The 56,414-nt window shown below is 73.4% G+C and carries 52 protein-coding genes and 1 pseudogene (2 of these 53 cut by a window edge); 27 read left to right on the forward strand and 26 right to left on the reverse strand.

Annotation, left to right across the window (positions count from 1 at the left end; all coding sequences use genetic code 11):
* The 6 genes from PUR56_RS17975 to PUR56_RS18000 form a co-directional block, all read left to right on the forward strand.
* Positions 1-1,072, forward strand: partial view of a hypothetical protein gene (locus PUR56_RS17975; protein ID WP_329949666.1) — the 3' end only. The gene continues 1,622 nt to the left of window position 1, outside the view; 1,072 of the gene's 2,694 nt are visible here — the last part of the coding sequence; its start codon lies beyond the left edge, outside the window; it ends in the stop codon at positions 1,070-1,072.
* Between the two features lie 165 nt (positions 1,073-1,237).
* Positions 1,238-2,257 carry a phosphate ABC transporter permease subunit PstC gene (gene pstC, locus PUR56_RS17980; RefSeq protein WP_329884713.1) on the forward strand — a complete coding sequence of 340 codons (1,020 nt, stop codon included), beginning with the start codon at positions 1,238-1,240 and terminating at the stop codon, positions 2,255-2,257.
* Between the two features lie 143 nt (positions 2,258-2,400).
* Positions 2,401-3,648 (forward strand): phosphate ABC transporter permease PstA, encoded by a 1,248-nt coding sequence (gene pstA, locus PUR56_RS17985; protein WP_329949667.1) that lies wholly within the window; start codon positions 2,401-2,403, stop codon positions 3,646-3,648.
* A 38-nt stretch (positions 3,649-3,686) separates the two neighbouring features.
* Positions 3,687-5,621 (forward strand): phosphate ABC transporter substrate-binding protein PstS, encoded by a 1,935-nt coding sequence (locus tag PUR56_RS17990; RefSeq protein ID WP_329949668.1) that lies wholly within the window; start codon positions 3,687-3,689, stop codon positions 5,619-5,621.
* The gene (locus tag PUR56_RS17995; protein WP_329949669.1) at positions 5,618-6,562 is read left to right on the forward strand and encodes a class E sortase; all 945 of its coding nucleotides are present in this window, start codon (positions 5,618-5,620) and stop codon (positions 6,560-6,562) included. Before PUR56_RS17990 ends, PUR56_RS17995 begins: the two co-directional genes overlap by 4 nt.
* Before the next feature lie 200 nt (positions 6,563-6,762).
* Complete coding sequence (locus PUR56_RS18000; RefSeq protein WP_329884993.1) at positions 6,763-7,539, forward strand: phosphate ABC transporter ATP-binding protein; 777 nt, start codon at positions 6,763-6,765, stop codon at positions 7,537-7,539.
* Between the two features lie 191 nt (positions 7,540-7,730).
* Here PUR56_RS18000 and PUR56_RS18005 read toward each other — a convergent pair whose 3' ends face one another.
* From PUR56_RS18005 to PUR56_RS18015, 3 genes are all read right to left on the reverse strand, one after another.
* Positions 7,731-8,564 (reverse strand): HAD family hydrolase, encoded by an 834-nt coding sequence (locus PUR56_RS18005; protein WP_329884709.1) that lies wholly within the window; start codon positions 8,562-8,564, stop codon positions 7,731-7,733.
* A gap of 163 nt (positions 8,565-8,727) precedes the next feature.
* Positions 8,728-9,714, reverse strand: a complete 987-nt coding sequence (locus PUR56_RS18010) for a hypothetical protein (protein WP_329949670.1) — start codon at positions 9,712-9,714, stop codon at positions 8,728-8,730.
* An 81-nt stretch (positions 9,715-9,795) separates the two neighbouring features.
* Positions 9,796-10,251 (reverse strand): hypothetical protein, encoded by a 456-nt coding sequence (locus PUR56_RS18015; RefSeq protein WP_329949671.1) that lies wholly within the window; start codon positions 10,249-10,251, stop codon positions 9,796-9,798.
* Positions 10,252-10,419: 168 nt separating this feature from the next.
* On the opposite strand from PUR56_RS18015, the gene PUR56_RS18020 reads away from it, so the two are divergent.
* Complete coding sequence (locus PUR56_RS18020; protein ID WP_329884706.1) at positions 10,420-10,596, forward strand: hypothetical protein; 177 nt, start codon at positions 10,420-10,422, stop codon at positions 10,594-10,596.
* A 66-nt stretch (positions 10,597-10,662) separates the two neighbouring features.
* Here the strand turns inward: PUR56_RS18020 and PUR56_RS18025 are convergent, their stop codons facing one another.
* The 5 genes from PUR56_RS18025 to PUR56_RS18045 all read right to left on the reverse strand — a co-directional run bounded on the left by PUR56_RS18025 (position 10,663) and on the right by PUR56_RS18045 (position 13,745).
* Entirely contained in the window at positions 10,663-11,904 is a 1,242-nt protein-coding gene (locus tag PUR56_RS18025; RefSeq protein ID WP_329949672.1) for a hypothetical protein, read from the reverse strand.
* Positions 11,905-12,307: 403 nt separating this feature from the next.
* Positions 12,308-12,700, reverse strand: coding sequence for a type II toxin-antitoxin system VapC family toxin (locus tag PUR56_RS18030; RefSeq protein ID WP_329949673.1), 393 nt, complete (start codon positions 12,698-12,700; stop codon positions 12,308-12,310).
* Positions 12,697-12,978, reverse strand: coding sequence for a hypothetical protein (locus tag PUR56_RS18035; RefSeq protein ID WP_329949674.1), 282 nt, complete (start codon positions 12,976-12,978; stop codon positions 12,697-12,699). Before PUR56_RS18035 ends, PUR56_RS18030 begins: the two co-directional genes overlap by 4 nt.
* Positions 12,979-13,098: 120 nt before the next feature.
* Complete coding sequence (locus PUR56_RS18040; protein ID WP_329949675.1) at positions 13,099-13,500, reverse strand: DNA-binding protein; 402 nt, start codon at positions 13,498-13,500, stop codon at positions 13,099-13,101.
* Entirely contained in the window at positions 13,497-13,745 is a 249-nt protein-coding gene (locus PUR56_RS18045) for a hypothetical protein (protein ID WP_329949676.1), read from the reverse strand. The genes PUR56_RS18040 and PUR56_RS18045 overlap by 4 nt, the downstream gene beginning before the upstream one ends.
* A 62-nt stretch (positions 13,746-13,807) precedes the next feature.
* Between PUR56_RS18045 and PUR56_RS18050 the strand changes: the two genes are divergently transcribed.
* The 5 genes from PUR56_RS18050 to PUR56_RS18070 all read left to right on the forward strand — a co-directional run bounded on the left by PUR56_RS18050 (position 13,808) and on the right by PUR56_RS18070 (position 18,593).
* Positions 13,808-14,695, forward strand: a complete 888-nt coding sequence (locus PUR56_RS18050; protein WP_329949677.1) for an LLM class flavin-dependent oxidoreductase — start codon at positions 13,808-13,810, stop codon at positions 14,693-14,695.
* A gap of 189 nt (positions 14,696-14,884) precedes the next feature.
* A complete protein-coding gene (locus PUR56_RS18055; RefSeq protein ID WP_329949678.1) occupies positions 14,885-15,919 on the forward strand; it encodes an ABC transporter ATP-binding protein in 1,035 nt (344 codons plus the stop codon).
* A complete protein-coding gene (locus PUR56_RS18060) occupies positions 15,903-16,808 on the forward strand; it encodes an ABC-2 transporter permease (protein WP_329949679.1) in 906 nt (301 codons plus the stop codon). Before PUR56_RS18055 ends, PUR56_RS18060 begins: the two co-directional genes overlap by 17 nt.
* A 25-nt stretch (positions 16,809-16,833) precedes the next feature.
* On the forward strand, positions 16,834-17,751 hold the full coding sequence (locus PUR56_RS18065; protein ID WP_329949680.1) for an ABC transporter ATP-binding protein: 918 nt from the start codon (positions 16,834-16,836) through the stop codon (positions 17,749-17,751).
* A 125-nt stretch (positions 17,752-17,876) separates the two neighbouring features.
* Positions 17,877-18,593, forward strand: coding sequence for an ABC transporter permease (locus PUR56_RS18070; protein WP_329949681.1), 717 nt, complete (start codon positions 17,877-17,879; stop codon positions 18,591-18,593).
* Positions 18,594-18,726: 133 nt separating this feature from the next.
* Here PUR56_RS18070 and PUR56_RS18075 read toward each other — a convergent pair whose 3' ends face one another.
* The 3 genes from PUR56_RS18075 to PUR56_RS18085 form a co-directional block, all read right to left on the reverse strand.
* Positions 18,727-20,022, reverse strand: coding sequence for a CynX/NimT family MFS transporter (locus tag PUR56_RS18075; RefSeq protein ID WP_329949682.1), 1,296 nt, complete (start codon positions 20,020-20,022; stop codon positions 18,727-18,729).
* Positions 20,023-20,132: 110 nt separating this feature from the next.
* Positions 20,133-20,873 (reverse strand): FadR/GntR family transcriptional regulator, encoded by a 741-nt coding sequence (locus PUR56_RS18080; RefSeq protein ID WP_329949683.1) that lies wholly within the window; start codon positions 20,871-20,873, stop codon positions 20,133-20,135.
* A 242-nt stretch (positions 20,874-21,115) separates the two neighbouring features.
* On the reverse strand, positions 21,116-21,811 hold the full coding sequence (locus tag PUR56_RS18085; RefSeq protein ID WP_329949684.1) for a hypothetical protein: 696 nt from the start codon (positions 21,809-21,811) through the stop codon (positions 21,116-21,118).
* 285 nt (positions 21,812-22,096) lie between these two features.
* On the opposite strand from PUR56_RS18085, the gene PUR56_RS18090 reads away from it, so the two are divergent.
* Entirely contained in the window at positions 22,097-22,861 is a 765-nt protein-coding gene (locus tag PUR56_RS18090) for a sporulation protein (RefSeq protein WP_329949685.1), read from the forward strand.
* A 122-nt stretch (positions 22,862-22,983) separates the two neighbouring features.
* Here PUR56_RS18090 and PUR56_RS18095 read toward each other — a convergent pair whose 3' ends face one another.
* The 10 genes from PUR56_RS18095 to PUR56_RS18140 form a co-directional block, all read right to left on the reverse strand.
* A complete protein-coding gene (locus PUR56_RS18095) occupies positions 22,984-24,768 on the reverse strand; it encodes an LCP family protein (protein WP_329949686.1) in 1,785 nt (594 codons plus the stop codon).
* Positions 24,769-25,022: 254 nt separating this feature from the next.
* Positions 25,023-25,871, reverse strand: a complete 849-nt coding sequence (locus tag PUR56_RS18100; RefSeq protein WP_329949687.1) for an HAD family hydrolase — start codon at positions 25,869-25,871, stop codon at positions 25,023-25,025.
* 189 nt (positions 25,872-26,060) lie between these two features.
* Positions 26,061-27,335: a serine--tRNA ligase gene (gene serS, locus PUR56_RS18105; protein ID WP_329949688.1), complete on the reverse strand. Its 1,275-nt coding sequence runs from the start codon at positions 27,333-27,335 to the stop codon at positions 26,061-26,063.
* Between the two features lie 529 nt (positions 27,336-27,864).
* The gene (pheA, locus tag PUR56_RS18110) at positions 27,865-28,800 is read right to left on the reverse strand and encodes a prephenate dehydratase (RefSeq protein WP_329884688.1); all 936 of its coding nucleotides are present in this window, start codon (positions 28,798-28,800) and stop codon (positions 27,865-27,867) included.
* Between the two features lie 233 nt (positions 28,801-29,033).
* Positions 29,034-30,419 (reverse strand): iron uptake transporter deferrochelatase/peroxidase subunit, encoded by a 1,386-nt coding sequence (efeB, locus tag PUR56_RS18115; protein ID WP_329949689.1) that lies wholly within the window; start codon positions 30,417-30,419, stop codon positions 29,034-29,036.
* A 14-nt stretch (positions 30,420-30,433) separates the two neighbouring features.
* Positions 30,434-32,530, reverse strand: a complete 2,097-nt coding sequence (locus PUR56_RS18120) for a copper resistance CopC/CopD family protein (protein WP_329949690.1) — start codon at positions 32,528-32,530, stop codon at positions 30,434-30,436.
* A 12-nt stretch (positions 32,531-32,542) separates the two neighbouring features.
* On the reverse strand, positions 32,543-33,091 hold the full coding sequence (locus PUR56_RS18125) for a copper chaperone PCu(A)C (protein ID WP_329949691.1): 549 nt from the start codon (positions 33,089-33,091) through the stop codon (positions 32,543-32,545).
* Complete coding sequence (locus PUR56_RS18130) at positions 33,088-33,792, reverse strand: SCO family protein (RefSeq protein WP_329949692.1); 705 nt, start codon at positions 33,790-33,792, stop codon at positions 33,088-33,090. The genes PUR56_RS18125 and PUR56_RS18130 overlap by 4 nt, the downstream gene beginning before the upstream one ends.
* A 101-nt stretch (positions 33,793-33,893) precedes the next feature.
* Positions 33,894-34,661 carry a YcnI family copper-binding membrane protein gene (locus PUR56_RS18135; RefSeq protein WP_329949693.1) on the reverse strand — a complete coding sequence of 256 codons (768 nt, stop codon included), beginning with the start codon at positions 34,659-34,661 and terminating at the stop codon, positions 33,894-33,896.
* Positions 34,662-34,858: 197 nt separating this feature from the next.
* On the reverse strand, positions 34,859-35,701 hold the full coding sequence (locus PUR56_RS18140) for a hypothetical protein (protein WP_329949694.1): 843 nt from the start codon (positions 35,699-35,701) through the stop codon (positions 34,859-34,861).
* 230 nt (positions 35,702-35,931) lie between these two features.
* On the opposite strand from PUR56_RS18140, the gene PUR56_RS18145 reads away from it, so the two are divergent.
* Positions 35,932-36,582 (forward strand): ATP-binding protein, encoded by a 651-nt coding sequence (locus PUR56_RS18145; RefSeq protein WP_329884681.1) that lies wholly within the window; start codon positions 35,932-35,934, stop codon positions 36,580-36,582.
* A 193-nt stretch (positions 36,583-36,775) separates the two neighbouring features.
* Here PUR56_RS18145 and PUR56_RS18150 read toward each other — a convergent pair whose 3' ends face one another.
* Positions 36,776-37,804, reverse strand: a complete 1,029-nt coding sequence (locus PUR56_RS18150; protein ID WP_329949695.1) for an LAETG motif-containing sortase-dependent surface protein — start codon at positions 37,802-37,804, stop codon at positions 36,776-36,778.
* Between the two features lie 162 nt (positions 37,805-37,966).
* Between PUR56_RS18150 and PUR56_RS18155 the strand changes: the two genes are divergently transcribed.
* From PUR56_RS18155 to PUR56_RS18170, 4 genes are all read left to right on the forward strand, one after another.
* Complete coding sequence (locus tag PUR56_RS18155) at positions 37,967-38,881, forward strand: LysR family transcriptional regulator (RefSeq protein ID WP_443034524.1); 915 nt, start codon at positions 37,967-37,969, stop codon at positions 38,879-38,881.
* A 59-nt stretch (positions 38,882-38,940) separates the two neighbouring features.
* Positions 38,941-40,128 (forward strand): allantoicase, encoded by a 1,188-nt coding sequence (alc, locus tag PUR56_RS18160; RefSeq protein ID WP_329949696.1) that lies wholly within the window; start codon positions 38,941-38,943, stop codon positions 40,126-40,128.
* A 51-nt stretch (positions 40,129-40,179) separates the two neighbouring features.
* Complete coding sequence (locus PUR56_RS18165; RefSeq protein WP_329884678.1) at positions 40,180-40,410, forward strand: hypothetical protein; 231 nt, start codon at positions 40,180-40,182, stop codon at positions 40,408-40,410.
* A gap of 106 nt (positions 40,411-40,516) precedes the next feature.
* Complete coding sequence (locus tag PUR56_RS18170; RefSeq protein ID WP_329949697.1) at positions 40,517-41,884, forward strand: amidase; 1,368 nt, start codon at positions 40,517-40,519, stop codon at positions 41,882-41,884.
* 97 nt (positions 41,885-41,981) lie between these two features.
* Here the strand turns inward: PUR56_RS18170 and PUR56_RS18175 are convergent, their stop codons facing one another.
* The gene (locus tag PUR56_RS18175) at positions 41,982-42,623 is read right to left on the reverse strand and encodes a TetR/AcrR family transcriptional regulator (RefSeq protein ID WP_329949698.1); all 642 of its coding nucleotides are present in this window, start codon (positions 42,621-42,623) and stop codon (positions 41,982-41,984) included.
* Positions 42,624-42,766: 143 nt separating this feature from the next.
* Here PUR56_RS18175 and PUR56_RS18180 point away from each other — a divergent pair, with 143 nt between their 5' ends.
* The 3 genes from PUR56_RS18180 (at position 42,767) to PUR56_RS18190 (ending at position 45,559) form a co-directional block, all read left to right on the forward strand.
* On the forward strand, positions 42,767-43,708 hold the full coding sequence (locus PUR56_RS18180; RefSeq protein WP_329949699.1) for an alpha/beta hydrolase: 942 nt from the start codon (positions 42,767-42,769) through the stop codon (positions 43,706-43,708).
* The gene (locus PUR56_RS18185; protein ID WP_329949700.1) at positions 43,705-44,334 is read left to right on the forward strand and encodes a TIGR03086 family metal-binding protein; all 630 of its coding nucleotides are present in this window, start codon (positions 43,705-43,707) and stop codon (positions 44,332-44,334) included. The genes PUR56_RS18180 and PUR56_RS18185 overlap by 4 nt, the downstream gene beginning before the upstream one ends.
* A 403-nt stretch (positions 44,335-44,737) precedes the next feature.
* Positions 44,738-45,559: an integrase gene (locus PUR56_RS18190; protein ID WP_329949701.1), complete on the forward strand. Its 822-nt coding sequence runs from the start codon at positions 44,738-44,740 to the stop codon at positions 45,557-45,559.
* 144 nt (positions 45,560-45,703) lie between these two features.
* Here the strand turns inward: PUR56_RS18190 and PUR56_RS18195 are convergent.
* Positions 45,704-46,429: pseudogene (locus tag PUR56_RS18195) on the reverse strand (pirin family protein); the annotation flags it as partial.
* Positions 46,430-46,464: 35 nt separating this feature from the next.
* Here PUR56_RS18195 and PUR56_RS18200 point away from each other — a divergent pair.
* Positions 46,465-48,213, forward strand: coding sequence for a recombinase family protein (locus tag PUR56_RS18200; protein ID WP_329949702.1), 1,749 nt, complete (start codon positions 46,465-46,467; stop codon positions 48,211-48,213).
* Positions 48,214-49,466: 1,253 nt separating this feature from the next.
* Here PUR56_RS18200 and PUR56_RS18205 read toward each other — a convergent pair.
* On the reverse strand, positions 49,467-50,306 hold the full coding sequence (locus tag PUR56_RS18205) for a recombination directionality factor (protein WP_329949703.1): 840 nt from the start codon (positions 50,304-50,306) through the stop codon (positions 49,467-49,469).
* 589 nt (positions 50,307-50,895) lie between these two features.
* Positions 50,896-51,390 carry a helix-turn-helix transcriptional regulator gene (locus PUR56_RS18210; RefSeq protein ID WP_329949704.1) on the reverse strand — a complete coding sequence of 165 codons (495 nt, stop codon included), beginning with the start codon at positions 51,388-51,390 and terminating at the stop codon, positions 50,896-50,898.
* 419 nt (positions 51,391-51,809) lie between these two features.
* On the opposite strand from PUR56_RS18210, the gene PUR56_RS18215 reads away from it, so the two are divergent.
* The 5 genes from PUR56_RS18215 to PUR56_RS18235 all read left to right on the forward strand — a co-directional run.
* Positions 51,810-52,856, forward strand: coding sequence for a hypothetical protein (locus PUR56_RS18215; protein ID WP_329949705.1), 1,047 nt, complete (start codon positions 51,810-51,812; stop codon positions 52,854-52,856).
* 80 nt (positions 52,857-52,936) lie between these two features.
* Positions 52,937-53,566: an ATP-binding protein gene (locus PUR56_RS18220; RefSeq protein ID WP_329949748.1), complete on the forward strand. Its 630-nt coding sequence runs from the start codon at positions 52,937-52,939 to the stop codon at positions 53,564-53,566.
* Between the two features lie 118 nt (positions 53,567-53,684).
* On the forward strand, positions 53,685-54,617 hold the full coding sequence (locus PUR56_RS18225) for a DUF2637 domain-containing protein (protein ID WP_329949706.1): 933 nt from the start codon (positions 53,685-53,687) through the stop codon (positions 54,615-54,617).
* A 451-nt stretch (positions 54,618-55,068) separates the two neighbouring features.
* A complete protein-coding gene (locus PUR56_RS18230) occupies positions 55,069-55,617 on the forward strand; it encodes a plasmid mobilization protein (protein ID WP_329949707.1) in 549 nt (182 codons plus the stop codon).
* Positions 55,614-56,414 carry the start of a relaxase/mobilization nuclease domain-containing protein gene (locus tag PUR56_RS18235; protein ID WP_329949708.1) on the forward strand. 954 nt of this gene lie beyond the right edge of the window, so only the first 801 of its 1,755 coding nucleotides appear in the window; its start codon is at positions 55,614-55,616; its stop codon lies beyond the right edge, outside the window. Before PUR56_RS18230 ends, PUR56_RS18235 begins: the two co-directional genes overlap by 4 nt.

Raw genomic sequence — 56,414 nt, forward strand, 5'->3', positions numbered from 1 at the left:
GATCGGCGAGCGGATGCTGTTCGCGATCCTGGACAGCGCCCAGGCGAAGGCCTACGCGATCCCCGAGGCCTCGCTCAAGAACGCGGCCGGTGCCTTCGTCTCGCCGTCCCGGGACACCCTGCAGTCCGCCGTCGCGGACATGCCGGTGGACCCCGCGACCGGGACGCAGCTGCTGCCCTACGGCGCCACGGACAGCGCCTACGCCCGTGACCAGCGGGCGTACCCGCTGACCACGGTGCAGTACGCGATGGTGCCGACCGGCGGTGTGCCGGCGGAGAAGGCGGCGGCGATCGGGACGTTCCTCAAGACCGTCACCGACACCGGCCAGCTGTACGGCGTCGAGCCGGGCCGGCTGCCCGAGGGCTTCCTCGCGCTGACCAAGGAGCAGCGGGCGCAGGCCCAGGACGCGGTCCAGCACGTGACCGCGCAGGACGGCAAGTGGCCGGGCAACCAGAAGCCGCCGACCACACCGGGCGGCGGGGAGAACCCCTCCGGGACCGGTGGCACGGACGGCGGGGCCGGGACGACCGGCGGCACGTCGACCGGTGGTGCCACGACCGGCGGCAGTTCGGGCACGGGCGGCACCGGCACGACCGGGGGCACCGGCACGACGGGCAGTACCGGGACGACGGGTACGCCGGTGACCGACGGCAGCGCCTCGTCCTCCGGTTCGTCGGGCACGTCCGGCACCTCGGGCACGTCCGGCGGCTCCGGCACGTCGGGGAGCTCCGGCACGTCGGGAGGCGTCGGCGGCTCGGCCACCGGCGGTTCCGGCGCAACGGCGGGCGGCGCGCCCGCTCCGGCGGCGACCGCACCGGCCGCCGCCAAGCCGGCGCCGAGCGCCGCACCGAGCCAGAACGGCGGGCCGCTCGCGGCGGCGCCGGTGGCGGCCGGTTCGCCGTCGGCGGACCGCTCGGGCAGTGCCCGGCTGCTGCTGCCGATCGCCCTGATCGCCGGCCTGGTGCTGCTGGTCGGCGGCCCGGCGGCGCTCGTTCTGGGCGGTACCCCGGCCGGTGCGCGGCTGACCGCCGCCACCCGCGGGGTCTGGGCGCGGATCCGCCGCAGCCCCTGACGCCGCCCGGTCGGTGAGGACTCGGCGGGGCCGCCGTCCCGGCCCCGCCGAGTCCGCTTCCCGTCGCCGGGCGCCCTTCCCCGGGGAATCGCGCCCGGCGTCCTCCCCCGACCACCGTGATCCCTGGACCGAGCAGTTCCCACCGAGTGCGCCGGAGAGCAGACCATGACAGCCGCCGCCGAGCCCGCGGCACCGTTCGCCGAGGCTCCACGCCAGCCCGACCCCGACGTACCCCGCACCATCACCGCCCCCGCCACGCCCGGCGACCGGGTGTTCCGCGGCATGCTGCGGACCGCGGGCCTCTCGGTCTTCGTGATCATGGGGCTGATCGCGTTCTTCCTGATCCTGCGCGGCGCCGATGCCCTGCGCGTGGTCGGTTTCGACTTCTTCACGGAGCAGAAGTGGCAGACCCAGGCCGGTAACTTCGGCATCGCGGCCGTTCTGCCGAACGGCATCCTGATCGCCGTGATCGCGCTGGCGATCGCCGTTCCGGTCGCCATCACCACGGCGGTCTTCATCTCCGAGTACGCACCGGTGCGGCTGCGCGCGACGCTGATCTCACTGGTCGACCTGATGGCGGCGATCCCCAGCATCGTCTACGGGCTCTGGGGGCTGTTCTTCCTCCAGCCGCAGATCATCGGGCTCGCGCGCTGGGCCTCCAACCACCTCGGTGACGTGATCCCCTTCCTCAAGGTGCGCACCGGAGACATCGCCACCTCCTACACCTCGTCGACCTTCGTCGCGGGCGTGGTGGTCTCCCTGATGATCATTCCGATCATCATCTCGCTCAGCCGTGAGGTGTTCTCGCAGGCCCCGCAGGGCGAACGCGAGGGCGCGTACGCGCTCGGCTCCACCCGCTGGGGGATGGTGCGCACGGTGGTCCTGCCGTTCGGGCGCGGGGGTGTGATCGGGGCCGTGATGCTCGGCTTCGGCCGCGCGATGGGCGAGACCATCGCCGTCGCGCTGATCATCTCGCCGAGCTTCAAGACCATGACCCACGTGCTGGAGAACGGCGGCAACTCGATCTCCGCGCTGATCGCGCTGCGGTTCGGCGAGTCGGACAGGCTGGCCCTCTCCGCGCTGATGCTGGCCGGCCTGGTCCTGTTCGGGATCACCCTGCTGGTCAACGTGGCGGCGAGCTTCGTGATCTCGCGCTCCCGTTCCGGCTCGGCGACGGTGGACTGAGCCGTGGCCGACCAGAGAAGCACGACCGACCGGGGGCGGCCGCCCCGAAAGGGCGCCGCGGCCGACCAGGACCCCGGGGCGGGCCGGAGCACCCGCCGCCGGGCCCGCCGACCGCTTCCGCTCCGCCGTGAAGGGACGCACCGATGACCACCCTCGACAGGCCGCCCGCCGTGGCACCCGCGACGCCCCTGCCGGACGAGCCGCACGCCGAACCGAACCGGAAGGACCCGCGTCCGGAGCGGAAACTGAAGCTCGGCGGGACCACCCGCGACGACTTCTTCACGATCGCCGGCGCGCTGGTCGGCGCGCTGGGACTGGACTGGGTGCTGTACGAGCGGGTGCTCCCGTTCAGCGGCGCCCTGGGCTTCCTGTTCTGCTGGTACGTGCTCTTCCTCGTCGGCTACTTCCTCCTCGGCCGGATGCAGTGGGGCCCGCTCCTGGTCCGTGAGCGACTGGTGGCCGTGGTCGCCTGGAGCTCCGGCCTGTTCGTCGTCGGGCTGATCGCCGACCAGATCGGCTACGTCGCCTCGAAGGGGTTCGAGGCGGCCCAGCACAGCAACTTCTTCACCGAGACGATGGTGAGCACGGCCTCGCTCTCCCCGATCACCTCCGGCGGCGCACTCCACGCGGTCGTCGGGTCGCTCGAACAGCTCGGCCTGGCCACGCTGTTCGCCGTCCCGCTGGGCATCGCCGCAGCCGTCTTCATGTCGGAGATCGGCGGCCGGCTGGCCCGTCCGGTCCGGACGCTGGTGGAGGCGATGACGGCGCTGCCGTCGATCGTCGCGGGCCTCTTCATCCTGGGCGTCGTCATCCTCACCTTCGGGTTCGAGAAGAGCGGTTTCGCGGCCTCCCTGGCGCTGATGGTGATGATGATGCCGATCGTCACCCGGGCCGCCGAGGTCGTCATCCGCCTGGTGCCGGGCACCCTGCGGGAGGCCTCGTACGCGCTCGGCGGCAGCCAGTGGCGGACCGTCTGGAACGTCGTGCTGCCGACCGCGCGGCGCGGTCTGGTGACCGCCGTCGTGCTGGGCATGGCGCGCGCGGTGGGCGAGACCTCGCCGGTCCTGCTGACGGCCGGTTTCACCTCGCGCCTCAACGCCAACCCCCTGGAGGGGCAGCAGATCTCGCTGCCGCTCTACATCTGGAGCTACGTCAAGCTGCCGGTCCCCGAGATGACCGCGCGCGCCTTCGCCGCCGGTCTGACCCTGATGGCGGTGGTGATGATCCTCTTCGTCACCGCGCGTCTGCTCGGCGGTCGCGGCCCCGGAGAGATGAGCCGGCGCCAGAAGCGCAAGCTCGCCCGCGCCGCCCAACCCGCTCGGGCCCCCCGGCCGGAGCAGCCCACCCCCGCCCACCTCGGCGGTCCCGTCGTCGCCACCGTGGAGCACTGATGTTCCGATCGACCACCCTCAGTACCGGAGGAGTTCCCATGTCGCGGGAGGCCGAACGCCGCCCCCTGGCACGCCCGTTGGCCGTGCTGATGTCCACCCTGCTCGCGGCCGGTTCGCTGCTGCTGGGGCAGGCCACCCCGGCGCACGCGGCCGTCGCGCTGACCGCCAGCGGCTCCAGCTGGGCGTACCCGGCGATCGACCAGTGGCGCCAGGACGTCGGGCCCCAGGGCATCCAGATCGACTTCAGCGCCGTCGGCTCGGCCCGCGGCCGCCAGGAGTGGTCCATCGGCCAGAACGACTTCACCGCCTCCGACGTGCCGTTCCGCACCAAGATCGACACCGGTGCGAGCGAGGAGGTCCTGCGCAGCGGCGGCGGCGGCGTGGAGAACCCGGTGTACGGCTACTCCTACGTCCCGATCACCGCCGGTGGCACGGCGCTGATGTACAACCTGAAGATCGGTGGCAAGCAGGTCCGCGACCTGCGGCTCTCGCCCCAGACCATCATGGACATCTTCACCAGCAAGATCACCAACTGGAACGACCCGAAGGTCACCGCCGACTACGGCCGGACGCTGCCCAACCTGCCGATCACCCCGGTGATCCGTTCGGACGGCTCCGGCGCGACGGCCCAGTTCACCCGGTGGATGAGCCACACCTTCCCCGCCCAGTGGGAGGAGTACTGCAAGTCCGTCAACAAGGTCTCCTGCGGTGAGTTCACCGAGTTCTTCCCGCCGTCCGGCCGGATGACGGCCCAGAACGGCTCGGACACGGTGGCCGGCTACATCAAGGCCAGCTCGGGCGACGGCACCATCGGCTACGACGAGTACGCGTTCGCCAAGCGCAGCGACTGGCCGGTGGTGAAGGTCCTCAACCCGGCCGGCTACTACGTCCTGCCGACCGCCCCCAACGTCGCCATCGCGCTCACCGCCGCGAAGATCCGCGGTGTCGACGACAACACCTCGCCGGACGACCCGAACTACCTCCAGCAGAACCTGGACGAGGTCTACACCAACTCGGACGCCCGCTCCTACCCGCTCTCCAGCTACAGCTACCTGGTGGTGCCGCGGGCCAACTCCCTCAAGGCGCTCCCGCGTTTCAGCAACGACAAGGGCGGCGCACTGAGCAAGTTCCTCTCCTACGTGCTCTGCCAGGGCCAGGGCGAGGCCGACGACCTCGGCTACTCGCCCATCCCGCGCGGCCTGGTCCGCGGCGGACTGCTCCAGGCCCAGCACATCCCCGGCAACGCCAGCCCGGTCGACCCCAACACCCTCTCCAACTGCAACAACCCGACCTTCAACGCCGCCGGCCGGCTGACCATCCTGGACAGCGCCCCGCAGCCCAGCGCCTGTGACGCCAAGGGCCAGCCGCTGGACTGCAAGATCGTGGACGGCAAGCCGTCGACGGGCGGCGCCGGCAGCTCGGGCGGCAGCTCCGGCGGGGCCGCGGCCACCGGCGGCGGCGCGGCAGCGGGTGGCACCGCCGCCTCGGGCGGCGCGGCGGCGACCGGCGGCGGCGCGGCGGCCACCGGCTCCACCGGGACCACCGGCAACAAGGCCGGCACCGGCAAGACCGGCAACACCCAGACACCCGGCTCCACCGGCGCGGGCGGTGCGGCAGCGGGCGGTGCGGCAGCCGGCGGCGCCGCGGCCACCGGCGGTGCGGCGGCCACCGGCGGCACGGGCGAGGTCGCGCCCGGCGATCCCGCCGCGGCCGCCGACCCGAACGGCGCTCCGGCCGACGGCGAGGCCGCGGCCGAGGACGTCGTCGACCCGCAGACCGGTCAGGTGGTCGCGCGCGGCCGCGGCGGTGCCGCCACCGAGGTCGCGGCCAACGTCGTGGAGGTCGGCGGCCGCCCCGAGGACTGGACGCTGAGCACCCTCACCGCGCTCGAACTGCTCGCCGTGGTCATCGTCCCGCCGCTGCTCGGACGGCGCCTGCTGCGCCGTCGCGCGAACAACGGCGGCCGGTCATGACGGCCCCGGCGCTGGAGAAGCCGACGGCCCCGGCGCAGCCCGCGCCGGCCCCGGCCGTCGAGCCGGACACCCCCGGGACCGCGCCCAAGCCGGACGGGCCGGACGGGCCGTCCGGCCCCGGGCGGACCGCAGGGCGGATCCGGTTCCTCCAGGGGGCCTGGGCGGTGAGCCTGCTGGCGGCGCTCACCCTGGGCTTCGTCGGCTACCTCTTCACCCTCTCGCACGTCCAGGAGAAGCACTTCCAGTCGACCGCCTACAAGTCCTTCCGGGACCAGCTGGCCAAGGCCACCGCCCCGACCGGCGCGGCCGGGAGCGGCGATCCGGTCGCGCTGCTGGACATCCCGGCGATCGGGCTGCACCACGTGGTCGTGGTGGAGGGCACCACCGGCCGGGACCTCATGCGCGGTCCCGGCCACCGGCGGGACACCGCGCTGCCCGGGCAGACCGGCGTCGCGGTGCTCTTCGGCCGCGGCGCGACCTTCGGGGCGCCGTTCGCCGAACTGACCAAGCTCCGGGTCGGGGACAAGATCGAAGCCACCACCGGGCAGGGCAAGTTCACCTACACCGTCAACGTGTACGGCGACGAGGACCACCCGATCGCGGACCCGGCCCGCAACCGGATGGTGCTGGTCACCGGGGACTCCGACTGGATCCCGCGATCGACGGTGATGATCGGCGCCCGGCTGGACGGCGAGCCGCAGGCCAACCCGGGCGGCCGGCCCCGCACCGTGCCCTACGACAAGGCGCTGGCCGCCGACAAGGGCGCGCTGGCCACGCTGCAGCTGTGGACGCTCGGCCTGCTCGGCGCGGTGGTCGCCGCGATCGTGCTGGCCCGGTACTGGCACCGCTCGGCGGCCTACCTCAGCCTCGCGCCGGTGGTCGGCGCGCTGCTCTGGGCGGTCTACGAGAACGCCGCCGCCCTGCTGCCCAACCTCTACTGACGCGCGCCCGGAGGACCGTACCGATGACGGATGCACCGATGACCGACGTACCGCCCGGCCAGGCCACGGGGGCCGGACCGTCCGAGACCACGATCACCCTTCCCGCCGTCCCGCCCGGCCCCGGCGCGTACGCCGGGTACGAGGGGCAGCAGCTGCTGTACCCGCAGGACGCGCACTACGAGACCCACGGCGAGGAGCCCGTGCTGGCCGGGCTGGAGACCCGTGACGTCTCCGCCTGGTTCGGCTCCCACAAGGTGCTGGAGCGGGTCTCGCTCGCCATGCCGGCCGGTGAGGTGACCGCGCTGATCGGCCCGTCCGGCTGCGGCAAGTCCACCTACCTGCGCATCCTCAACCGGATGCACGAGATGATCCGCGGCGCCGCGCTCTCCGGCGAGGTGCTGCTGGACGGCGACGACGTCTACCGGCCCGGCCGGCGCCCGACCGAGGTCCGCCGCCGGATCGGCATGGTGTTCCAGCGGCCGAACCCGTTCCCGGCGATGTCCATCCAGGACAACGTCTCCAGCGGGCTGAAGCTGGCCGGCATCAAGGTCGCCAGGGACGAGCGCGAGCACCTGGTGGAGACGAGCCTGCGCCGGGCCGGCCTCTGGGACGAGGTCGCCAGCCGGCTGCACACCCCCGGCGGTTCGCTCTCCGGCGGACAGCAGCAGCGCCTCTGCATCGCACGGTCGCTGGCCGTCTCGCCGGACATCCTGCTGATGGACGAGCCGTGCTCGGCGCTCGACCCGACCTCCACCCGGCGCGTCGAGGAGACCATCGCGGAGCTGCGCGGGCGGCTCACCATCGTGATCGTCACCCACAACATGCAGCAGGCGCAGCGGGTTTCGCAGTCCTGCGCGTTCTTCCTGGCCACCCACGACACGCCCGGCCGGATCGTGGAGGCCGGTCCGACCGAGCAGGTGTTCCAGAACCCGCGCGACCAGCGGACCTCGGACTACGTCAACGGGCGCTTCGGGTAGTCCCCCGGAGCCCTGCGGAAGTCCCCTGCGGGGGGCTTCCTGCGGGAGTCGCTCGTGCACCGGCCGGCGGGCCCCCTCCGCCGGCCGGTGCGGTCGTTCGGGGGCCCGGACGACCGCTCGGCGGACCGGGGCCGGTGGACCGGTGACGGTGACGGTGGCCGGGGCCGGCGGTGGGGGCGGTCGGGCCGGGGTCAGCGTCGGGGGTGGTCGAGCAGCTGCTCCAGCACCGCCGCCACACCGTCCTGCTCGTTGCTCACGGTGTGCAGCGGCACCGCCGCCAGCACCTGCGGATGGGCGTTGGCCACGGCGTACGCGGTGCCGGCCCAGGCGAGCATCTCCAGGTCGTTCGGCATGTCGCCGAAAGCCACCACCTCGCTCCGGTCGATCCCGCGCGCCGCGCACCAACGAGCCAGCGTGCTGGCCTTGGTGACGCCGGGCGCACTGATCTCCAGCAGCGGGATCGGCGCCGAGCGGGTGATCTCGGCCAGGTGGCCGGCCGCCTCCCGGGCCTCGCCGAGCAGCTTGTCCGGGTCCAGGTCCGGGTGCTTGGCGAGCAGCTTGAACAGCCCCTGCACCGCCCCGCCCGTGCCCAGCAGCTCCTCCGCCGGACCGATCGGGTGGTTCTCGTCCTGGCCCCACATCCGGACCTCGTACCCGGGCTCGCGGGCGAACCCGGCCGGGTACTCGAAGGCGAACGCGGTGCCCGGGAGCTTCTTGCGCAGCCGCTCGACCACGGCGAGCGCGGCCTCGGCCGCCAGCGGGAACGACTCCAGCAGCTCGCCGCGCCGCACGTCCACCACCGCGCCGCCGTTCGAGCAGATCGCCACCCCGTGGCCGCCGATGTGCGTGCTCACCTGCTTCATCCAGCGCGGCGGGCGGCCGGTCACGAACACCACCTGGACCCCGGCCGCCTCCGCGGCTGCCAGGGCGGCGGCGGTGCGCTCGGTGACGGTTCCGCCCGAGCAGAGCAGGGTGCCGTCCAGGTCGGTGGCTATCAGCCGGGGAGCGGTGCGCGGTGTGGTCACCGGTCCATCTTCGCCCACCGGTGCCGGGAGGTCACCGGCGCGGGGGCTGATGTGGCCCTCGTCGCGGTGACCTCCCGGCGTCCGGGTGTCCGGCCGTGCGGTGGGTGGCGCCGTGCTGTCGTGGCGCCGTGGCGCCGTGGTGCCGTGCGGTGCCGCGGTGGTGCTACGCCACGGTGAGGGTCAGGCCGGCGGTGTGCAGCTGCCCGCCGGTCCGGAACTGCAGGAAGAGCCGCCAGTCCCCGGCGGCCGGCATCTCGGCGTGGAACGTCAGCGTCGGGCCGCCGGTGCCGTTCGCCTCCGCCCTCGTCTCCGGGTGGAGGTGGGCGAAGGCCTGGTCACCGGCGCGGAACGCGGTCAGGTGGGCGAAGGTCTCCAGGTACGGCTGGAGGTCGGTGACCGGGGCGCCGTCCCTGGCGAAGGTCACCTCCAGCTCGCCCGCCCTGCCCGCGACCGGGGAGCCCTCGACCGTGACGGTGTACCCGTCCACCGTCGTGGTGCCGGTCGCGGCGGGCAGCCCGGCGGCGGCGTCGGCGCCCTCGCCGGGGACGGTCACCGTCCGGCTGAGCACCAGGCCGCTGCCGCTGCCGGGGCCGCTGTCCGGGACGAACGAGGCGTACGTCCGCCAGGTGCCGGGGGTGAGCGCGGCCAGCGGGGCGGTCCAGGTGCCGTCGGCGGCCATCTCGGGGTGGAGGTGCTGGAAGCCGGTCAGGTCCGACCGGACGGCGTAGAAGTGCATCCGCTCGGTCTGCTCGGTCCGGTAGGCGGTGAGCCGGGTGCCGTCCGGCGCGGTGACGGCGAACCGGTACGCGGCGGGGGTCCCCGCAGCGAGCGTCCCGGTGTCGGAGGTGAGGCGGTAGCCGTTCCGCTCGGCGGACGGGGCGGCCGTCGTGGGGGTGGAGGAGGCGGCCGGCTCCGGCACGGCGGGCACGCCGTGGCCCTGGTGGGCGCCGGTGGGGGCGGCGGCCGTGGTGGTGGTACCGGCGGTGGGGGCGGCGGCCGTGGTGGTGCCGTGCGCCGCCCCGCCGTGGTCGGTCCCGCTCGTCGCGGCGGAGCCGCAGGCGGTCAGCGTGACCGCCAGGGCGGCGGCGCCTGCGGCGAGCGCCAGGGCGCGTGCGCGGGGGTGGGCGTGCGGGCGGGAGTGGTGAGTCATCGTTCGAGGTGTCTTCCGGTGTGTGCGGGCAGGACGCGGCGCGCCCGGGCCCCGTCGACGGGGAGCCCGGCGCGGGCCCGGTCAGGTCCGGGAGACGCACACCTGGGAGAGCAGCCGCCGTCCGGCGGGCGGAGCACGCGGACCGTCGGCCCGCCGCCCGCGCGGCCCGTCCGGCGGGCGCAGCGCGATCAGCACGACGGCCGCCCCGGCCGACAGCGGGGCGGCGGGCAGCCCGGCGCCGTCCCGGTCGCGGGCGGTGACGCAGGACGCCGCCTGCGGCGCGTCCCCGTGAGCCGTTCGCGGCCCGGCCGCCCGGGGGTCGCTCCCGGGCGGCCCGTCGGGCGCGTCCGGCGCGTGGTGGTGCCCGGCGACCGCCGGCACCGAGGGCACGGCCGGCGCGTGGCAGCCCCCGGCCGCCGTCGGCGAGCCGTGCATCAGGAACAGCCCGGCGAGCAGCGCGCAGAACAGCAGCGACCGGGCCACGGCCCCGTGCCGCACCCCCGCCCGCACCCGCGCCCGCCCACCGTCTGCCGTCACGCGTCCGAGAATACCCCCGGCCGGTATTCGGCCCCCGTAAGCACGCGCGGCGCGGCCACGTTTCGGTCCCCGCTGCGCCAGTTCCGGCCGATTCGCCTGTTCCCGGGGTGTCCCGCCCCCGCTGACCGGGCAGGACTCTCCTCGGCCACCCCGTCGGCAGGAAGAGCCATGCCAACTCGCCAGCTTCGAGACGAGCGCCCACCGACCACTCCCGAGGAGGACCCGTCGCCGTCCCGCGAACCGGTCCTGATCGGCGACATCCTCTTCGAGACCCTCACCGACCTCGCCCGCCGCGGCACCCCGACCACCCCCGTCCGCCTCCCCGCCCAGCGCCCCCACCCCTGACCCCGCAGGCCCGACTCGGCGGTGGCGACCACCTCACGTCGCACTGGCATCGGGCTCGCCGGCATTTCACCCCGACGAGGGCGTCGAGGGGCGCCGCGCCCTGGTGAACCTCTGCCGTCCGGTGCCGGCGGCGAGCTCGCCGAGGCGCTCGCCGATCACTGAGACGCCAGGACGGGGCTCCCGTTCGTAGTACCAGGGCTTGCGTCGGCGCAACAGGTCCTCACCGTGCTCGCTCCAGGTGAACCCGGGCTTTCGCAGCAGCTTCCGGAACACCGCGTCGACCGTCTCCGGGTGGGCAGCGGCCAAGCGGCGGATCGGCAGCGGCGCGATCGACTCCTCGCGCAGGTAGGCGCGCAGCACGTCCTGGTACTGACGGCGACCCGCGCGGGCCGGGTCGCCGAAGAGGCTCCGCAGCATCCCGTAGTCGGCGTAGAAATTGAGTCCGTCGACCTCGTCGTAGATGACGCCGACCGTGTCCGAGTCCGCGAGGGCTCGCGGCAGTGAGAAGGCCGGCAGATCGATTCCCGGCAACCGCCTGCCCCGGGCCCGCTCGGGCCGCTCGGCGACGGCGGCCTCCTGGCGGTGCCGGTAGTAGGCGTCGAGACGTTCTTCGACCTCGGCCGGCGGAAGGACCAGCTCGTCGCTGCCGCAGAACGAGATGAACGCGGCCCGGTCCTCCCGCATCGACGCCCATCCCTGCTCGATCTTCTCGGGGTTGCGGAAGACCAGTTCGGGGTGGCCGGTCGCCAACTGCAGGGCGGCCCGGGCGATGTCGGCGGCGCTGGACCTGGGGTAGTACGACATCGCCCCGGAGATCAGCCACGTCCCGTCTGCCGAGTGGACGGGCACCACGCACGCGAGGAGGAATCCGCCCTTCGACACTCCCCGGAACGCCGCCCGCCCGACGTTCGAGTACGTGCGGTACTCCAGGTCGTCGACCAGGTTCAGCAGGACGACGGCGTCCCCGTCCTTGCACCGGACCTCGAAGACGCCCTCGACCGGGTCACGCCAGCCGAGCAGCATCGCCCGGTCGGCCTCGGTCAAGTCCCGCCGTGCGGCGACGAACCGGTCCACCACGGTCGAATCGCCCGGCAAGCGGTACCGGAGGATGAAGTGGTCGATGATCCGGATCGCCGCGCCCTCGTCCAACTGCCCTTCGGGGCCCGCCGCCTCCAGTAGGAGGGGGTTCAACCACCGGTCGAAGCGCGCGCTCTGGGCGAAGACGACGAGGTCGCCCTTGAGTTCGGAACTTCGCTCGATCAGACCTCGCAACGACGCCTCGTCCTCACTCCGTACGACAGCAGTCATGCGAGCCCTCCCGGTCTTGAGGTTCCGACTACCTGCTCGTGCTCGTCGTAGGTGTCGGCCGTCGCCTCGTCGACCAGTGCGGCGAGTTCTCGCCTGCTCAACGTGCCCATGGCGGCACGCTAGCCGATCTGCCCGGGCGATCTCGCGCGCAGTCCGAAAGTGCGCCGATCCGCGCGCGTATCGTCATCTCATGCGCTTGAGTAGCGCTATCCTCCCCGTCCACCGGTGGGCCGGAGGGCAGATGGCCGCCCGGTCGGCGCTTCGGTCACAGAGCTCGTGAGACCGCGCCATCGGTAGGCCGAGTCAAGTCCCCAAGGGCGATGTCGGCGCCATGAGGTGATGGCACATCGAGACCGGCGTCCGGCCTCGCACGGTCGGAGTCGAACGACCGGGTGCGAAGACGTCAGATCGGCTCGATCGCGATGCGGCGGCGACACAGTCGACGCAGGTCCTCGGGGTCACTGGTCACGATCGTCACATCGCCGTGTTCGAGGTGCGCGGTCGCTGCCAGCATCGCGTCGATGGCGCACTTGTGGCCGTGCAGACCCTCGGACGCGAGCAGCTTGCTCGCCGCCCGTGCGATCTCTTCCGTGACCGGCCGCACCTTGGCCAGGGACACGGCGTGGTCGAACGCCGCCTGGGGCACCTTGGGGTCGCGTGCTTCGACCAGTGCGGCCGCGCTCGTCACGACCAGGAGGTCCAGCGTTCGCGCGACGTCCAGCCAAGCGGTCATGTCGCGCTGCCGGCGGGAGAGCTTGGACAGTGCCTCGCTGTCGAGCACGAGGGTGCCACTCACGCGGCGTCCGCCGGGGCGGTGTCTGCGCGGTGAGCGGCATGGTGCGCGCGGATGCGTTCGGCCTTGGCCGCCACGTCGGCCGCGTCGACCGGACCGTGCTCGGCCTCGGAGGCTGCGATGAACTCGTCGATGGCCTCGCGCTGGAGCTGCCGCTGCACAGCCTCCTCGATGTAGGAGGAGACGCCCTGCTTGCCGGCGCGCGCGCGAATCGCCTCCAAGGTCTCGGCTTGCAGGGAGACGCTGGTGACTCGGGTCTTGCCGGGGCGAGGCGTGTCCATAGCAGAAGTGTAGTACATGATGTGTGAGTGCGGCGGAGCATCCGGCCCGCAGCCTTTCTCACCCGCCACGGCCTGAACTGCGGGAGAACCCGTCGGGAGGGTCCGAAGTCCCGCCCGGCCTCAGATGGCGATGAGTCGCACGCGGGGGCCGCAGAGCCTGGCCGTGTCGTCGACGTCGGAGGTGAGCATGGCTACCGGCCCCGGTTGCCGCAGCGCCATCTCTGTCACGGTCGCGTCGATCGCGTACTCGTGTCCGTGCAGTCCGGCCTGCTTCAGCAGCCTGGCCGAGGCCCGTGCGGTCTGATCGGTGACCGCCTCGACCTTGACCCGGGAGAGCGTCCGGTTCAGCCGGGCTTCGTTCACCCGGGCGTGCGTGACTTCGACGATCGTGTTCGCGCCGACCACGAAGTCGGCTCCCATGGTGTGGAAGACCTGAAGCATCGCCAACACGCCGCGGTCCTGGGTGATCCACGAGGACAGTCCCCCGGAGTCCAGCACGACCGTCTCGAAGCGTTCGGTCACGCGGCGCTCGCCGAGCCCGTCGACCCTGCGGAGCCGAAGATCCTGGCGTGCGCTTCGGACAGCTCCTCGTCGGTGAAGGCGCCCTGGTCGACCTGGTAGCGGCGGAGGTCGTCCGCGAGCAGTTGGTGGCGAATCTGGCGGGCGACTGCCTCCGCGACGTACCCGGAGACGTTGTCGGTGAGCCTTCTCAGCTCGTTCACCTGTTCTGTCGGGAGGGTGACGGTGATATGTGTGGTGGCAGCCACAAAGAGAGCATGCTGCGATATGCGCCCGCGTGGGCGGTGCATCGGGCCGTAGGGTCGTTGCCATGCGCTTGAGCACGGTGATCCTGCCCATCCACCGGTGGGCCGAAGGACAGAAGATCTGGCGGCGGGCCGAGGACCTCGGGTTCCATGCCGCGTACACCTACGACCACCTGTCGTGGCGGTCGTTCCGGGACGAGCCGTGGTTCGGGGCGGTGCCGACACTGACGGCGGCGGCCACGGCGACCGAGCGGATCCGCCTCGGCACGCTGGTCACCTCGCCGAACTTCCGGCATCCGGTGACGCTGGCGAAGGAGCTGATCACGGTCGACGACGTCTCGGGCGGGCGGCTGACCGTGGGGATCGGGGCCGGCGGGACCGGCTTCGACGCGACGGCGACCGGCCAGGAGGCGTGGTCGCCGCGGGAGCGGGCGGACCGGTTCGGGGAGTTCCTGCCGCTGCTGGACGAGCTGCTGCGCACCGATGCCACGACCCGCGAGGGTACGTACTACTCGGCGGTCGAGGCGCGGAACATCCCCGGCTGCGTGCAGACGCCGCGGGTGCCGTTCTACGTGGCGGCGACCGGACCGCGCGGGCTGAGGCTGGCGGCGGAGTACGGGCAGGGCTGGGTGACGTACGGGGACCCGCGCGGGCCGGCGGACGTGCCGGTGGAGCAGGCGCCGGGCGTGATCGCCGCGCAGGTCGAGAAGCTCCGGGCGGCCTGCGAGGCGGCCGGGCGGGACGCCGGTGAGCTGGAGAAGGTGCTGCTCCAGGGGTCCACGGCGGAGAAGCCGCTGGCCTCGGTGGACGCCTTCGTCGACTGGGCGGGCAGGTACAGGGAGCTGGGGATCACCGAGCTGGTGATCCACTGGCCGGTGCCGGACTCGATCTTCGACAACGACCCGGCGGTGTTCGAGCGGATCGCCACCGAGGGCCTCGCCCAGCTGGGCTGACCGCGCGTCCGCAGGACCCGACGGCCACCGGCCGATCCCGCGCGCCGGGGGAGCCGGCCGGTGGCTCCGCGGGCGGGGTCCGCGCGGATCCCCTAGGGGACGACGGCCCGGGTGTCATACCGCAGCAGCAGACAGGCTCGTCATCGGAGCTCATGGCCCCGGTGGCGGGTGCGCACTACGTTGGGCCACGTGTCCACTGTCATCAAGACGGACGGCCTCACCAAGAGGTTCCCCCGGGTCACCGCCCTCGATCAGCTCACCGTAGAGGTTGAGCCCGGGGTGGTCGGTCTGGTGGGGGCGAACGGGGCGGGCAAGTCCACACTCATCAAGATCCTGCTCGGGCTGGCCCCGGCGACCTCGGGGACCGGGCAGGTGCTCGGTCTCGACATCGCCACCCAGGGCTCGGAGATCCGCGAGCAGGTCGGCTACATGCCGGAGCACGACTGCCTACCGCCGGACGTGTCGGCCACCGAGTTCGTGGTGCACATGGCGCGGATGGCGGGGCTGCCCGCCGCCGCGGCGCGCGAGCGGACGGCGGACACGCTGCGGCACGTCGGGCTGTACGAGGAGCGCTACCGGCCGATGGGCGGGTACTCGACGGGCATGAAGCAGCGGGTCAAGCTGGCGCAGGCGCTGGTGCACGACCCGAAGCTGGTGCTGCTGGACGAGCCCACCAACGGGCTGGACCCGGTCGGCCGGGACGACATGCTGGCGCTGATCCGCCGCGTGCACACCGACTTCGGCATCTCGGTGCTGGTCACCACCCACCTGCTGGGTGAGCTGGAGCGGACCTGCGACCACCTGGTGATCATCGACGGCGGCAAGCTGCTGCGGTCCTCGTCGACGGCCTCCTTCACCGGTGCGACGGCCACCCTGGCGGTCGAGGTGACCGACCACCCGCAGGACGCGGGGCTGGACGCGAGCGCCGCCGTGCGCGCGCGGCTGGCCGCGGCCGGGCTTGCGGTGGAGACGGAGGGGTCGCGGATCCTGTTGGTCCGGCTGGCCGGCGACGACACGTACGACACCATCCGGGACGCGGTCGCGGGCCTCGGCCTGGGGCTGGTCCGGCTGGAGCAGCGCCGCCACCGGGTGGCCGAGCTGTTCACGGACGGCGGTGCGGGCAGTGGCGCCGACGGCGATGCGGACGGCGTCGCGGACAGGGCACCGGCCGGCGGCGACCGCCGGCAGAACGAGGGGGGTACCGCAGATGTCGCTGTCTCCTGACACCAGGCCGACCGACACCGGAGTCATCCACGACATCGGCTACCGGGGCTACGCAGGCCCCCGGCTGGGCCGGGCGTACGCCACGCGCTCGCTGTTCACCCAGAGCCTGCGCGCCGCGTACGGCCTCGGGCGGTCGGGCAAGTCCAAGGTGCTGCCGATGCTCGTGCTGGGCGCGGCCGCCGTGCCCGCCGTGATGATCGTCGTGATCACCGTCGTGGCCAGGCAGGACAAGCTGTCGATGGACTACGCGGAGTACCTGAGCGCGGTCGGGCTGGTCGTCTCGATCTTCCTCGCCTCGCAGGCGCCGGTGCTGTTCTCGCGGGACCTCCGGCACCACACCGTGCCGCTGTACTTCTCCCGCCCGATCACCCGCGCCGACTACGTCCGGGCCAAGTACGCCGCGATGGTCTGCGCCCAACTGCTCCTGATGCTGGTGCCGTTGCTGGTGCTGTACGTCGGTGCGCTGCTGAGCGGGCTGAGCTTCGGCCACGAGACCGAGCACTTCCTGTACGGCTTGACCGCGGCGGTCCTGTACGCGCTGGTGCCGACCTCGATCGCGGTGGTCATCGCCGCCGCCACGCCGCGGCGCGGCTTCGGGGTGGCCGCGATCATGGGCTACCTGGCGGTGAGCACGGTGGTCGTCGCGATCGTGATCGGGATCAGCGGCACCACCGCCGACGGAGGGGCCTCGGACTCCGCGCAGTGGGCCGCGCTGCTCTCGCCGGGAGCGCTCGTGGAGAGCCTGACCAACCAGGTGTTCGACCTCGGCAGCGGTCCCGAGCGGCTGCACGCGCCGGGCGGGCTGGGTGTGGTCGTCTTCGCCGCCGTCGCCGCCGTGATGGTCGCGGGTTCGTACCGGCTGCTGCTGCGCCGCTACCGCGGCATCTGATCAACCGAGTATCTGAGAGGGCGCCATGGCCACCATCACCATCGACAAGGTTTCCCGCTGGTTCGGGAACGTGGTCGCCGTCAACGACGTCAGCATGGCGATCGGTCCCGGTGTCACGGGTCTGCTCGGTCCCAACGGTGCCGGGAAGTCGACCCTCATCCACATGATGAGCGGATTCCTCGCTCCCTCCACCGGGGCGGTCACCCTGGACGGCGCGCCGATCTGGCGCAACCAGCAGGTGTACCGCCAGATCGGGCTCGTCCCCGAGCGGGAGTCGATGTACGACTACCTCACCGGTTGGGAGTTCGTGCTCGCCAACGCCGAACTGCACGGACTCCCCCACCCGGGTGCCGCCGCCCGCAAGGCGCTGGCCCTGGTCGAGATGGAGTACGCGCAGGAGCGGAAGACCGGCACCTACTCCAAGGGCATGAAACAGCGCGTCAAGATGGCGTCGGCCCTGGTCCACGACCCCGCCGTGCTGCTGCTCGACGAACCGTTCAACGGGATGGACCCGCGGCAGCGGCTCCAGCTGATGGAGCTGCTGCGCCGGTTCGGGGCGGACGGCCGCACGGTGCTGTTCTCCTCGCACATCCTGGAGGAGGTCGAGCAGCTGGCCCGGCACATCGAGGTCGTCGTGGCCGGGCGGCACGCCGCCTCCGGCGACTTCCGGAAGATCCGCCGGCTGATGACCGACCGCCCGCACCGCTACCTGGTCCGCTCCAGCGACGACCGCCGGTTGGCGTCGGCGCTCATCGCCGACCCGTCGACGGCCGGCATCGAGCTCGACCTCCAGGAGAAGGCGCTGCGCATCCAGGCGGTGAACTTCCAGGGGTTCACCACCCTGTTGCCGAAGGTCGCCCAGCAGGCGGGCATCCGGCTGTACACCGTGGCGCCCGCGGACGAGTCGCTGGAGAGCGTCTTCTCGTACCTCGTCTCCGCCTAGCCCCCGGCGTACCGGCCCGGAGCCGCACGCACAGCCGCACCCGGCTCCGCAGCCGGATCCGGACGCGTGAACCGGAACCGCACGCCGAACCGGACCCACACGGACCCCAGGAAGGCCGACCCACCATGAACCCGACCGTCGCCAGGCTGACGCTGCGCGGCCTGCTGGGCCGCCGCCGCGGCTTGCTGCTGCTGGTGGTCCCCGCCCTGCTGCTGCTCGTCTCGGCGATCGCCGCCGGCGCCAGCGGGGACAAGCACGACCTGACCGTCAAGATCCTCGGCCAGCTCGGCCTCGGCACCCTGCTGCCGATCCTCGGCCTGGTCGTCGGCACCGGCGCCATCGCCACCGAGATCGACGACGGTTCGATCGTCTACCTGCTGGCGAAGCCGCTGCCCCGCTGGAAGATCATCACCACCAAGCTGGTGGTGGCGATCGGTACCACCTGGGTCTTCGCGGCCGTCCCGACGCTGCTCGCCGGGCTGCTGCTGTACGGCACCCGGGACGGCCTGGCGGTCGGCTACACCGTGGCCACGCTGGTGGCCGGGGCCGCGTACAGCTCGCTGTTCCTGCTGCTCGGCGTGGTCACCCGGCACGCGGTGGTGGCCGGCCTGGCGTACGCGCTGGTCTGGGAGTCGCTGATCGGCAACTTCGTCGAGGGCGCCCGGACGCTCAGCGTCCAGCAGTGGGGGCTGTCGGTGGCCAAGGCGGTGGCCGAGGAGGGCGCGATCACCGCGGACGTGGCGCTCGGCGTGGCCGTGCCGCTGCTGCTGGTGGCCACCGTGGCGGCGGCGGTGTTCGCCTCGGTGCGGCTGGCCGGGCTGACCCTGGCGAGCGAGGAGTAGCCCCGGGAGGGCGACGCACGCCGGGCCCCGGGCCGGGCGGAGCGACGGAAGCGGAGCGAGGACGGGGTCGGCCCCGGCAGCTGCTGCCGGGGCCGACCCTCGTGCGGCCGCCGTCGCGGACCGTGCGGTCGCCTCAGAGCGTGCGGTTGCGTCCGGCGCCCCAGCCGGCGGCGGCGACCACGGTGACCAGCACCAGCATCAGCGCCAGCGGCACGGTCCAGCCGCCGGTCAGCTGGCGCAGGGCGCCGGCACCGACCGGACCGGCCGCGGCGACCAGGTAGCCGATCGCCTGCGACATCCCGCCCAGCTGGGCGGCTCCGGCGACACTGTCGGTCCGCAGCACGATGAAGGCGAGCCCGAGGCCGAGCGAACCGCCCTGGGCGACGCCCAGGATGGTGGCCGCCACCCACGCGCCCGGCACCGGCGCGATCAGCAGGACGGCGATGCCGACCCCGTTCAGCACGGCCATCACGAGGGCGAGCGCCCGCTGGCTGGTCATCCGGCCGGCCATCAGCGGGACGAGGAAGGCGCCGACCACCTGCACCAGGTTGGAGTAGGCGAAGACCAGGCCGGCCTCGCCGCGGTCCATCCCCTGGTCGGCCAGGATGGTCGGCATCCAGGCGACCAGGGTGTAGACCAGCAGCGACGAGATGCCCATGAAGAGGCTGATCTGCCAGGCCAGCGGCGAGCGCCAGATTCCCTCGATCGGCCGGTTCGCCGAAGCCGGGCCGGTCGCAGCCGTCGCGGTCGCCCTCGCGGTCGCCGTCACCGCCGAGGGACCCGTCGGGGCGGCGGCCGTCCGGCCGGCCCGCGCCCGCAGCACCTGCGGCAGCCAGGCCACCGCGGCGACCAGGGCGAGCAGCGACCAGGCGCCGAGCGAGGCCTGCCACCCGCCTCCGAGCACGTGCTCCAACGGCACCGACGTACCGGCCGCGAGCGTCGCGCCGACCAGCATGGTGGTCGAGTAGACGCCGGTCATCGCGGCGGCCCTGCCCGGGAACTCGCGCTTGACCAGGCCGGGCATGGAGACGTTCAGCACGGCGATGGCCACGCCGATCACCACGCACCCGGCGTACAGCGCGGACACCGAGGGCAGCACCCGCAGCAGCACGCCCGCGCCGAGCACGAGCACCGCGCCCAGCACCACCCGCTCGGTGCCGAACCGCCGGGTCAGCCGGGGGGTGAGCGGCGCGCCGACGCCCTGGAAGAGCACCGGCACGGTGGTGATCAGACCGCTCGCGGTGGCGGACAGCCCGAAGGTGCGCTGGATCTCCCCGACCATCGGGGACACCGCCGCCAGGCAGGCGCGCATGTTCAGGGCGACCAGCAGGATGCCGGTCAGCAGCAGCGCGGGGTGGGCCAGCCGGCTGCGGACGGGGAGCGCGGAGGAGGTGGTGACCACCGGCTGCTGGGCACGGGTGACGGCCATGGGGCGTGCTGCTCTTTCGGGAAACGGTTCCGGGAACGCCGAAGGGCGGGATGCCGAGGGGCGGGAACACGGAGGGCGGAAGGGGCGGGCGCGGAGGGGCTCGGGGCCGCTTACTTCCGGGCCGCGATGGCGGCGAGGAGCTGCCCGACGGCCGCGGTCGGCTCGGCGAGCAGCGCGCGACAGGCCGCTTCGGCACGGTCCGGGTCACCGCTCTCGATCGCGTCCACCAGCGCCTCGTGGGTGGCGACGACCACCTCGGGCATCTCGTGGTCGCCGAACGCCGTCCGCATCGACTCGCGCACCGAGGCGCCGAAGTAGCGGTACACCTCGGCCAGCGCCGGGTTGTGCGCGGCCTCGACGACGGCGGTGTGGAACTCCAGGTCGTGCTCGACGGTCGCCTCGCGGCCGGCCCGCTCGGGGTGCGCCGCGATCACCTCGACCTCACGGGCCAGCGCGGCCCGCATCCGGACGATGTCCTCGGGGGTGTGCCGCAGCGCGGCCAGCCGGGCGCCCTCGGCCTCCAGCGCGGCCCGGACCTCCAGGACGTCGCGGACGCCGGAGCGCTGGACGCCGCGCAGGACGGACGCCGGGTCACTGGTGGAGCGCACGAAGGTGCCCTCGCCCTGACGGGAGACCAGCATGCCCGCGTGCGCCAGCACCCGGATCGCCTCCCGGACGGTGTTCCGTCCGACGCCCAGCCGCTCGGCGAGTTCGTGTTCGGTCGGGATCTGCGACCCGACCGGCCAGACACCGGAGCTCAGCTGCTCGCGCAGCTGCTCGATCGCGGTGTCCACGAGGGAGCGCCGTCCGGCGGTCTGCAGCGTGTCGTTGCTGCTGTTCGCACTGGTCACGGCGGTTCCTCCCCGGTCTGCGGCTGCCCTGGGGGAGCCGGTCATCGGTCATCCTACAACTGCTTGCCCGGTCATCCTACAACTGGGGATGAACGCCGGGGGAACCGTTGCGTCCGAACCGGCACACCCGGTCGGCGAGGTCGCGCGGCCGACCCGGTCGGCGAGGTCGGGCCCGGGCCGGCGACGGCGGCGGGGCCGGGAGCCGCCGGGCCGGGTCCCCGGTGCGGCCCCGGCCCGTCCGATCAGGTCCCGTCGCGCGGGGTCCGGTTCGAGTTCCCGTTCCGGTAGGGGATCTCGAACCGCCCCCACACGTCGGAGGGCGAACCGTCGGCGTCCTCGAACCGGTTCTCGGCCCCCCTCCCGGTCGGAACGGCGAACCAGGTCGCGTCGTCGGGGTCGACCTCCAGGCCCAGTGCCGCGGAGATCTCCGCCAGGGCCGAGGCGAGGCGGGGGCCGTTCGCGGCGAACACCGCGTCCTGGCCGCGCCCGCGGAGGTCGAACGGCAGCCAGGCGTCGGAGTGCGTCGTGAGTCCCACGTTGAAGAACCCCTCGGACGCCTCCGCCCCCAGGGTGAACAGCCCCTCCGCCGCCCGGGCGCCGCGGCCGGTCTCCACGATGCCGTCGCAGGACGCGAACAGTTCGACGGTGCCGATCTCGCCGGGGGCGAGAGCCGCCTTGATCTGCGCCGTCAGCGACTCGGGAGCCCCCGAGTCCACCACGGCGAGTGCGCCGACCCGGAAGTCCGACCGGACCAGGAAGTTCCGGCGACCCGGCTGCGGAACGGACACGGCCACCCGCCCCAGGCACGGGGTGCCCAGCCGGTGCCGGTCGAGGGCCCGCAGGGCCAGGACGAACCGGCGCACGGCCTCGCCCACCAGGTCGGTCCGGTGTCCGGGTTCACCCCAGGACCATCGCGCTACGGGCGTGCTGGCGATCAAGAACGGCCTCCAGGCATGAAGTTGGCGCCGGGTGGATACGTGATCGTGCCGTCCTCGACGCGGGGTCCGCCAGGCTCCCCCTGGTGTCGACGACGAACGGGCGTGACGAAGATATGACGTACCCGGGCGCTCGGGTGGTTGCCCCGTGGCGGTGGAACCGTGCGTCCGGCGTTCGGCCCCGGCCCGGCGGCCGGCTCCGACGACGAGCGGCCCCTGAGGCCGGCCCTACCGGTGGTCTGGTATGACGGAGCCGGTCCACACCCCTGATTCGAGGAGAGCGTCCGCATGGTGTTCAAGAAGCTGCTCGGTGCCCTGGGCGTCGGCGGTCCCGGCGTCGACACCGTTCTGACCACGCCGGTCGTGCAGCCCGGTGGGACCCTGCAAGGGACGGTCGAGCTGACCGGGGGGACGGTGGAGGCCGACATCCGGGGGATCACGCTGACGCTGGTCGCCCGGGTGGAGGTCGAGCACGAGGAGGGCGAGAGCACCGGGCTGTACCCGTTCGCCCGCTTCTCGGTGACCCAGCCGCTGAAGCTGGCCCCGGGCGAGAACCGGTCCGTCCCGTTCGCCGTCCAGGTGCCGTGGGAGACGCCGGTCACCACCATCGCGGGGCAGCGCCTCCACGGCATGCAGCTGGGCGTGCGGACCGAGGTCGACATCGCGGGCGCGCTGGACAAGGGCGACTCCGACCCGCTGGAGGTCGAGCCGCTGCCGGCCCAGCGCCGCATCCTGGAGTCGCTGCTCCAGCTCGGCTTCCGGTTCCGCTCGGCCGACCTGGAGGCCGGGCACATCCGCGGCACCGCTCAGACGCTGCCCTTCTACCAGGAGATCGAGTACTCCTCGGCGCCGCAGTACGCGCACGCCTGCAACTCGCTGGAGGTCAGCTTCGTCACCACCGCCCACCGGGTGGAGGTGGTCCTGGAGGCGGACAAGCGCGGCGGGCTGTTCGGGGGCGGCGGGGACGTGATCCGCACCCACGCGATCGACCACGGCCAGGCCGACCAGGACCTCACCGCGCTGGTCGACGGCTGGATCCGCTCGGCGCTCTGATCCGCTCGGCGCTCTGATCCCGTCGGTACGGCGGCCAGGCCAGGCCAGGCCAGGCCAGGCCATGCCTGAGCCGCTGACCCGACCCGACCCGACCTGACCCCCGGCCCCGGACGGGCCGGGGGTCAGCCGTAGGAGACGTTGCCGCAGATGTCGTCGTCGCCGGACCGGGCCTCGTTGACCACCTCGGCGGGCAGCGGGACCGGGGCACCGGACGAACCGCCGGCGGATGCGGACGCGGACGCCGAGGCGGCCGAGGCGGCGGCACCGGCGGCGTAGTCCCGGCCGAGCAGCACGCTGATCCCGGCCGCCTGACCGGGCGTCACCGCCGCGCCGGGGAACAGGGCGGCGACCTTCTCCGCACCGGCCCGCTGTCCGGTCCCGTACTCGACCGTGGTGGTCGCCCGGGCGGTGTTGCTCGCGCTGCGCACCCCGGTGACGGTGACCCGGGCCGCCCGGAGCGTCTCGGCGGCCCGGGCGGCCAGGCCGGGGGCGGTGGTGCCGTTGAGGACCGCGACCCGGATCGGCGGGCCGTCGGTGGTGAGCGGCGAGGGCGAGGGCGACGCCGCGGGGGAGGGTGCCTCGGGGGGCGGCGAGCCGGGTGCGTCGTCCTGCCGGCCGGTGGCGTCCTGGCCGTCGATGGTCCGGTCGGCCTGGAGGGTGTTCCACAGGCTGTCGACCGCCGGGTGGACCAGGTCGATCCGCGCGCCGTTGTAACGCCACGGCGTGGTCAGGAACTTGACGTCGTGCAGGTCGATGTCCTGCAGTGAGAGGGCGAAGTCCACCAGCTTGGCCGCGGAGTCGAGCCCCGGATCCACGGTCATCGACCGGGTCGCCGCGTCGGCCAGCGGCAGCAGCGTTCCGGGGCTCAGGCCCTGGCTCTTGATCTTGGCCAGCAGTGAGGACAGGAACGCCTGCTGACGCTTCATCCGGCCGATGTCGGAGTCGTCCCCGATGCCGTGCCGCAGCCGGACGTAGTCCAGGGCCTGCTGGCCGGAGACCCGCTGGCGGCCCTTGGCGAGCACCACTTTGCCCTTCCGGCCCAGGCCGGGGTTGATGTTCCCCTCGTGGATGTCGTTGGGCAGGCAGACGTCGACCCCGCCGACCGCCCCGGTCATCGCGGCGAAACCCTGGAAGTTGACCTCGATCGTGTGGTCGACGCGGATGCCGGTGAGCTTCTCCACGGTGTTCTGCGTGCAGGCCGGGTTGCCGGACTCCGTGTTGCCCACCGAGAAGGCCGAGTTGAACATCTGTCCGGGCTGTTCCTTGGTCCACTTCCCGTTCGGGAGCCGGCACCGGGGGACGGTCACGAGGGCGTCGCGCGGGATGGAGATGCCCACCGCGTGCCGGTGGTCGGCGTAGACGTGCAGCAGGATCGTGGTGTCGGAGCGGGCGCCGCCCTCGTTGCCGCCGCCGAGGTCGCTGTTCCGTCCGGCGCGCGAGTCGGAGCCGATCAGCAGCACGTTGACGGGCCGGTTGCCGTGGGCGTCGGGGGCCGGCGCGGGCGGACGGTCGGTGGCGATGGCGTCCGGGTCGAACGAGCGGATGTTGCCGTTCAGTTTGTGATACACCGCGCCGCCTGCACCGGCCAGGACGACGAGCACCCCGGCCACCGACCAGGCGATGATCCGCCGGGCGCCGCGCCGCGCGTTCCGGGCGGGGTGCCGGCGGGTGTTCCGCGGTCCCTCCGGCCGGGCGTCCCGGCCCGGCCGGCCTCCGGCCCACCCGTCGGGGCCGACCCGCCCGGGCCGGCCCTGGACGCCGCCGCCCTGGACACCGATGCCCTGAACGGTGCCGCCCTGGACGCCGCTGCCCTGCGTGGTGCTGCGCTGGGCGGTCTTGCCCGGAGTGCCCCGGCTCTGGGCGGCCCGACGGGCCTCGGCCCGGCCGCCGGGGCGCGGTGCCGGCACGCGGCCGGGACCCTCCTCGGACCGGTCGGTCCGGACGCCTCCGTCGGCGCGCCGTCGCCCGCCCGGTTCCGGCAGGCTCTCGCTCCACTGGCCTGACATGGCGCGGACCTCTCAGCGGCGGAAGCGGCAACCCTGGGAGCATACAAACTTCTCCGGTGCCGCTCGGCCGCCGAACCCGGCCGCGCCGGTCCGACCCGCCGGTTCGCCGTCACGACTCACTCCAACGGCTGAACCGGGAGGCCCGGCAGCGGAGTTCACCCCAACGGGTAGAGACGCTCCAGCACGGCCGCGACGCCGTCCTCGTCATTGCTCACGGTGACCTCGTCGGCGACCGCCAGCAGCTCCTGGTGCGCGTTGGCCATGGCGACGCCGTGCGCGGCCCAGCCGAACATCGGCACGTCGTTGGGCATGTCGCCGAAGGCGATGGTGTCGGCGGCGGTCACGCCGAGCCGCCGGGCGGCGACGGCCAGCCCGGTGGCCTTGGAGAGACCGACCGGCAGCAGTTCGACGATGCCCGCACCGGCCATCACCACGCCGACCAGATCGCCCGCGGCGCGGCGGGCGGCCTCGGCGAGGGCGTCGTCGGTCAGGCTGCGGTGCTGGATGTACAGCTTGGAGATCGGGGCGGTGAGCAGCTCGTCCTTGGCGGCCCGGACGACCGGCAGGTCGGAGCCGATCTGCAGCTGGTACCCGGGGCCGGCCAGGACGGCGCCCTCCAGACCGTCCTGGTTGGCGGCGACGGCCAGCGGGCCGGTCTCCGCCTCGATCTTGGCGATGGCCAGCGCGGCCAACTGCCGGTCCAGGGTGAGCGAGGTGAGCAGCTTGTGCGCGCCCGCGTCGTAGACCTGGGCGCCCTGGCCGCAGACCGCTATGCCCCGGTAGCCGATCTCGTCGAAGACCGGGCGGGCCCAGGGGGCCGAGCGGCCGGTGACGATGATGTGGAGCGCCCCGGCACCGGTGGCGGTGGCCAGCGCGGCGCGGGTGCGCGCGGAGACCGTCTCCGCACTGCTCAGCAGGGTGCCGTCGAGGTCGGTCGCGACCAGCCGGAAGGGCAGGCCGCCGCCGTCGGCGGGGGAGACGGGGCTGGGGCTGGTGGTGCTCATGGGCCGTACGTCTCCCGGGAGTTGCTTCGGGTGTCACCGCGGTGTTCCGCCGACCCGCGGTGCTGTGCTGCTGGTCCTGCCGTCCTGCGGGGCCGCTGCGCCTGGGGTGCCGCGCTCCTGCGGGACGACGGTCGTCCTGCGGTCCGCGGTGCCGGGGCGATGTGCGCCCCGGCACCGCGCCGCGGGGTGCTACTTGACGGGCTCCAGGACGGTGCGCCCGCCGAGGTACGGCCGGAGCGCCTCCGGGACCACGACCGAGCCGTCGGCCTGCTGGTGGTTCTCCAGGATCGCCACGATGGTGCGCGGGACGGCGACCAGGGTGCCGTTCAGCGTGGCCAGCGGGCGGACCCTGCCCTCCTCGCGCATGCGGATGCTGAGGCGGCGGGACTGGTACTCGGTGGTGTTCGAGGTCGAGGTGACCTCGCGGTACTTGCCCTGGGTGGGGATCCACGCCTCGATGTCGAACTTGCGCGCGGCCGAGGAGCCGAGGTCGCCGGAGGCGACGTCGATGACCCGGTACGGCAGCTCCAGGGCGTTGAGGAAGTCCTTCTCCCACTGGAGGAGCCTGCGGTGCTCGCTCTCCGCGTCCTCGGGAGTGGTGTAGACGAACATCTCCACCTTCTCGAACTGGTGGACGCGGATGATGCCGCGGGTGTCCTTGCCGTAGGTGCCGGCCTCGCGGCGGAAGCAGGACGAGTACCCGGCGTAGCGCAGCGGCAGCTTGTCCGCGTCGATGATCTCGTCCATGTGGTACGCGGCGAGCGGGACCTCGCTGGTGCCGACGAGGTACCGGTCGTCGCCCTCCAGGAAGTACACGTTCTCGGCGGCCTGGCCGAGGAAGCCGGTGCCGTCCATGGCGGCCGGGCGGACCAGGGCCGGGGTGATCATCGGGGTGAAGCCGGCCGCGGTGGCCTGGGCGATCGCCATGTTGACCAGGGCGAGCTCCAGCAGCGCGCCGGGGCCGGTCAGGTAGTACGACCGGGCGCCGGCGACCTTGGCACCGCGCTCGGTGTCGATCGCGCCGAGGATCTGCCCCAGCTCGACGTGGTCGCGCGGTTCGAACCCCTCGGCGGCGAAGTCGCGCGGGGTGCCGATCTCCTCCAGGGTGACGAAGTCCTCCTCGCCGCCGACCGGGGCGGCCGGGTCGATGAGGTTCGCCAGCGAGCGGAGCAGGCGCTCGGCCTCGTCCTTGGCCCCGGCCTGTTCGGCGTCGGCGGCCTTGACCTCGGCGGCCAGCTCCTTGGTGCGCCGGAGCAGGGCGGCCTTCTCGTCGCCCTGGGCCTTGGCGACCAGCTTGCCGAGCGACTTCTGCTCACTGCGCAGTTCGTCGAAGCGCGTGCCCGAGGACCGGCGGCGCTCGTCGGCGGAGAGGAGGGCGTCGACCAGGTCGACGTCCTCGCCTCGGACGCGCTGCGAGGCGCGCACTCGGTCAGGGTCCTCACGGAGCAGGCGAAGGTCAATCACGGGCCCAAGCCTACCGGGCGGGGGCCCGTCCACCGGTACCGGTTTTCCCCTGGGGATAACTCGCGCCGACCTGTGGATAACTGCTGTGGGGAACCGTTCGGCGGAAAGTTATCCACAGGCTCGCAGGCCTGCCTGTGGATGGCGGAGTGGCCTCGGTGGGCGGTGAGTCGAACCTGGGAATTGAGGTTTCAAACCTCATTTGACCTTCCCGGGGGAGGGAATTGAACCGCTCGGACGGGTGATTTGCTGGCACCCGGGTGACTCTGGTCGGATTAGTCATCTCTGCGACGCAAACCGATGATCCGACCGATACCTGCAGTGGCTATACCGGTTTGTCGACTCATCCCCAGACCTGTGGATAACTTTCGGCTGTGGACAGCGCACACCCCTGTGGACAAGCGCGTTACCGCGACGGCCGGCCTGTGGACAAGCGGCGGGCGGCCGACGGACGGCCGGTGCGGTCACCCGCACCGGCCTCCGGACCCTGTCGAAAACGGTCGGAAAAGGACAGGGAGATAAAGGCCGACGTTCAGATGTCGCCGCGGCCGTCGAGGCAGCGGGAGAGCCAGTCGGACGCCGCGCTGAAATCCGCGTCCGTGGTGCCCGGCCGCTGGTGCCGGGAGACCTGCTGATCGGCGCGCGGATAGGAGCCGAGGAAGCGCACCTGCGGGCAGATCCGCTTGAGGCCCATCATCGCCTCGGCCACCCGGCGGTCGCTGAGGTGTCCCTCGCAGTCGATCAGGAAGCAGTAGTTGCCGAGCCCCTCACCGGTCGGCCGGGACTCGATCCGCATCAGGTTGACCCCGCGCACCGCGAACTCCTGGAGCAGCTCCAGCAGCGCGCCCGGGTGGTCGTCCGGCAGCCAGACCACCATCGAGGTCTTGTCCGCGCCGGTCGGCGAGGAGACCCGGCCGGGCCGGCCGACCAGGACGAAGCGGGTGGTCGCGCTCTGCGCGTCCACGATGTCCTTGACCAGCGGGTCCAGGCTGTAGATCGGCGCGGCGAACTCGCCCGCGAAGGCGCCGTCGTAGCGGCCCTCGGCGACCAGCCGGGCGCCGTCGGCGTTGGAGGCCGCCGCCTCCCAGTGCGCGTCCGGCAGGTTGGCGGCCAGCCAGCGGCGGACCTGGGCCTGGGCCACCGGGTGGCTGGTGACGGTCTTGATGTCGGACAGCCCGGTGCCGGGCCGGACCAGCAGCGCGAAGGTGATCGGCAGCAGCACCTCGCGGTAGATCATCAGCGGCGCGCCGGCGGCCAGCTCGTCGTTGGTCGCCGTCACGGCACCCTCGACCGAGTTCTCGATCGGCACGAACGCGCCCGACGCCTCGCCGCCGCGAACGGCGTCCAGGACCAGCTGCACCGAGTTCATCGGCACCAGTTCCCGGGTCGCCGCCTCGGGCAGGGTGCGCAGGGCCGCCTCGGTAAAGGTGCCCGCCGGCCCGAGGTACGTGTAGCGGGTTGCCGACATGACGCCTCCAAGGGGACAAGGGGACCGTGCGGGGAGAAGGGGCGGCCGTGCGCCGGGCGACCGGCGCGGTGGACTGCCGTGAACCGGCGGACCGCCGTCGAACGGCGGGCCTCCGGGGGCCGGCGGCCCGCCCTGCGGGGCGGACTGCCGAAAGGAGTCACCTTAGTCACTCCGCCCGCCGCCCACGATCGCGTTTCGCTCCGTGGGCGGCGCAGTGGTAGGCCGGGGGCCGGTCAGTCCACCAGGGACTGCCCGACGTAGCCGCCCTCCGGCGCCCCCGGCGGGACGGCGTACAGCCCGCTCGCCTCGTGCCGCAGGAAGCGGGAGAGACCGTCACCCCGGGCCAGCTTGCGCTGGACCGGGGTGAACCCCTTGCGGGGGTCGGCCTGGAAGGCGAGGAAGAGCAGCCCCGCGTCCGGCGCCCCGTCGGACGACAGGCCGTCGTGGTACGAGAAGCCGCGCCGCAGCATGGCGGCCCCGCCGTTGGCGGCCGGCGCCGCCACCCGGATGTGCGCGTCGGCCGGGACGGCCAGCGAACCGTCCGGTCCCTGCGCGCCGAGGTCCACGGGGGTGGACTCCACGGCGCCGGCGGGTGCGCCGAGCGGGGCGCCGTCCGTCTTGCGCCGTCCGATCACCCGCTCCTGCCGGTCGACCGGCAGCGCCTCCCAGTTGTCCAGCAGCATCCGGATCCGCCGGAAGACCAGGAACGATCCGCCGGCGAGCCAGGCCGGCTGGTCGCCGCCGGCGGCGCAGAACACCTTGGCGGCGAAGCCCTCCTCGCCGGGCTTGGGGTTGTTGGTGCCGTCGATCTGGCCCATCAGGTTGCGGCCGGTCATCGGGCGCGGGGTGGCCCCGGGCGTCCGGGCGAAGCCGGACGCCTGCCAGCGCAGCGCCGCGGTGCCGGCCGCCTGGCGCTGGAGCACCCGCAGGGCGTGGACGGCGACCAGCGCGTCGTCGGCGCCGATCTGGACGAACAGGTCGCCGTCGCCGCGGGCCGGGTCGAGGGCGTCGGCAGGGAAGGCGGGCAGCGGCTCCAGCCCGGCCGGGCGGCGGTCGACCAGCCCGGCCTTGTCGAACAGGCCGGCGCCGAAGCCGAAGGTGACGGTGAGCGAGCAGGGCCCGGCGTCGAGGGCGACCTGGTTCTCGAACTCGTCGGCCGGTTCGCCGGCGGCGAGCCGGGCGGCCGTCCGGGACCAGCGCCGGAGCAGGGCGCGCAGCCCGTCCCGGCCGGCGCCGTCGGCCAGGTCGAAGGCGGCCAGCTGGACCCGTGCCTGCTGCGGTTCGAGGATGCCCGCCTGGCGCTCGCCGTGGAACGGCACCCGGGCCGGGCCGAGGGCGGGGGCCGCGCCCTCCGGTCCGGACGGCGCGGCGTCCCCCGGGCCGGAGCGGTCCAGGGCGACCGCCCCGGCGGCGCCCGCGCCCACCCCGACCACCAGGCCGGCCCCGGCCGTCCCCAGCAGCGTCCGCCGGGTGAGGCCGGCGCCGGCCGCGGGCGCGGCCCCGACGGTGTCGCTCCCGGCGGCACCCGCGTTCCCGCCGTTCCCGCCGTTCCCGGCGGCCCCGTTGTCCCTGGCGCTCTCGGCGCTCCTGGTGCTGTTGGTGCTGTTGGTGCTCTCCATGGCGATGGTCCGATCTAACCGATCTTCAGCTGCTTGATCTCGGTGGTCTGGTCGATGTCGGAGGATCTGACCAGCACCGACACCACCCAGTTCCCGGTCAGCGGCAGCTGCGCGGTGCCGGCCCAGCGCCCGGTGCCCTCGGCGGTCAGCGGGACGGTGAGCGGGCCGAGGTCGCGGTCCGGCAGGGTGAAGGCGAGCTCCACCTCCGGCACCTCGACCGGCTGCCCGTCGGCGCCGTCCAGCTTCAGGTGCACCTCGTTGGACCCGGTCCGCGCCGGGTTGAGGGTGACGGTCGCGGTGCCCCTGGCGTTCGGCGTCCGGCCCTTGGTGTCGTACGGGAGCTTGAGCTCCGTGGTCCGGCCGGGCACCGTCTGCGGTGCCGGCGCGCCGGTCGCGGGTGCCGCGCCGCCGGGCACCGGTGCGGTGCCGCCGCTCGCGGCCCCGGCCGCGATCTCGCCCGCCACCCGCCCGGGCGGCGAGTTGGTGAGCATCGTGGTGACCACCAGCACGGCCACCGCGACGCCGGCCTCGACCAGCACCGACCGGCGCAGCCCGGCCCGGTTCGGGGTGAGTCCGCGGTCCCGGCCGGCGTTCTCCCGGGCGGCCCGCTGCCGCGCCAGCTGGGCCTGCCGGACCGGGTCGTCGGCGGCCGACGCCCCGGCGGCGCCCTCCACGGCACCGTCCGCAGCGCTCTCCGCCAGTCCGGCGGCCGGGACGGGGGCCGGGAGCAGGACGGCCGACGCCTCGGCGGGGGCGGCCCGCAGCCGGGCCAGCCAGGAGCGGGAGAACCAGGCGACGCCGAGCATGGCGACCACGAAGCCGCTCTTCACCAGCAGCAGCCGCCCGTACTCGGTACCGGTCAGCGCGCCCCAGGTGCCGAGGCCCCGCCAGGACTGGTAGACCCCGGTGCCGGCGAGCACGACGACCGAGCCGAGCGCGATCTTCGAGAACCGGTCGGCGACGTCCGCGCCGATTCCCTCGCGCAGGCCGACCAGCATCGCGGCCAGGCCGCCGAGCCACAGCGCCATGGCGATCAGGTGCAGCATGCCGAGCGGCAGCGCCAGCCAGACCTGGATGCCCACCGAGGCGTGGTCGGCGCCGACCCAGGTCGCCGAGAGGGCGACCGCGAGCACCAGTCCGGCCACGCCGAGGCCCAACCGGGCCTCGCGCTGCGGTCGTTCGGCGATCCGCTGCTCCAGCTCCCGCAGCTCGGCCTCCTCCAGGTCCTCGTCCGACCCGGCGGGCCCGCCGTCCGTCGGCTCCGCCGGTTGCGCCGTCCCGGCGCCCGCCGGGCGCGCGGCCGGCTGGCCGAGGTGGCCGACCAGCAGCGACAGGAAGACCCCGCTCGCCGCGAGCAGCAGCAACCGGGCCGCCAGCGCGGTGCCGATCCGCTCGTCCAGCGTGGCGCGGATCAGGGACAGGTCGAAGGCCTTCGCGAGCCCCGAGCCCCGCTCGTACGGGCCGCGCAGCATCAGCACCGCGACGGTGGAGACCAGCAGGGCCACCCAGCCGGTCATCAGCAGCCGCTGGACCGGGCGCCGGGCCACACCGGCGGGCCAGCAGGCCAGCACGAACCCGGCGGCGCCGACGAGCAGCGCGAACGCCCCGTACGCGACGGTACGGCCGGTGCCGTAGAGCGCGGCGACCACGTCGTCCGCCTCGGCGCTCTGCAGCGCGGCGGTGGAGACGGTGGTGGCGGAGGGGGCGCCGATGGAGAAGGTGAACGCCCCGCCGATCGGGTGCGAGTCCTCCGAGACGGCCCGCCAGGCGACCGTGTAGGTGCCGTTCGCCAGCCCGCCGTTCAGCCCGACCCGGGCGGTGTTGTCCTTGCCGTCCGCGTGGACGGGGCCGCCCGCGTCGACGGTCCTGCCGGCGGGGTCGAGCACCCGCACCGAGTCCCCGGAGAGCGAGACGGCTTCGCTGAAGGTCAGCGTGACGGCCTGCGGCGCGGTGGGGAGCACCGCGTTCTGCACCGGGTCGGTGGTCTGGAGGGTGGCGTGCGCGGCGGCCGGTCCGGCGCCGGCGAGCATCAGCGCGAGCACCGCGCCGAGTACGCCGAGCAGTCCGGCGATCCGGCGTCCGAGGAGCGGTGGCAGCACGGCCTTCAGCATCTCGTGGATCCCTTACTGCTGGCCGGGGCGGTAGGTGAGTTCCTTGACCGGCACCTTGACCGAGATGGTGCCCGTCCGGGAGAAGGTCAGGTCGATTTCGAGCTCGTCGCCCAGGGCGGGTGACTTCTGCCAGTCCGTGATCATCAGGTGGGTGCCGCCCCGGGCTAGCTGCAGCGCGCCGTGCGCCGGGACGGGCAGCTTCTCGACCTGTTCCATGGTGGTGGCGGTGGAGCGGTGCATGGTGACCGAGCCGGCGCCGGGGCTGGAGACCTTGACCAGCTCGTCCTGCTCGCCGCCGTCGTTGCGCACCGTCAGGTAGCCCGCCGCCATCCCGCCGGCCGGCGGCAGCGGGATGTAGGAGTCGGCGACGCTCAGCCGGGCCGGTCCGCCGGACACCGCGCCGCCGTCGTCGCCCCGGTCGCCCGTCCCGCAGGCGACCAGGAAGGCGCCGCCGCCCAGTGCCGTCGCCAGCACCGCCCCGGCGAGCGCCGTCCGGCGGAAGCCGACGGCGGTGCGGGTCCCGGTGGCGCGGCGGACGGCGGGCCGGTCGGAGCCCTTCATGCGGCGACCCCCCTGGCGAGCAGCGGCAGGTCGTGCTCGAAGACCTTCTCCTCCGTGCCGCTGAGGTAGAGGACGTGCGCCTTGTCGTCGGAGGGCAGGAAGGCCAGCACCTGGGCGCCGTGGGTGGAGGTGACGGTGCCGTCGCCGTTGACCACCGGGTCCTCGATCATGATGCCGAGCGCCCTGGCGGCCGTCTTCACCTTGGCGAGGTCGCCGGTGAGGCCTATGAAGTCGCTGCCCATCGAGTCGAGCCAGGTGCGCAGCACCTGCGGGGTGTCGCGCTGCGGGTCGGTGGAGACGAAGACGACGTTGACCTTCTGCCGCTCCTCGGCGCCGAGCGCCTTCATCGCCACACCGATGTCGCCCATGGTGGTCGGGCAGACGTCCGGACAGCTGGTGTAGCCGAAGAACAGCAGGGTGGCCTTGCCGCTGGTCTGCTTGCGCAGGTCGTACGGCTGGCCGGCGGTGTCGGTCAGCTGGAGGTCCGGCTTCTCGAAGTTCTTGCCGAGCACGGTGCCCTGGTAGGGCGAGTCGGCCTTCAGCTTGTTGACCTTGGCGGGGCCGGGGGAACCGCCGTCGGATCCGCAGGCGGTCAGCGTGAGTGCGGCGGCCAGCGCGACGGCGACGGCGCCGGCCATCCGGGCGGTGCGGGCGGGACGGGCGGTGCGGGCGGGACGGGCGGTGCGGTGGGTACGAGGCATGGGAGGGTCCGATCGTGCGCGGTGGATCACCGGCGGGGCCGTACCCGGGACGCGGGTCACGGGTACGGCCTGCGGCGGGCACGGCCCCGCCGGTGCTGGGGTCAGGAGGCCGGGCCGCTGCTCTTGCGGCGCAGGCCGAGGATGCCGAACGCGGTGCCGATCACGCCGACCACGATGCCGACGACGCCCAGCACCCGGGCGGTGGAGTCGCTCGACCCGGAGCCGGCGGCGGCCTCGTCCTTGGCGCCGGACTCGCCGTGCCCGTGGCCGTCGGCGGCGGCCGTCGGGGAGGCGGTGGCGGTCACGCCGTGGCTGTCGGCGGAGGCGGCCTTGGTGAGCTTCAGCACCGGCGCGGGCTTGGCCGGCTCCGGCTGGCCGTCCTTGGCCTCGTCGATCCAGCGGACGATGTCGCCGTTCTCGTAGCTCTGCAGCGCCTTGAAGACCAGCTTGTCGGCGTCGGTCGGCAGCGGGCCGAGCGAGACGCGGAACTCCTGGAACTGGCCGGGGGCGATCTTCACACCGGCGTCGGCGGTCCAGGTGATCTTGGAGACGGCCTCGTTGACGTCGTTGCCGTGCACCTTGATCGGCTTGTCGAGCTTGGCCTTCTCGACGGCGGTGGTCCAGCCGGGCAGCGGCTGGGTCCGGACGGAGGCCAGCGGGTGGTCCAGCGGGAGGTTGATCTCCAGCTTCACCGTGCCGGCCGCGTCGTTCTCGTTCGGCACCCGGAAGTCGACCGCGGTGTAACCGCCCTGCTCGGCGCTGCCGGGGTTCACGGTCACGTGGGCGAAGGCGGGGCCGGCCAGGACCACCACGGAGGTGGCGGCGGTGAGGGCGACGGCGGCGATACGGCGGGAGGGAAGGGAACGCATGGTGTTCGTGGTCTCCGATCGGAGGCTCGGCGGGCAGGCCCGCTCCCGGGCACGGGGCTTCCGTGCCACGGCGGGGCCGCGCGGCGTGGGGAGGAGTGGGGGGAGGGGCCGCAGGACCGCACGAGCGGGCGGGTACGGCTCGACTGCCGCGTACACCCGGATCCGGTACCGCTGGGGGAGGCACCGGGGACGGCGGGTCAGTACGCGAGCGCCCCGAGCGGCGGACCGCGCCGCACCACGCTGTGCCGCAGCGCGGCACCGGCCGGCACGCGGTCGTCCCCGTCACGGCCGCCGGACCGGCGGACCGGGCCGCCGGGCGTGCCGAGCAGGCCGCGCAGCAGGACCGAGGCCAGGACGAAGGCCGTCCGCAGCGGTGTCGCCCAGTGCTCCCGGGCCGCGGCGGCCGTGATCCGCACCAGCCGCCAGAGGGCCGCCTCGCCGCGCCGGAGCCACCAGCCGGCCACCAGGGCGGCGGCCAGGTGGCCCGCGAACATCGACGGCGTCATCCCGAGCACGCCGCTCTGCCACCACGGTGCGGTCGCGTACTCCTGCGGGTCCAGACCGGCACCGGCGACCAGCTGCTCGGCGGTCGGACTGCCGGGCAGCCCGATCAGCGTGCCGGGCCGGGCCTCGTTGCAGATCAACCGGCCGGCCACCTGCGGCAGGGTCAGCGGGCCGGAGCCCGCCGCGCCACCGTGGTGCGAGCCGGACCCGGCACCGGCGCCCGCGTGGCCGCCGAGGGTGTGGAAGAGGACGTGCAGTCCGAACTGCGCCGCGCCGAGCGCACCGGCGATCGCGGTGAGCGAGCGCTCCCGCCCGCCGAACGCGACGGCCGCCACCAGGACGGCCGTGAAGCCGGTCGCGAGGGCGGCCGGAGCCACGTTCCCGCCGCCCGCCAGGGCGTGCCCGGCGGCCGCGATCAGCGTGCACACCAGGGCGAACGGGACCGCCCGGGCAAGCCGCAGGTCCCAGGCGGCGACCCCCACCGGAGCGTCCGGTACGGGGGCGCCCGGGTGGGGGGCGGCGGCTGGGGCAGTCATGGCCGGGCCATCATCTCATCGCCTACCGCTGCCGGATCGGCAGGGTGGGAAATCCCTACGAATGCCCCGTTCGGCCCCGGCGCACGGGCCCGGACGTGCGCCGCTCGGCACAGAGCCGGGCCCCAGTCCATCCGCCGAACGGGCGGTAGCGGACCTCCGGCACGGTTCACCCCGGCATCCCCCGGAGATACCTCGGTTATATGTGGAGCCGCAGCCAGGAGGGACCTCCCGTGGACATCTGGTGGACTCTGCACCTCAAGCGCGACCCGGCCAGCGTGCCGCTGGCCCGCCGCATACTGCTCGGTGCGATGGCGACCGCGGGCGTCGACCCGCAGATCGCCCACGACCTCGGTGTCGCCCTCAGCGAGGCCTGCGCCAACGCCGTCGAGCACGGGACCGGCGACGGGCCCGACGAGGGCTACCAGGTCACCGCCTCGATCAGCGGCGACCTGCTGCGGATCGAGGTGACGGACTCGGGGCCCGGCCTGCCCGCCCCCGCCCCCGGCGGCCACGCGTCGCGCCGCCCGTCCCCGGTCCAGGCCCCGCCGGCCCGGCCGGCACCGCGCCGCCGCAGCCGGCGCGGGCGCGCCACCGTCCCCGGTCCGCTGCTCACGGCGCACCGCCCGCGCCGCGACGGCCGCCCGTACGACACCCACGTCCTGCCGGGCGGGTGCCCGGACGCCGACCCGATGCCGACGCTCCGGCCGGTCGACCTCGACATGCTGCCCGAGCTCACCGCGGAGTCGGGCCGCGGCCTCTTCCTGATCCACGCGCTCACCGATCACGTCCGGCTCCGCAACCATCCGCTCCGGGGGGCCATCGTGAGCTTCGACAAGATCCTCAAGTGGCAGGACGACGCCCTGCTGCGCGCCGCGTCCTGAGCAGGCTCGGCCGGCACCGCGGGTGCGCTCGGGACGTGCCGCCCAGAACGGCGCCGCTCGGGACGGTGCCGCTCGGGACGGTGCCGCCGTGAGGGGCCGACGGTGGGACGCGGGAAGGGTGCGCACGGCCCGTGCGCACCCTTCACCGAGTTCCCTGGAGTACCCGTCCCGGTCGCTCCGGTCGTCCCGGTCGTCAGGCGTGCGCGCCGGCCTTGCGGCGGCGCAGCACGAACAGCGTCCCGGCCCCCGCGGCGAGCACCGCGGCGCCACCGGCGGCGATCGGCAGCGTGTTGGAGCTGGAGCCGGTCTCGGCCAGGTGCGGACCGGCCGGGGTGGAGGCCTTGGGGGAGGCGGCGGCCCCGGTCGCGGTGGCCGACGGGGCGCCCGGGGCGTCGGCCACCGTGAAGTGGTCGGCGGGCTTGTGGACGCCGGAGAAGGTGACGCACCCGTTGCCGACCGGGCTGCCGGGCACGTCCTTGGCGGGGAGGTACTCGGACCAGCCGCCGAGTTCGGCGTGGTACTTGGCGACGGGGGCCTGGGCGGTGGCGGCGATGCGGACCTGGAGGGTCAGCTTCTGGCCCTTGGCGAGCTTGTGGGTGCCGAGGTCGAGCGGGGTGGACCCGGCCAGCTCCAGCGGCTTCCAGTCACCGCCGGGGAGCTTCACCTGGCCGGTGAACGCCTCCTTGCCCCAGGTCAGGGGGTTGAGCACCGGCTCCTGCCCGATGTCGGTGACGAACAGGTAGGTGGAGAACTTCTGCAGGTCGACCGACCCGGTGTTCTCGACGGTCGCCGTCATCTCCTGGGCCGCGCCCCCCTTGGTGAGCGTGGTGCCGGCCAGGCCGGTGCCGGTGACCTTGAGGTCGACCAGCTGGTAGCCGCCGGGGCACGGGATGCTCGGCGTCGGGAGCGGCGCGGTCGGGCGGCCGGTGGGCGTCGCCGACGGGGTGGCGGAGGAGCCGGGGCTCCGGGTGGTGCTCGGGGACGTGGTGGCCGACGGAGTGCCGGCGCCGGTCGGCGACGCGGAGGTGCTCGGCGTGCCGGACCCGGTCGGGGAGGCCGTGGGGGCCGTGGGGGAGGCCGTCGGCGAGGCCGTCGGCGAGGCGCTCGTGCCGGTCGTCGGGGACGGCGAGACGGCGGCGGCACCGGCGGTGGCCGCGCCGACCGTCGTGCCGAGGGACAGTGCGAGCAGCGTGGACGCGGCCAGAAGGCGGGATGAGCGCACGGTCTTTGCTCCAGGTTCGGGCGAATTCTGTACGAGTGCGGGCGATTTGACGCCTGATTCCGATGATCGGAACGTCGCAGGAGCGGCACCCTATCGACGGGTGGGCGAAGGGTTTCGGTCGGGGTGACCGAATGCGGTCGTCATGCGCCCTACCCTGGCGCGATGGGTGTGGGCGAGTGGGATCTCCGGCGGCTGAGGGTGCTGCGGGCGGTCGACGAGTGCGGGACGGTGACGGCGGCGGCCGAGCGCCTGCGCCTGTCGCCGTCGGCGGTGTCGCAGCAGGTGTCGGCGCTGGCCCGGCAGGTGGGCGCCCCGATGCTGGAGCCGTACGGCCGGCGGGTCCGGCTCACCCCGGCGGCGCGGCTGGTGCTGCGCCACGCCGACCTGATCTTCGGCCAGTTGGAGCGGGCCGAGGCCGAACTGGCGGGCTATCTGCACGGCGAGGCGGGCGAGGTGCGGGTGGGCGCGTTCGCGACCGCGATCGGCGGGCTGCTCGTCCCGGCGGTCGTCCGACTGCGGGACGCCGCACCGGGGCTGACGGTGCGGGTGGTGGAGGCGGAGGCCGCCGAGGCGGTCCGGTTGCTGGCGGCGGGGGACGTCGACCTGGCGCTCTCGCTGGCCGTCGGGCCGGGCGGCGTCGACCCGCGGTTCGTCGGGACGGTGCTGCTGGAGGATCCGCTGGACGTGGCGCTGCCGCCCGGGCACCCGCTGGCCGGGGTCCCCGGACTGAGGCTGGCCGACCTGGCGGAGGAGCCGTGGATCTACGGCGCCGCCGGGCCGTGGCGGGAGATCACCCGTGCGGCCTGCGCGGAGGCGGGGTTCGCGCCGGAGCGGGCGCACACCGCCGCGGACTGGACGGCGATCCTGGCCATGGTGGCGGCCGGGCTCGGGGTGGCGCTGGTACCCCGGCTGGCGTCGGCGGGGCGCGGTGGCGGGGCGGTGGTCCGGGCGCTTCCGGCGGACCTGCCGGCCCGCCGGGTGGTCGCCGTCGTCCGGGCCGGGACGGAGCGGACGCCACCGCTCAGGCGGGTGCTGGCGGAGCTGGCGGCGGTGGCGGCGACCGTTCAGGTGGAGTGAACGGTTTGCTCAGTTCTTTGTGATGGACCTGACCAGTCGGGCGGGGCGAAGGTGGGTTCATGACCGCCGACGCGCACGATCCCGCCGCTGCCCCTGGCGCCTCCGCCCCGGCCTTCTCCGACGCCGGAGCCGGTGCCTCCTCCGATGCCCTTTCCGACGCCGGAGCCGGTGCCTCCTCCGATGCCCTCTCCGACGCGGCCGCCCCGCCGTACGCGGGCGGCAATCCCTACGCCGACTACCGCTCCGCCGAGTTCGGGTTCACCGGGCTGACCGACCTCGCCGACCGCCGGCTCGGCGGCGCGGTGATCGCCGCCAACGACGAGCTGTTCGCCGAACGGGAGAACCTGCTGCTGCCCGGGCCGGCCGAGTTCCGCCCGCACACCTTCGGCAACAAGGGCCAGATCATGGACGGTTGGGAGACCCGCCGGCGGCGCGGCACCGGCGCCGCCCGTCCGCACCCGACCGACGAGGACCGCGACTGGGCGCTGATCCGGCTGGGCGTCCCGGGCGTCGTGCACGGCGTCGTCGTGGACACCGCGCACTTCCGCGGCAACCACCCGCGGCAGATCGGCGTCGAGGGCGCCGAACTCCCCGGCACCCCGGGCCCGGAGGAGCTGCTGGACCCGGCCACCGCCTGGCACCCGCTGGTCCCCCGCTCGCCGGTGCGCGGCCACGCCGCCAACGGCTTCGCGGTCGCGGACCGCCGCCGCTTCACCCACCTGCGGCTGAGCCAGTACCCGGACGGCGGCATCGCCCGGTTCCGGGTGCACGGCGAGGCCCGCCCCGACCGGACCTGGCTGTCCGCGCTCGGCACCTTCGACCTGGCCGCGATCGAGAACGGCGGCGCCGTCGAGGACGCCTCGGACCGCTTCTTCTCCGCCCCGGTGAGCCTGGCCCTGCCCGGCAAGTCCCGCGCGATGGGCGACGGTTGGGAGAACCGGCGACGCCGCGACGACGGCCACGACTGGGTGCGGCTGCGGCTCGCGGGCCGGGGGGCCGTCCGGGCGGTGGAGATCGACACCGGCTACTACGTCGGCAACGCGGCCGGCTGGGCCGCGCTGTACGGGCGGGACGACCGCGCGGCCGACCCGGAGGAGTGGTTCGAACTGGTGCCGCGCACCCGGCTGCAGCCCGACGCCGTCCACCGGCTGGTGCTCGACGCGCCGCGCCCGGCCACCCATGTCCGGCTGGACGTCTTCCCGGACGGCGGGATCGCCCGGTTGCGGCTGTACGGCGGCCTGGTCTGACCCTCTCGCCCCCCGGTTGCCGGGGCCGCGGAGCCGCCGGACGATGGGGGCATGATGCACCAGATGCGTGCCGAGTACGGCGACGGCGGCGAGTCCGGCGGGGTGCGGCTCTGGCACATGGTCCGCGGGACCGACAGCGTGGCGATGTGCGGCCGCGAGCTGGACGCGGGAGCAGCCGCCCGGGAGGCGGTGGACTGGGGGCACACCCCCGAGCTCTGCTGCCACACCTGTGGCGCCTACTTCCTGCGCGAGGCGCCCTACCTGGGGTCCGAACACCCGTAGCGACCGCCCCGTGGACGGCGGCGAACGCCCTGGTCGGCGGGCGGGTGACGGTCCTGCCCCGGCACGGGTGGTCCGGCCGGCGCGGGCCGGGGCTACCGTGGTCGGCATGGAGGAGTCCCTGGTCCGGCCGCGGTCGCTGACCCGCGAGGCCGCCGCACTGCGGGCCGGAGTGCCCACCCTGGCCGTCCACGTCGACCGGCTGGTCGCCCGGATCGAGCAGGTCGACCCCCTGATCCACGCCTTCGTGTCCGAACCCGGCCGCCCGGACCGGCTGCACGCCGAGGCCCGCGCGCTCGCCGCCCGGTACCCGGACCGGGCGGCCGCGCCGCCGCTGTACGGGGTGGCCGTCGGGGTCAAGGACATCGTGCACGTGGACGGCCTGCCCACCCACGCGGGGTCCGCGCTGCCGCCGGGCGTGCTGGCCGGTCCGCAGGCCACCGTGGTGGACCGGCTGCGGGCGGCGGGCGCGCTGGTGGCGGGCAAGACGGTCACCGCCGAGTTCGCGGCCAGTGCGCCCGGACCGACCCGCAATCCGCACCACCCCGGGCACACCCCGGGAGGGTCCAGCAGCGGGTCGGCGGCGGCGGTCGCGGCGGGGCTGGTGCCGCTGGCGATCGGCACCCAGACGGTCGGTTCGGTGATCAGGCCGGCCGCCTACTGCGGGGTGGTGGGCTTCCGGCCGACGTACGGGCGGATCCCGATCGACGGGGTGATCCCGAACGCGCCGAGCTTCGACACCCTGGGCCTGTTCACCGCCGATCTGGCGGGTGTCGCGCTGGCCGCGCCACTGCTCTGCGACGACTGGGCCGGCCGGCGCGACCCGGGCGACCCGGCCGGACCGGGAGGCTTCGAGGGCCGGGACGGCCCGGGCCGGACGGCCGACGACGGGCCCGTCCTCGGCGTCCCGGTCGGGCGCTACCTGGAACGGGCCCGCCCGGAGGCGCTGAAGGCGTTCCGGGAGCAACTGGACCGTTTGAGCGCCCGGGGACTGACGGTCCGCCGGCTCGACCTGCTGCCCGACTTCGACGAGCTCGTCCGGCAGTTGCAGGTCATCAACCGGTTCGAACTGGCCGCGAGCCACGCCGACTGGTTCACCCGGTTCGGGGGCCTCTACCGCCCCGAGACCGCGGCGGGCATCCGGCACGGCCGGACGGTCGATCCCGGCGACCGGGAGGCGGCGCTGCAGGCCCGGGAGCGCTTCCGCGACCGGCTCACCGAGCAGCGGCGCCGGGCCGGGGTGGACCTGCTGATCGCTCCCTCGGCGACCGGTCCGGCCCCGTCGGGCCTGGACAGCACGGGCGACGCGGTGATGTCGCTGCCGTGGAGCTACGCCGGCCTGCCCGCGCTCAGCCTGCCCGCCGGGGTGACGGCGGAGGGCCTGCCGCTGGGGCTCCAGGTGATCGGCGAGGCGTGGGCGGACGAGCGACTGCTCGCCCAGGCGGCCGTGCTGGAGCGGGTGTTGGACGGCGCCTGACGGATCGTCGGGCTGCCGGGCTGCCGGTCGTTCGTTCGGTCGGGCGGGTCGCGGCCCGGCGGGTGCGGGGCGCCGGCGCCGGGCCGGGCCGGAGGCGTCAGGCCAGGGCGGGTGCGTCCGGGTCGGTGGCGTCGGCCCGCAGCCGGTGCAGGACGGCGCGTCCGGCCCGGTCGTACGGGGTGCCGTCGTCGAAGAGCAGCGCCTGCGAGTTGGCGCTCTCCATCAGGGCGATCAGGGTGAAGGTGATGTCCTCCGGGTCGGCCCCGGCGCGGAGTTCGCCGGTGGTCCGGGCCTCCGCCACCAGGCCGAGGACGGTCGCGCGCCACTCGTGCCAGCTGGCGGCGATGGCGTCGCGCAGCGGTCCGGGGCGGGCGTCGAACTCGGCGGTGACCTCGTAGAAGAAGCAGCCGCCGGGGAAGACCCGGGTCCGTGAGTAGGCCAGCCAGGAGTCGCAGAGCCGCCGGACCTTGCCGAGGCCGGGGGCGTCCCGGACGACCGGTTCGAGCACCGCGTCCGCGAAGATCCGCCGGGCGGCGCGGATCGTGGCCAGCTGGAGCTCCTCCTTGGAGCCGAAGCCGGCGAACACCCCGCTCTTGCTGAGGCCGAGATCGGTGGCGAGCCGACCGATCGACAGCGAGTCCAGTCCCTCGACGGAGGCGATCTCGACGGCGCGCCGCAGCACCGCCCGCCGGGTCTCCTCCCCGCGCAGGACCCGTCCGTCCGTGGTCGATCCGGCCACCGTTCACCTCAGTTCTCGTCCGGTTCCCGTGCCGCCAGGGTAGCGGGGTCGAGCCGCCGGGATCCCAAGAAAAAGCACGAACGGTCGTGCTAATATCTTGGCAAGTTCGGCTCCTGCCCCTCGGCATCGACAGGGAGACCCTCGTGGACCCGGCCGTCGCACTGATCCGTACCACCCTGAACGCCGCCTCGAAGGCCGCGCCGCGGCTCGCCGGCCGGGCCGCGTTCGAGCTGTACCGCCACCCCGTCCGGCGCGGCCGGGTCCGCACCCGCGAACGCGAGGTGCACGACCGGGCCGTCACCGAGACGCTCACCGTCGGCGGCGAGCGCGTCGTCGTCCACCGCTGGGGCGACGGTGCCCGGCCGGTCCTGCTGCTGCACGGCTGGCAGTCCCGTGCCTCCCGGTTCGCCGACTTCGTCCCCCGGCTGAACGCGCTCGGCCTCACCCCGATCGCCTTCGACGCCCCCGGGCACGGCGACTCCGGCGGTCGCACGACCACCGTGCCGGGCTACCGCGACATCGCGCTCCGGCTCCAGGAGCGGTACGGCGACTTCGAGGCGGTGGTCGCGCACTCGCTGGGCGTCAACGCGGCCTTCCTGGCGCTGCGCAGCGGCCTGCGGGCCGGCCGGCTGGTCGCCGTCGCGGGGGTCGCCGAGGTCTCCTACCTGCCTGCCGCGTTCTGCGCCCGGCTCGGCCTGAACGCCACCGTGGAAGCGGAGGTGGGGCGCCGGGTGGAGAGCGGTGCGATGTTCCCCGGGGTGACGGACGTCGCGGCCCACTTCGACGCCGCCCGGAACCCCGAGGAGATCGGCCTGCCGATCCTGGTGGCGCACGACGAGGACGACGACGTGGTGCCGTTCGGGCACGCCCGCCGGCTGGCGGCCGCCTACGGGGACCGGCTGGAACTGCTGGTCACCCGGGGGCTCGGCCACCGCCGGATCCTCACCGAGCCCGCCGTGATCGACAACGTGGTGGGCTTCCTGACGGCCGGGCACGGGTCGCAGACCGGCGGCGCCCCCGACGTCGCCAGCGCCTCCGACGCAGGCCGTGCCTCCGGGGCCGGACACCAGCGGGGAGCGGCATGAGTCTGCTCGAACTGCACACCCGCTCAATGGAGTTGGCGGCCGACCTGGTCGACACCGTCCAGCCGGAGCAACTGGTGCTCCCGACGCCCTGCACCGGCTGGTCGCTCCGCCGGCTGCTGGACCACGTGGTCGGCCAGCACCGGGGCTTCGCCGCCGCCGCCCGCGGCGCCGGGCCCGACCTGGCGCTCTGGCGGGACGTCCCGGTCGACGGCGACCCGGCAGGTGCCTTCCGGCGGTCGGCGGCGCAGCTGACGGCGGCGTTCACCGGGGCGTCCGCCGCTCCGGGCGGGTCCGTGCTCTGGCTGCCGGAGATCCGCGACGGCGGCCCGCTCCCGCTGGACCTGGCCGTCGGCTTCCACCTGCTGGACACGCTGGTGCACGCCTGGGACGTGGCGGCGGCCCTGGGGCCCTCCACCGCGTCCGGGATCGTGACCGAGGTGGAGGCCGAACCGCCACTCGTGGGGGCGCTGCTGGCGGTGGCCGAGGCCGTCCCGGCGGCTCCGGCGAACCGGGGGCCCGGCCGGGCCTTCGACGTGGTCGGGTCGCCGGACACCGCCGCCGGGCCGTTCGCCCGGGCGCTCGTCCTGCTCGGCCGCGACCCGGCCTGGTCGACGCCCGAGCGGTGACGCCACGGACGCCGGGGCCAGGGGCTCCGGCGTCCGGTGGCGGGGCCTGCCGGCCGCCCCGTGCGGCCTACCGGGCGTCGCGCTTCTCGTCCGGGAATCGCGGCCCGCCGATCAGAAACAGCAGTGCGGCGGTCGGAAAGCCGATCGAGGCGGCCACCAGCACGATGAACTCCCAGAACATCCGTCGCTCCCAACCTTCGCCCCGCGCCCTCGGCCGTGCCGTCGTCGGCGCCGGAGGCGGCATCCCTCGAAGGAGATCCCAAACCGGACCGGCCCTGATCGGCCGAATTGTCCACTCGTTATCCGACGGTATGGCCGAATTACCCCCACGGCCACCGGGCGGCGCGCCGTGGCAAGCGCAGGGGTCTGGGCGCACGCCCCGGTCGGACGCCACACTGTCGGGATGCAGGTACAGCTGGCAGGGGAAGCACGGCGGCCGGACCGCGAGAGCGAGGACTTCGCGGCCGCCACGTCGGAGGCGCTGGTGCTGCTCGACGGTTCGAGCTCGCCGACCGGTCTGGAGTCCGGGTGCCGCCACGGCACCGCCTGGTACGTCCGCAGACTCGGGGTGCACCTGCTGGCCAGGCTCACCGACCGGGCGGACCGCTCGATCGCCGAGTGCCTGTCCGACGCCATCGCGGAGACGGCCGCGCTGCACGGCGGCCGGTGCGACCTCGCCCACCCCAACACGCCCGCCGCGATGGTGGTCGCGGCCCGGAGACACGGCAGCGCGCTGGAGTACCTGGTGCTCGGGGACTCGCTGCTGGTGCTGGAGCCGAAGGACGGCCCGCCGCGGGTGATCGGGGACAACCAGCGCTTCCCCGGCGGCGAGGAGCTGCGCCGGCAGGTCTGGTCGACGGTGCCCGGGTCGGCCGAGCGCGCCGCGCTCCACCTGGAGTACGTGCGGGCGGTGCGGGCCGTCCGGAACTCGGGCCGCGGCCCGTGGATCGCGGCCGCGAGTCCGAAGGCGGCCGCGCACGCCGAGACCGGGTTCGTCCCGCTGGCTGCGCTGCGCGCGGTGGCCGCCCTGAGCGACGGTGCCTCGCGGTTCACCGAGCGTTTCGGCCTGGGGAGCTGGGGCGACGCGCTGCGGCTGCTGGCCGAGTCGGGCCCGGCCGAGCTGATCGCCCAGGTCCGCGCGGTGGAGCGGACGGACGAGTCCTGCGAGCGCTGGCCGCGCGGCAAGACGCACGACGACGCCGCGGCCCTCTACGCGCTGCTCTAGCCGGAGCCGGCAGCGGGTACGGGACCGCGGCGTCGTCGTGCGTCGGCGCAGGCCCGCCCCGGCCGTCCCCGACGTGCGGGGCCGGCCGGGGCTGGGCCGGGTCGCGCCGTACGGCCCTGCGGCCGCGCCGGGTCAGCGGCCGGGTCAGTCGGTCGGGTGACCGAACGAACCGGACTGGAAGTCCCGCATCGCCTGCTCCAGCTCGCGGTGGCTGTTCATCACGAACGGCCCGTACCAGGCGACCGGCTCGCGGATCGGCTGCCCGCCCAGGATGATCACGTCCAGGTTGGGGTGCCGGGAGTCCTGCACGGCGTCGGCGGAGATGGTGAGGGTCTCACCGTCTCCGAACACTGCCGCCTGGCCGGTGCGGATCGGCCGGCCCTCGGCGCCGACCTTGCCGTCGCCGTTGAGCACGTAGGCGAGCGCGTTGAAGTCCTGCCGCCACGGGATGGTGACCTGCGCGCCCGGGGTGACGGTGGCGTGCAGCAGGGTGATCGGGGTATGGGTGGAGCCCGGGCCCCGGTGGCCGTCCAGCTCGCCGGCTATCAGGCGGAGGATCGCGCCGCCGTCCGGGGTGGAGAGCAGCTTGACGTGGCCGCCGTGGATGTCCTGGTACCGGGGTGCGGTCATCTTGTCGGACGCCGGGAGGTTCACCCAGAGCTGGATGCCGTGGAACAGGCCGCCGGACAGCACCAGCGACTCGGGCGGGGTCTCGATGTGCAGGATGCCGGAGCCTGCCGTCATCCACTGGGTGTCACCGCCGCCGAGGTGGCCGCCTCCGCCGTGGGAGTCCTTGTGGATGAACTCGCCGTCGATCAGGTAGGTGACCGTCTCGAAGCCGCGGTGCGGGTGCCACGGGGTGCCCTTGGGTTATGTCAGTTAGGGGAGTAGTACCATCCGTGTTCATGTCCGCACCACCAGCGATCACCGGCATGGACGTCCATGCCGCCGTCTACGCGCGTCAGTCCGACGCGCGTGAGAACGCCAGCGAAGCCTCCACCACGACCCAGCGCGAACTGGGTACGGCGGAGGCCAGGCGTCGTGGCGCCAAGTCGGTCACGTACTACGAGGACCTCGGCATCTCGGCGTTCACCGGGGTCGAGCGGCCGAAGTTCGAGAAGCTGCTGCAGGACTGCCGGGCGGGCCGGATCAACCTGCTGGTCGTCTACTACGTCAGTCGCCTCTCGCGGCTCGACCCGCTCGACGCGATCCCGGTCGTCGTCGAGCTGCTGAACCTCGGCGTGACCATCGTCAGCGTCACCGAGGGAGAGTTCCGCAAGGGCAACCTGGTGGACCTGATCCACATGTTCATGCGGCTGGACCAGGCCCACAACGAGAGCAAGAACAAGAGCGTCGCCGTCCGGGGTGCCAAGGCCACGGCGCTCGAACTGGGCGGGTACATCGGCGGCAAGGCGCCGTACGGCTTCGAGTTGAAGGCCGAGACCCGGCTCACGGCGGACGGCCGGCCGATCGTCATCCAGACCCTCGTACACACGAAGAACGAGCCGGGGGTCATCCGCGACATCTGGGCGACGATCAAGAAGCACAAGGACCAGGTGTACGACCCCAAGCGGCGCCGCCACCCCGGTTCGCTGGGCGGGATCGTCAACAGCATGAACAACGAGGTCGTCGTGCCCACGCGCGGCGCGACCTACGGCAAGAAGACGAAGAACAGCGCGTGGGACACCAAGACCGTCAAGCGCATCCTCAGGGACCCCCGGATAGCCGGGTTCGCCGCCGTACCCGTCTACAAGGTCGGCGAGAACGGCAAACCGACGAGCACGGTGGAGAGTTACCGTATCCTCCGCGACCCCGAGACGATGCTCCCGCTCCAGATCTACGAGGCGATCATCCCGCCCGTGGAGTGGTACGAACTGCAGGAGTGGCTTGACGGACGAGGCCGCGGGAAGGGGCTCTCACGGGGTGAGTCGCTGCTGTCCGCGATGGAGGTCCTGTACTGCGAGTGCGGATCCGTGAAGACCTCCCACGCCGACAGCGCCAAGGTGGTCAAGCGCTCGTACCGCTGCCGTCGGCGCAAGAGGCTGCCCGGCCAGCACGCCGGAGAGTGCACGGTCAGCCAGGCGGCACTGGACGACCACGTGGCGCGGAGCATCTTCGAGCTGCTGAGGGAGGTCGAGCACGACCACGAGGCCTTGGCGGTTCTCGCCGAGGCGACGCGCAGGTTCGGTGTAGCCACCGAGTCGCCGGAGCGTTCGCGGGAACGCGCGACGCTCGTCGCGGAGCGCGCTGATGCGGTGAGGGCACTGGAGGAGCTCTACGACGACCGCAAGGCGGGCGGTTTCCGGGGAGACATCGGCCGGCGGAGGTTCGTCACGGAAGAGGCCGCGCTCCTGCACCTCCTGGAGGCGGCCGAGGCGAGGATCGCCGTACTGGAGGAGGCGGCGACACCGGTGATCCCCATCGCCGAGTGGCTGCCCGAGGACCCGTCGGCCGACCCCATCGGCCCGGGTTCGTGGTGGGAGAGTGCCCCCCTCGCCGAGCGCAGGAAGTTCGTCAAGCTGTTCGTGGACCGGATCACGGTGTTCAAGGCCCCGGAGCGCGGGGGCCGCCTGCCGGTGCACCAGCGGGTGCAGGTCGAGTTCGCCAAGCGTCGGGAGGCGGCTGACGACGGCGACGGCAAGCGCGTGCTGTGATGGATACCGGCATGTGAAGGCGGCCCCGGACGAGGGATGTCCGGGGCCGCCTCTGCGATTTGGACCACCAGACCATGCCTCTCCGATCATCGGATCGTCGGCTTCGTATAACTGGGCCTGGTGATCCGACGGATGCGGCATGCGCTCGACCGGAGCCGCTCCGGCCGGTGGGTAGTGGACGCTGCGGCAGGTGGTCAACGGTGTTCTGTGATTCTGGAGGTCAACGCGAAGGTCGGCAAGAGACTCCGCGCGGAGTCGATTGCCCAGCTGTACGACCGGGGCCGAGCCCACCACGTTGGCCACTCCCCGGAACTGGAAGTGCAGAGGGTGGCGGGGGTCGCCGGCGCGGACTCCCCGGACCGGATGGACGCTGCGGTGCATGGCTTGACCGATCTGGCCGATTCCGACCAAGCGGCCATCTCGACGGGAGGCGTTGAGCCCACAGAGCTGCGAGTTCGCCCGCACATAGCTTCAGGGCTATGCGCGGGCGAACTCGAGGTGGTGAAGTGCCCGTGAGCGTCAGCTTCCGACGATCACATCCATGGTGAAGATCGATTTGCACTTCGAGCACTGGAGTCGGTTCGTGCTGATTCGTTGCAGCGTGTGGGTGGAGCACACCGGACACTTGTGACCCTTGGGCATCGTTCTACTCCTGCGATCGGATGCGTGCGCTTCACGTGATAGCCGCGAGCGTACGCTCACCAGACGCTTGAAGCCGCGCTTTATGCTAATCAATAGTGTTGTGCTGCAGGGCTGTTGACCGATGGCGTTGCCGCAGGTCAACGGCACGATATGGGTTCTGCCGTCAGGTGCTTCGGGAGTGCCGCCAGGTCCGAATAGGCCTCAGAAAACCTGCTGACCTGCACATATGTCTGTGCGGTAAAATCCTGCAAAAGCCGGCTTGGGTGCGATCGCGCTTGACGCTACAACGGCCAGGATGCTAGCGGTAGTTGGGTGGTCCATAGCTTGGGTCTTCGAGGTGATGGCCCCGCTCGGCCTGACCTCACGGGTGAGGCTGAATGCCGGAGGGGCACGGCTCAAGGATGGTGGCGGTGTGGGAGTTCAGACAGGTCAGGTGCCCCGGTTCGAACTCGGCACAGGACAAAGTTGATCACCTGTCGGTGATCCCGCCACCTGCCACAACGTCCGCTACTCGCCAGCAGGAGCGGCTACAGTCGAGCCCATTCTGCATCCGTCAGATCACCGCCACCAGCCATACGAAGCCAACGATCTGATGATCGGAGAGACATGGCCTAACTCCAAGGACCTAGGACCGTCAGCGTCGGCTTTCGGTACGAGACCTCGACGCCACCGCCCACCGTGACCGTGACGAGCTCAAGTGCCAGTTCACAGAGCGCTTCCCCCGCGATACCGGCGAGCTGGGTGCGGGTCTTGACCGCTGCGTCGGCGAGGAGCCGAGAGGGCGAACTGAACTCGAACCGTCCGAGGTCGTAGCGCCCCGCCAGTCGGAAGACCACGGTGGTCGCAGGCTGTGGAGCCCGCAGCTTCTTCGCCAGCGCCGCCCGTTCCTCGGAGGACTCGGGGCAGCCACACGGAGTCCCCTGGACCTCGGTCGGCGAGAGGAACAGGACGCCGTCACAGTGGTGGACGAGTCCCTTCGGCCCCCACAGCCGAAGCTCTGTCGTGACGGAGTCCGCGCCGTCGAGGACGACACGAACCGCAGGCGAACCGGTCACTACCCCCTGGGCCCAGTCGTCGGCCGTTGCGCCGCCGAGGAGTTGGGAGATCGCGGCAGCAGTCTCCGGGGTGGTGGTGGAGACCCGCCAGTTGGGCAGCGACTCAGGGCGGTTGTCGATTCGGCGGCCGGTGTGGAAGCGGCCCACGACTGCATCGCTGGGCGCGAAGACCGCCAGCGCCACCGAGGGGTCGACCCGCTTGCGCGTGTCCTTGCCACCGGCGGACTCCCGCTCACGCAGCGCTGTGAGCGAGCCGTCGATCGCGCGGCTGGAACTGGGGAAGCTGGTGGTGGCCAGTGCTGACCGAGCCGCCGTCGCTGTGGCCTGAATGGCCTTCAGGTAGGTGGCCGCAGAGCGGGCGTCCGGCTGGGCGGGGCGGAGGGAGAGCTGGGGCATGCGGCTCCTCTTGCGGTGGCCGGCGGGCTGCAACCCGGGCTACCGCATGGCGACGTCGTGGATGGGCGGTTGGGGGAGGGGGCGGCTCCCGACTGGGAGCGAGAAGGCGGCGACCGGACGTCAGCATCAAGATCGCGGGAGCCGGACTGGCCGCGGTCTTCGCGACGGTACGGCGGAGAAGCTGCGTCGGGGTCCAGCGCAGGTGGCCTGCGGGCTGCGGACGGCAGCTGGGGACAGACCCGTCAGATGGGTCTGGGGGAGGTGCTGGGGGCAGTGGCGACGGAGTCCGCGACGAACCGCGCGGTGGTGGCCGGGCAGAAGCCGCAGCCTGCGGCTGGGTGTTGCTGGGGCAGCATGCGGTTCTCTCCTCGGTGGCTGGCGGGCTGCAACCCTGCACCGTGGTCGACGTCGTGGATGGGCGTTGCGCGGTTGGTGGCCGCGTGGGGTGTGACGTTAGCTCTGGATCCCGGCCGCGCCAAATGGCTGGTCGGGCTCGTGAGCACGGTAGGAGCGGCCCGGCCGTTTTCCAAAGACGATCTCGAGCGGTCCTGGCGAACGGTCGACGGTGGCCTGGGTGACTGACCCCGGGCTACTCGTCGGTGTGGACCGGCTCGGACGGCATCTTGCCGCCCCGCAGGAACTCCTGCACCAGCGGCGTGGGCGCGTATCTGCGGTACTCGAAGGAGAGGCCGATCGCGATCTTCCCGCGCAGCCGTTTGCGGTTGTGGGGGAAGTCCTGGCAGTACTTCTCGGCGGCTGCCAAAGCCTTGGTCGTGAACTCGGCGCCCTGCGCGGCCAGCCGGTAGCCCTGGACCACGTGGTCGGCGAGTTCCTGCATGATCTTCTCTTCGGGAGAGGTCGGCGGGCCGAGGAGGTCCTCAAGGGGCAGGTCGAAGACCTTGGCGAAACCGATCGCCTCGTCGAGGTTGATCCGTCGGCGCGGCTCGCCGCTCTCGATGCGCCAGACCGAGGACTGGTTGATCGGATAGCCGGCCTCGGCCATGCGCTTGGCCAGCTCACCGGTGCTCCAGCCGCGGCGCTCGCGCTCCATTCGGACGCGCTCGGCTGCGTTCTCCTCGCTCATGCCAGCGGGGGCCTCCGGGCCTGCAGGCTCGCTTCCCGGCAGCTCCTCTTCCGGCCCGCCAGTCCTGTCGTCCGTGGGCTCGTCCGTCCCGGGCATCAATTCACCTCGCATCTGATCCTGAGGCGACTTGCATAACGGCCGCCAGGATGCCATAGTGATGCACGGTGAAGCGCATGTCAAGCCAAACCGCATCGCGGCGCGTTGCTGCGCTCACCCCGAAAAGGCCGAAGGCCCCCGGTGCTATCAACACCGAGGGCCTGAAAGGTCCCAAAACCGCCCATCCACGACGATCGACCACGGTGCAGGGTTGCAGCCCATGTGCGCACCGAGGAAGGACTAACGTGCTCCAGCGTACGGCGTCGCCACTGTGCGGCGCACCTACTCCGCACGCCTCCTCCCCGAAGGCGGGGTGGTAGGCCATGGCGCGCATCCGCACCATCAAGCCCGAGTACCCCGTCTCGGAGGACCTCGCCTCGGTCTCCCTGACCGCCGAGCGCACGTTCGTCTGCCTGCTCACCCAGGCCGACGACGAGGGACGCCACCGCGACAACGCGGCCGTCCTCAACGGCGCCCTGTGGTCGCTGCGGCCCGAGCACACCCCGCTCGACATCGAGGACGAGCTACGTCAGCTCGCCGAGACCGGCCTCATCTGCCGGTACACCGGCTGCGACGGCCGCCAGTACCTCCACGTCACCAAGTGGCACGAGCACCAGAAGATCTCCCACCCCACCCCCTCGCGCCTGCCCGCCTGCCCCGTCCACGAGCCCGCGGGCTGGTGCGGCAAGTGCAAGGCCAAGGGCCAGGGCTGCGCGCACCCGGCTCCGGAGAACTTCCGGAGCCTTCCGGAACCGCTCACGGCCCTCGCGGAGACCGTCCCCGCCCAACGGCCCTTCTCCGCCGACCCCGATCCCACCCCCGTAGCAGCCCTTCCGGTGCCCAATGCGGCAGCTCCGAACGAAAGTGCAGGTCAGACGGCTTCTCCGGAGTCCCTCCGGAGGACTCCGGAGAACGTCGTGCCTGGACCATGGACCTTGGACCATGGATCTACCCCTAAAGGGGGCGGCGACGCCGCGCCCACCCCGGCACCCTCGTCGGCAGCACCCGACCGGGACGGCCCGGTCCTGGTCGCCGCGCCCACCGGCAAGCCGTCGGTGAACGCGGGCGACCTGGTGGCCGAGTACGTCGCCACCTGCCCGAAGCCGGTACCGGCCAACGTGCGCGGGCACCTCGGCAAGGTCATCAAGGACCTGCTCGACGGCGGCACCGGCGACGACGACATCCGCGCCGGGCTGCAGCTGTACGCGGCGAAGCCGATGAGCCCGAGCGTGCTACCGAGCATGGTCCACGAGGCGATCAACGCCCAGCCCGCCGGGGCCACCCGCGCCGGGCAGAGCGCTGCCCGCGCGCCGTACCGGCCCTTCGCCAACCCGGCCGACGCCCGCGACTACTACGAGGGGGACCTGTGACCAGCCTGCCCAGCCCCCGCCGCACGGACGAGCGTCGCGAGCCGCAGCCGGCATCCGGCGCCGTCCTGCGCCTGGAGCGGATGCTGGCCGCCAAGGGCATCGACCCCGACCGGCCGCTGCCCGACGCCGACCAGCCCTCCACCGCGCTGGAGCTCGCCGACCGCCGCATCCCGCCGCGCTACCGCCTGGCCGTTGCCGACCACCCGGAGGTCACCACCTGGGTCCAGCAGGTCACCCTGGCCTGCCGACCCGGCCCCGGCGGCACTCCGGGCATCGCCCAGGGGCCCTCGCTCCTGATTGCCGGACCCACCGGCTCGGGCAAGACCCACCAGGCGTACGGGGCGATCCGCAGCCTGCTGAAGGCCGGTGTGCGTCTGCGCTGGACCAAGCTCACCGCCACCGAGCTGTACGCCTCCCAGCGGCCCCGCCAGGGCACGGACACCGAGCGGGAGATGCGCGATCTGATGGCCAGCCCGCTGCTGGTCCTCGACGACCTCGGCGCCGCCAAGGCGTCCGAGTGGACCGAGGAGCTCACCCTGCGGCTGGTCGACCACCGCTACGAGCACCTGCTCCCGACGATCTTCACCACCAACCTGGCGCCCGGCGAGGTCAAGAACGCCCTCGGCGACCGCACCGCCTCCCGCCTCGCCGAGATGTGCGAACGCGCCATCCTCACCGGCAGCGACCGCCGCAGGCTACGCGCAGCCTGACCGGCGCTGGCGCCCAGTGCGCTCGGCCAGCGCGCCGGCCTCCCCGAACTTCACCCCACCACCGCCTCGCCGCTTCGCCACGCCCGCCTACGGCGAGGCCACCCCTGGAGCACCACCCTTGACCACCATCGCGATACCCCCTGCCCACACCCCGCCTGCTCGGGCCACGATCTGGGACCGGCTCGCCGTCGGTCTGCTCGGCGTCCTCGGCTTCGTCCTGTCCTACGACGCCCTGCGGCAGATGGCCGCCGCGACCCATGTGCGCGGACTGCTCACCTACCTGTTCCCGATCATCATCGACGGCTTCATCGCTTACGGCGTCCGAGCCCTGCTCGTCCTGCGCGAGGCCCGCTGGCCCGCCCGCACCTACGCCTGGACGCTCTTCGCCGGAGCGACCGCGACCAGCGTCTGGGCCAATGCCCTGCACGCCGTCCGCCTCAACCAACTGCCCACCACCGGCAGCGGGCTGCGGCTGACCAACACGGTGGTCGGCGTCCTGTCCACCCTCGCCCCGCTCGCCCTCGGCGGCGCCGTCCACCTGTACATCCTGATCGCCCGCCACGGCCACGACACCGCGAGCGCTCCCGCTGAGCAGAACGCCGTTCCGCGCACCGCGACTTCTGCCGACCCTGAACCGGAGCTCCGGCCGGAACGGGCGGAGGACCGCAGCGACGAGAACGCGCTCCTGACGCTCCTGTCCACCGCCGGACTTCTGCCCGCCGAGTGGCGCGACGCGCTGCCCGATCCCGAACCGGCAGAAGCCGACGACCGACCGGCCAATGCCCCGGACACCCGGGCTGAGGCCGCCGGAGGCGCTGGCGGGGCGGAGAACAAGCCGATCGGGCGTCCGCCGGGCGCGCCGATGGAACGGCTGCTGGAGGTGGGCCGCGCGGCGGTCGCCGCCGAGGGCCGCCTCACTCGCGCGATCATCGAGCAGGCCGTGCGCGACGCCGGCCTTCCGCTCGGCAGTACCCGCCTCACCGAGCTGATGCGAAAGCTCCGCGAAGAGCAAGCCGACGAACAGAACCCTCCGCACTCCGAGGCCGACTGACCGGCCCTGGTGTCCGGCTGACCGGCCCGGTGGGTCAGCCGGACACCGACTTCTGCCGACCCACCGCCGCACTCGGCAGAAGGCCACCGCCGCCCGGTCACTGCACCCGGCCGGACTCGACTCGCACCGCGGACACCAGTCCCATGTGGCGTTCGGTCCCGGGAAGGCCGCGCCTGACGTACACCGCCCATACCTGCGAATTCCGGCATGGCCAAACCGGCAACCACCCGGACACTGCCCACCCACAAGCTCGCCAGCCCGAATCGCCAGCCGCCACCGAGGAACGACACGCGTGAACGCCGTCCGACGAACCCTGCACAGCCTGCTCGGGAAGCCCGTAAGCTCCCATGACCGCAACGGAGTTGACCACCTCCACGACAACAGCGGAGCAAGCGAGTGCGTACGGGGCCCCTACGGGCCCACGTACGCGGACGCCCCCGCCCAGGAGGGCGTGGACGAGCCGGTGCTGCCGAGGGCGGCAGCACCGGAGCTTCACCGCGAGGGCGCGGTGAAGCAGGAGAAGACGCCCGCCGTCGAGCCGTCCACGCCCGCCCGAGCTGCTGCCCCTGCTGAGCGCGTCAGCGTCCGCCGTCCCAAGCGCCGCCGACGTGACAACGACAACCCCAAGACGAAGAAGCTCGGCTTTCGCTGCACCGAGGAGCGCGAAGCGCAGATCAAGCGGCTCGCGCAGGCAGCCGGCCTGAACGTGGCCGACTACCTGGAGCGCCAGGCCCTGACCGTCGGCGGCGCCGACGTGGTGACCCGTGACGAGCAACTGGATCAGGCCGTGCAGGCGCTGGATGCCGCGCGGTTCCAGGTCGCCCGGGTCGGTGTCAACGTCAACCAGATCGCCTTCCAGATCAACGCCGAAATCGGCATCGAGCACGGCCCGGCGCAGGCCACCCTGGTCAAGGCCAAGGAGATAGTGGTCGAGATCCGCAGGGCGGTGGCCGAGGTGGACGCTTCGGCGATGCGGGTGGCAAAGGCCGCACGCCGGTGATCACCACCGCCCGCTCCGGCAAGAACACGTTCAAGGCGCTGGACTACCTGTACGGGCCGGGCCGACGCAACGAGCACACCGACCCGCACCTGGTGGCCTCCTGGGACGGCTTCGCCCCCGACCCCGGCCGCGACTCCGAGGCCACCCTGGCCCAGCTGCGCGATGCCCTGGACCTGCACGTCGTGCGCTACGGCCATCCGGTCAAGAAGCACGTCTACCACCGCATGGTCCGTGCCGACCCCACCGACCGGAACCTGAGCGACGAGGAGTGGGGCGCGATCGCCCGGCGGGTCGTGGCCGCCGCCGGCATTGCCCCCGACGGCGATCCGGACGGCTGCCGGTGGGTCGCCGTCCACCACGGGGACAACCACATCCACATCCTCGCCACCGTGATCCGCGCCGACCTCACCCAGGCCCGCCTGCGGGGCGACCAGTACCGGACGGAGACCGAACTCACCGAGATCGAGCGGGAGTACGGGCTCAAGGACTGGTCCGGCACCCGAACACCCAAGTACCGGGCCGGTATCCCCAAACGCGCCAAGAGCCCCGAGCTGCGCAAGGCCGAGCGCCTCGGCCAGGAGGAGACCGGGCGGGCCCGGCTGCGGACCGGTGTGCGTCGGGCCCTCGCAGGCGCGGCGGGCGAGGAGGAGTTCCTCGCCCGTCTCACCGCACAGGGCATCGAGTTCGAGGTCCGCCGCCTGCCCTCCGGCGATGCCAAGGGCTACAAGTTCGCCCTGCCCAGCGGCGATCCGGGCGGCCCGGTGTGGTTCTCCGGCAGCCAACTCGCCGCCGACCTC

The organism is Streptomyces sp. BE303 (assembly GCF_036290945.1).
In the GTDB taxonomy this organism is placed as follows: domain Bacteria; phylum Actinomycetota; class Actinomycetes; order Streptomycetales; family Streptomycetaceae; genus Kitasatospora.

Excerpts from the sequence above, each read along its gene's own strand:
- pstC (WP_329884713.1), top strand. The coding sequence starts at position 1,238 with ATGACAGCCGCCGCCGAGCCCGCGGCACCGTTCGCCGAGGCTCCACGC.
- pstA (WP_329949667.1), top strand. The coding sequence starts at position 2,401 with ATGACCACCCTCGACAGGCCGCCCGCCGTGGCACCCGCGACGCCCCTG.
- PUR56_RS17990 (WP_329949668.1), top strand. The coding sequence starts at position 3,687 with ATGTCGCGGGAGGCCGAACGCCGCCCCCTGGCACGCCCGTTGGCCGTG.
- PUR56_RS17995 (WP_329949669.1), top strand. The coding sequence starts at position 5,618 with ATGACGGCCCCGGCGCTGGAGAAGCCGACGGCCCCGGCGCAGCCCGCG.
- PUR56_RS18010 (WP_329949670.1), bottom strand. The coding sequence starts at position 9,714 with ATGACTCACCACTCCCGCCCGCACGCCCACCCCCGCGCACGCGCCCTG.
- PUR56_RS18020 (WP_329884706.1), top strand. The coding sequence starts at position 10,420 with ATGCCAACTCGCCAGCTTCGAGACGAGCGCCCACCGACCACTCCCGAG.
- PUR56_RS18025 (WP_329949672.1), bottom strand. The coding sequence starts at position 11,904 with ATGACTGCTGTCGTACGGAGTGAGGACGAGGCGTCGTTGCGAGGTCTG.
- PUR56_RS18035 (WP_329949674.1), bottom strand. The coding sequence starts at position 12,978 with ATGGACACGCCTCGCCCCGGCAAGACCCGAGTCACCAGCGTCTCCCTG.
- PUR56_RS18050 (WP_329949677.1), top strand. The coding sequence starts at position 13,808 with ATGCGCTTGAGCACGGTGATCCTGCCCATCCACCGGTGGGCCGAAGGA.
- PUR56_RS18060 (WP_329949679.1), top strand. The coding sequence starts at position 15,903 with ATGTCGCTGTCTCCTGACACCAGGCCGACCGACACCGGAGTCATCCAC.
- PUR56_RS18065 (WP_329949680.1), top strand. The coding sequence starts at position 16,834 with ATGGCCACCATCACCATCGACAAGGTTTCCCGCTGGTTCGGGAACGTG.
- PUR56_RS18070 (WP_329949681.1), top strand. The coding sequence starts at position 17,877 with ATGAACCCGACCGTCGCCAGGCTGACGCTGCGCGGCCTGCTGGGCCGC.
- PUR56_RS18075 (WP_329949682.1), bottom strand. The coding sequence starts at position 20,022 with ATGGCCGTCACCCGTGCCCAGCAGCCGGTGGTCACCACCTCCTCCGCG.
- PUR56_RS18090 (WP_329949685.1), top strand. The coding sequence starts at position 22,097 with ATGGTGTTCAAGAAGCTGCTCGGTGCCCTGGGCGTCGGCGGTCCCGGC.
- PUR56_RS18100 (WP_329949687.1), bottom strand. The coding sequence starts at position 25,871 with ATGAGCACCACCAGCCCCAGCCCCGTCTCCCCCGCCGACGGCGGCGGC.
- pheA (WP_329884688.1), bottom strand. The coding sequence starts at position 28,800 with ATGTCGGCAACCCGCTACACGTACCTCGGGCCGGCGGGCACCTTTACC.
- efeB (WP_329949689.1), bottom strand. The coding sequence starts at position 30,419 with ATGGAGAGCACCAACAGCACCAACAGCACCAGGAGCGCCGAGAGCGCC.
- PUR56_RS18120 (WP_329949690.1), bottom strand. The coding sequence starts at position 32,530 with ATGCTGAAGGCCGTGCTGCCACCGCTCCTCGGACGCCGGATCGCCGGA.
- PUR56_RS18125 (WP_329949691.1), bottom strand. The coding sequence starts at position 33,091 with ATGAAGGGCTCCGACCGGCCCGCCGTCCGCCGCGCCACCGGGACCCGC.
- PUR56_RS18130 (WP_329949692.1), bottom strand. The coding sequence starts at position 33,792 with ATGCCTCGTACCCACCGCACCGCCCGTCCCGCCCGCACCGCCCGTCCC.
- PUR56_RS18135 (WP_329949693.1), bottom strand. The coding sequence starts at position 34,661 with ATGCGTTCCCTTCCCTCCCGCCGTATCGCCGCCGTCGCCCTCACCGCC.
- PUR56_RS18140 (WP_329949694.1), bottom strand. The coding sequence starts at position 35,701 with ATGACTGCCCCAGCCGCCGCCCCCCACCCGGGCGCCCCCGTACCGGAC.
- PUR56_RS18155 (WP_443034524.1), top strand. The coding sequence starts at position 37,967 with ATGGGTGTGGGCGAGTGGGATCTCCGGCGGCTGAGGGTGCTGCGGGCG.
- alc (WP_329949696.1), top strand. The coding sequence starts at position 38,941 with ATGACCGCCGACGCGCACGATCCCGCCGCTGCCCCTGGCGCCTCCGCC.
- PUR56_RS18165 (WP_329884678.1), top strand. The coding sequence starts at position 40,180 with ATGATGCACCAGATGCGTGCCGAGTACGGCGACGGCGGCGAGTCCGGC.
- PUR56_RS18170 (WP_329949697.1), top strand. The coding sequence starts at position 40,517 with ATGGAGGAGTCCCTGGTCCGGCCGCGGTCGCTGACCCGCGAGGCCGCC.
- PUR56_RS18185 (WP_329949700.1), top strand. The coding sequence starts at position 43,705 with ATGAGTCTGCTCGAACTGCACACCCGCTCAATGGAGTTGGCGGCCGAC.
- PUR56_RS18190 (WP_329949701.1), top strand. The coding sequence starts at position 44,738 with ATGCAGGTACAGCTGGCAGGGGAAGCACGGCGGCCGGACCGCGAGAGC.
- PUR56_RS18200 (WP_329949702.1), top strand. The coding sequence starts at position 46,465 with ATGTCCGCACCACCAGCGATCACCGGCATGGACGTCCATGCCGCCGTC.
- PUR56_RS18205 (WP_329949703.1), bottom strand. The coding sequence starts at position 50,306 with ATGCCCCAGCTCTCCCTCCGCCCCGCCCAGCCGGACGCCCGCTCTGCG.
- PUR56_RS18210 (WP_329949704.1), bottom strand. The coding sequence starts at position 51,390 with ATGAGCGAGGAGAACGCAGCCGAGCGCGTCCGAATGGAGCGCGAGCGC.
- PUR56_RS18215 (WP_329949705.1), top strand. The coding sequence starts at position 51,810 with ATGGCGCGCATCCGCACCATCAAGCCCGAGTACCCCGTCTCGGAGGAC.
- PUR56_RS18220 (WP_329949748.1), top strand. The coding sequence starts at position 52,937 with ATGCTGGCCGCCAAGGGCATCGACCCCGACCGGCCGCTGCCCGACGCC.